44 protein-coding genes (2 of these 44 running past the window's edge) are annotated in these 57671 nt (G+C 55.8%); 25 read left to right on the top strand and 19 right to left on the bottom strand.

The features are described from left to right. The 3 genes from D5066_RS02850 to D5066_RS02840 all read left to right on the top strand — a co-directional run. On the top strand, positions 1–2360 hold the 3' portion of the coding sequence (locus D5066_RS02850) for a glycosyl hydrolase family 18 protein (RefSeq protein ID WP_119914986.1). Its footprint begins 355 nt before the window's first position; only the last 2360 of its 2715 coding nucleotides appear in the window; its start codon lies off the left edge, out of view; it ends in the stop codon at positions 2358–2360. 108 nt (positions 2361–2468) lie between these two features. Beyond that, positions 2469–2909 (top strand): type III secretion system invasion protein IagB, encoded by a 441-nt coding sequence (gene iagB, locus D5066_RS02845; protein WP_119914985.1) that lies wholly within the window; start codon positions 2469–2471, stop codon positions 2907–2909. A 137-nt stretch (positions 2910–3046) separates the two neighbouring features. Then, a complete protein-coding gene (locus D5066_RS02840) occupies positions 3047–4867 on the top strand; it encodes a glycoside hydrolase family 19 protein (protein ID WP_119914984.1) in 1821 nt (606 codons plus the stop codon). A 112-nt stretch (positions 4868–4979) separates the two neighbouring features. On the opposite strand, the gene D5066_RS02835 is transcribed toward D5066_RS02840, so the two are convergent. From D5066_RS02835 to poxB, 4 genes are all read right to left on the bottom strand, one after another. Beyond that, positions 4980–5993 (bottom strand): 3-beta-hydroxysteroid dehydrogenase, encoded by a 1014-nt coding sequence (locus D5066_RS02835; protein WP_119915033.1) that lies wholly within the window; start codon positions 5991–5993, stop codon positions 4980–4982. 91 nt (positions 5994–6084) lie between these two features. Next, entirely contained in the window at positions 6085–7521 is a 1437-nt protein-coding gene (locus D5066_RS02830; protein WP_119914983.1) for an SDR family oxidoreductase, read from the bottom strand. A 10-nt stretch (positions 7522–7531) separates the two neighbouring features. Next, the gene (gene ltaE, locus D5066_RS02825; protein ID WP_119914982.1) at positions 7532–8533 is read right to left on the bottom strand and encodes a low-specificity L-threonine aldolase; all 1002 of its coding nucleotides are present in this window, start codon (positions 8531–8533) and stop codon (positions 7532–7534) included. A gap of 38 nt (positions 8534–8571) precedes the next feature. Further along, positions 8572–10290: a ubiquinone-dependent pyruvate dehydrogenase gene (poxB, locus tag D5066_RS02820; protein ID WP_119914981.1), complete on the bottom strand. Its 1719-nt coding sequence runs from the start codon at positions 10288–10290 to the stop codon at positions 8572–8574. A gap of 152 nt (positions 10291–10442) precedes the next feature. Between poxB and D5066_RS02815 the strand changes: the two genes are divergently transcribed. Continuing rightward, positions 10443–10877 carry a DoxX family protein gene (locus tag D5066_RS02815; protein ID WP_119914980.1) on the top strand — a complete coding sequence of 145 codons (435 nt, stop codon included), beginning with the start codon at positions 10443–10445 and terminating at the stop codon, positions 10875–10877. Positions 10878–11137: 260 nt separating this feature from the next. On the opposite strand, the gene hcr is transcribed toward D5066_RS02815, so the two are convergent. The 4 genes from hcr to aqpZ form a co-directional block, all read right to left on the bottom strand. Next, the gene (hcr, locus tag D5066_RS02810) at positions 11138–12106 is read right to left on the bottom strand and encodes an NADH oxidoreductase (protein WP_119914979.1); all 969 of its coding nucleotides are present in this window, start codon (positions 12104–12106) and stop codon (positions 11138–11140) included. Between the two features lie 10 nt (positions 12107–12116). Next, on the bottom strand, positions 12117–13769 hold the full coding sequence (gene hcp, locus D5066_RS02805) for a hydroxylamine reductase (protein ID WP_080327723.1): 1653 nt from the start codon (positions 13767–13769) through the stop codon (positions 12117–12119). Positions 13770–13913: 144 nt separating this feature from the next. Then, positions 13914–14813 (bottom strand): LysO family transporter, encoded by a 900-nt coding sequence (locus tag D5066_RS02800; RefSeq protein WP_080327722.1) that lies wholly within the window; start codon positions 14811–14813, stop codon positions 13914–13916. Between the two features lie 177 nt (positions 14814–14990). Beyond that, a complete protein-coding gene (gene aqpZ / locus D5066_RS02795) occupies positions 14991–15686 on the bottom strand; it encodes an aquaporin Z (protein WP_008499998.1) in 696 nt (231 codons plus the stop codon). Positions 15687–15976: 290 nt separating this feature from the next. Between aqpZ and D5066_RS02790 the strand changes: the two genes are divergently transcribed. Further along, a complete protein-coding gene (locus tag D5066_RS02790; protein ID WP_119914978.1) occupies positions 15977–17635 on the top strand; it encodes an ATP-dependent endonuclease in 1659 nt (552 codons plus the stop codon). On the opposite strand, the gene D5066_RS02785 is transcribed toward D5066_RS02790, so the two are convergent. Further along, on the bottom strand, positions 17632–18588 hold the full coding sequence (locus D5066_RS02785; RefSeq protein WP_119914977.1) for a VirK/YbjX family protein: 957 nt from the start codon (positions 18586–18588) through the stop codon (positions 17632–17634). The genes D5066_RS02790 and D5066_RS02785 overlap by 4 nt on opposite strands. A gap of 159 nt (positions 18589–18747) precedes the next feature. Here D5066_RS02785 and macA point away from each other — a divergent pair, with 159 nt between their 5' ends. Both macA and macB read left to right on the top strand, forming a co-directional pair. Further along, positions 18748–19863 (top strand): macrolide transporter subunit MacA, encoded by a 1116-nt coding sequence (gene macA / locus D5066_RS02780; RefSeq protein WP_119914976.1) that lies wholly within the window; start codon positions 18748–18750, stop codon positions 19861–19863. Further along, the gene (gene macB / locus D5066_RS02775) at positions 19860–21800 is read left to right on the top strand and encodes a macrolide ABC transporter ATP-binding protein/permease MacB (RefSeq protein ID WP_119914975.1); all 1941 of its coding nucleotides are present in this window, start codon (positions 19860–19862) and stop codon (positions 21798–21800) included. Before macA ends, macB begins: the two co-directional genes overlap by 4 nt. A 70-nt stretch (positions 21801–21870) precedes the next feature. On the opposite strand, the gene cspD is transcribed toward macB, so the two are convergent. Then, complete coding sequence (cspD, locus tag D5066_RS02770; protein ID WP_006809408.1) at positions 21871–22092, bottom strand: cold shock-like protein CspD; 222 nt, start codon at positions 22090–22092, stop codon at positions 21871–21873. Between the two features lie 267 nt (positions 22093–22359). Here cspD and clpS point away from each other — a divergent pair, with 267 nt between their 5' ends. The 3 genes from clpS to D5066_RS02755 all read left to right on the top strand — a co-directional run bounded on the left by clpS (position 22360) and on the right by D5066_RS02755 (position 25752). After that, positions 22360–22680: an ATP-dependent Clp protease adapter ClpS gene (gene clpS, locus D5066_RS02765; protein WP_006174393.1), complete on the top strand. Its 321-nt coding sequence runs from the start codon at positions 22360–22362 to the stop codon at positions 22678–22680. Positions 22681–22707: 27 nt separating this feature from the next. Continuing rightward, the gene (clpA, locus tag D5066_RS02760) at positions 22708–24987 is read left to right on the top strand and encodes an ATP-dependent Clp protease ATP-binding subunit ClpA (RefSeq protein WP_028012550.1); all 2280 of its coding nucleotides are present in this window, start codon (positions 22708–22710) and stop codon (positions 24985–24987) included. Positions 24988–25302: 315 nt separating this feature from the next. After that, positions 25303–25752 (top strand): hypothetical protein, encoded by a 450-nt coding sequence (locus tag D5066_RS02755; protein WP_119914974.1) that lies wholly within the window; start codon positions 25303–25305, stop codon positions 25750–25752. A 70-nt stretch (positions 25753–25822) separates the two neighbouring features. On the opposite strand, the gene infA is transcribed toward D5066_RS02755, so the two are convergent. The 5 genes from infA to trxB form a co-directional block, all read right to left on the bottom strand. Next, positions 25823–26041, bottom strand: a complete 219-nt coding sequence (gene infA, locus D5066_RS02750) for a translation initiation factor IF-1 (RefSeq protein ID WP_002211347.1) — start codon at positions 26039–26041, stop codon at positions 25823–25825. Positions 26042–26325: 284 nt separating this feature from the next. Further along, positions 26326–27030: a leucyl/phenylalanyl-tRNA--protein transferase gene (gene aat, locus D5066_RS02745; protein WP_119914973.1), complete on the bottom strand. Its 705-nt coding sequence runs from the start codon at positions 27028–27030 to the stop codon at positions 26326–26328. A gap of 45 nt (positions 27031–27075) precedes the next feature. Beyond that, positions 27076–28797 (bottom strand): heme ABC transporter ATP-binding protein/permease CydC, encoded by a 1722-nt coding sequence (gene cydC / locus D5066_RS02740; protein ID WP_119914972.1) that lies wholly within the window; start codon positions 28795–28797, stop codon positions 27076–27078. After that, positions 28797–30563 carry a heme ABC transporter permease/ATP-binding protein CydD gene (gene cydD / locus D5066_RS02735; RefSeq protein ID WP_119914971.1) on the bottom strand — a complete coding sequence of 589 codons (1767 nt, stop codon included), beginning with the start codon at positions 30561–30563 and terminating at the stop codon, positions 28797–28799. The genes cydC and cydD overlap by 1 nt, the downstream gene beginning before the upstream one ends. A gap of 113 nt (positions 30564–30676) precedes the next feature. Further along, entirely contained in the window at positions 30677–31645 is a 969-nt protein-coding gene (gene trxB / locus D5066_RS02730; RefSeq protein WP_047368204.1) for a thioredoxin-disulfide reductase, read from the bottom strand. 544 nt (positions 31646–32189) lie between these two features. Between trxB and lrp the strand changes: the two genes are divergently transcribed. The 10 genes from lrp to D5066_RS02675 all read left to right on the top strand — a co-directional run bounded on the left by lrp (position 32190) and on the right by D5066_RS02675 (position 46209). After that, positions 32190–32684, top strand: a complete 495-nt coding sequence (lrp, locus tag D5066_RS02720; protein ID WP_000228469.1) for a leucine-responsive transcriptional regulator Lrp — start codon at positions 32190–32192, stop codon at positions 32682–32684. Between the two features lie 135 nt (positions 32685–32819). After that, positions 32820–36518, top strand: coding sequence for a DNA translocase FtsK 4TM domain-containing protein (locus tag D5066_RS02715; protein WP_119914969.1), 3699 nt, complete (start codon positions 32820–32822; stop codon positions 36516–36518). A gap of 127 nt (positions 36519–36645) precedes the next feature. Beyond that, complete coding sequence (gene lolA, locus D5066_RS02710; RefSeq protein ID WP_014883204.1) at positions 36646–37260, top strand: outer membrane lipoprotein periplasmic chaperone LolA; 615 nt, start codon at positions 36646–36648, stop codon at positions 37258–37260. A 9-nt stretch (positions 37261–37269) separates the two neighbouring features. Beyond that, positions 37270–38613, top strand: coding sequence for a replication-associated recombination protein RarA (gene rarA, locus D5066_RS02705; protein ID WP_080327710.1), 1344 nt, complete (start codon positions 37270–37272; stop codon positions 38611–38613). A gap of 92 nt (positions 38614–38705) precedes the next feature. Beyond that, entirely contained in the window at positions 38706–39998 is a 1293-nt protein-coding gene (gene serS / locus D5066_RS02700; protein ID WP_080327709.1) for a serine--tRNA ligase, read from the top strand. A 211-nt stretch (positions 39999–40209) separates the two neighbouring features. Beyond that, positions 40210–42654, top strand: coding sequence for a dimethylsulfoxide reductase subunit A (gene dmsA, locus D5066_RS02695; protein ID WP_119914968.1), 2445 nt, complete (start codon positions 40210–40212; stop codon positions 42652–42654). 10 nt (positions 42655–42664) lie between these two features. Beyond that, complete coding sequence (locus tag D5066_RS02690) at positions 42665–43282, top strand: DMSO/selenate family reductase complex B subunit (protein ID WP_119914967.1); 618 nt, start codon at positions 42665–42667, stop codon at positions 43280–43282. Between the two features lies 1 nt (position 43283). Then, the gene (locus tag D5066_RS02685) at positions 43284–44147 is read left to right on the top strand and encodes a dimethyl sulfoxide reductase anchor subunit family protein (RefSeq protein ID WP_080327707.1); all 864 of its coding nucleotides are present in this window, start codon (positions 43284–43286) and stop codon (positions 44145–44147) included. Between the two features lie 274 nt (positions 44148–44421). Next, a complete protein-coding gene (locus D5066_RS02680) occupies positions 44422–45570 on the top strand; it encodes an MFS transporter (protein ID WP_045261768.1) in 1149 nt (382 codons plus the stop codon). A gap of 123 nt (positions 45571–45693) precedes the next feature. Then, positions 45694–46209 (top strand): anti-virulence regulator CigR family protein, encoded by a 516-nt coding sequence (locus D5066_RS02675; RefSeq protein WP_119914966.1) that lies wholly within the window; start codon positions 45694–45696, stop codon positions 46207–46209. Between the two features lie 36 nt (positions 46210–46245). Here D5066_RS02675 and pflA read toward each other — a convergent pair whose 3' ends face one another. The 4 genes from pflA to ycaO form a co-directional block, all read right to left on the bottom strand. Further along, complete coding sequence (gene pflA / locus D5066_RS02670; protein WP_080327704.1) at positions 46246–46986, bottom strand: pyruvate formate lyase 1-activating protein; 741 nt, start codon at positions 46984–46986, stop codon at positions 46246–46248. A 204-nt stretch (positions 46987–47190) separates the two neighbouring features. After that, complete coding sequence (pflB, locus tag D5066_RS02665) at positions 47191–49473, bottom strand: formate C-acetyltransferase (protein ID WP_080327703.1); 2283 nt, start codon at positions 49471–49473, stop codon at positions 47191–47193. 52 nt (positions 49474–49525) lie between these two features. Continuing rightward, positions 49526–50383: a formate transporter FocA gene (gene focA, locus D5066_RS02660; protein WP_028012564.1), complete on the bottom strand. Its 858-nt coding sequence runs from the start codon at positions 50381–50383 to the stop codon at positions 49526–49528. Positions 50384–50789: 406 nt separating this feature from the next. Further along, on the bottom strand, positions 50790–52550 hold the full coding sequence (ycaO, locus tag D5066_RS02655) for a 30S ribosomal protein S12 methylthiotransferase accessory factor YcaO (RefSeq protein ID WP_165853319.1): 1761 nt from the start codon (positions 52548–52550) through the stop codon (positions 50790–50792). 127 nt (positions 52551–52677) lie between these two features. Here ycaO and D5066_RS02650 point away from each other — a divergent pair, with 127 nt between their 5' ends. The 5 genes from D5066_RS02650 to rpsA form a co-directional block, all read left to right on the top strand. Further along, a complete protein-coding gene (locus D5066_RS02650; protein WP_080327700.1) occupies positions 52678–53370 on the top strand; it encodes a DUF421 domain-containing protein in 693 nt (230 codons plus the stop codon). A gap of 162 nt (positions 53371–53532) precedes the next feature. After that, the gene (gene serC / locus D5066_RS02645) at positions 53533–54621 is read left to right on the top strand and encodes a 3-phosphoserine/phosphohydroxythreonine transaminase (RefSeq protein ID WP_080327699.1); all 1089 of its coding nucleotides are present in this window, start codon (positions 53533–53535) and stop codon (positions 54619–54621) included. 69 nt (positions 54622–54690) lie between these two features. Beyond that, on the top strand, positions 54691–55974 hold the full coding sequence (aroA, locus tag D5066_RS02640) for a 3-phosphoshikimate 1-carboxyvinyltransferase (RefSeq protein WP_119914964.1): 1284 nt from the start codon (positions 54691–54693) through the stop codon (positions 55972–55974). A gap of 185 nt (positions 55975–56159) precedes the next feature. Continuing rightward, on the top strand, positions 56160–56843 hold the full coding sequence (gene cmk, locus D5066_RS02635; protein ID WP_013097305.1) for a (d)CMP kinase: 684 nt from the start codon (positions 56160–56162) through the stop codon (positions 56841–56843). Between the two features lie 111 nt (positions 56844–56954). Continuing rightward, positions 56955–57671, top strand: the 5' portion of a protein-coding gene (rpsA, locus tag D5066_RS02630) for a 30S ribosomal protein S1 (protein ID WP_008499966.1). The gene runs 957 nt beyond the window's last position; the window shows 717 of its 1674 coding nt (coding positions 1–717); its start codon is at positions 56955–56957; the stop codon falls past the right edge of the window.

Genomic DNA, 57671 nt, shown 5'->3' with positions numbered 1-57671 from the left:
GTGCGAAAAGCGCCAGCAAGCTGATTATCGTTGCTGATACCGACGGTAGCCACCTGCTGCCGCTGAATGCAGCACTGCAGGAGAACAACAAATCCTTCGCCAAACACACCGATAAAGTGGTTGCGGCCTACTTCCCGGAATGGGGTGTTTACGATCGCGCCTTCCCGGTAGATAAAATTCCTGCGGCTAACCTCAACCACATTCTGTACGGCTTCATTCCAATCTGCGGCGGTGACGGCATCAACGACGGCCTGAAAACCATTGAAGGCGGCAACAGCTTCCGTGTGCTTCAGAACGACTGTAAGGGCCGTCCTGACTATACCGTGGCAATCCACGATCCATGGGCTGCAATTCAAAAACCACAGGCTGGCGTCTCCAACTGGGATGACCCGTACAAAGGTAACTTTGGCCAGCTGATGGCGCTGAAAAAAGCGCATCCGGACCTGAAAGTGCTGCCATCCATCGGTGGCTGGACGCTCTCCGATCCGTTCTTCCACATGGGCGACCCGGCAATCCGTGCCCGCTTCGTCTCCTCTGTTAAAGAGTTCCTGCAGACCTGGAAATTCTTTGACGGTGTGGATATTGACTGGGAATTCCCAGGCGGCGGCGGTGTGAGCGAAACGCTGGGCAACCCGCAGCAGGATAAAGCGACTTATACCGTGCTGATGCATGACCTGCGCACCATGCTGAACGAGCTGTCTGCTCAGACTGGCCGTACCTATGAACTGACCAGCGCCATCGGTGCAGGCCGCGATAAGATTGAAGACGTGGATTACACTGCGGCTCAGCAGTACCTCGACCACATCTTCCTGATGAGCTACGACTTCTACGGCGGCTGGAGCAACACCGTTCTGGGCCACCAGGCTGCACTGCGTGCGCCAGCATGGCGTCCTGACACCGATTACACCACTGAAAACGGCGTAAATGCGCTGCTTTCCCAGGGTGTACAGCCAGGCAAGATCGTGGTGGGTGCGGGCATGTATGGCCGCGGCTGGACCGGCGTGCATGGCTACACCGGTAACAATCCATTCACTGGTACCGCAACCGGTATGGTGAAAGGCACCTGGGAACCAGGCGTGGTTGACTATCGTCAGATCGTCAACGAATACAAAGGCAAACCAGGCTGGGAATACGGCTACGATGCTGACGCGGAAGCGCCTTACATCTTTAACAAAACCACCGGCGACCTGATCACGTATGAAGATGCGCGCTCAACGACGGCGAAAGGTAAGTATGTTCTGGCGAATAAACTGGGCGGTCTGTTTGCATGGTCTATCGACTCTGATACCGGCGACATTCTGAACGCGATGAACGAAAGCCTGCTGGGCGGTGATTCTACTCCGGTTAACCCGGTCGTCACTAACCACGCGCCAATCGCGTCATCAGCGGATCAGAACGTATCTGGCCCGGCAACCGTCACGCTTGATGGTTCTGCTTCCAGCGATCCGGACGGCGATGCGATCACCTACAAATGGACCCAGGTTTCTGGCCCATCTGTAACCATCGCTAACAGCACCAAAGCGAAAGCAACCTTCAACGTTGCGGCAGCGACCACCGACCAGACCATGACGTTCCGCCTGACGGTAACGGATGCAAAAGGTCTGAGCAACGCGATTGATGTGCAGGTTGTGAACAAAGCGCCGAAAGCGAACCAGGCACCCGTTGTCAACCAGATGGAAGCGGTAACGCTGCAGGCAGGGGAAACCTATTCTCTGCATGCACAGGCTGCGGATCCAGACGGTGATGCGCTGACCTACGCCTGGAGCGTTCCTGCGGACATGCACGCTACCGGTACTGATACCGCTAACGTGAGCATCACTGCGCCAGACGTGGCTTCTACATCGACTTACACCCTGAGCGTGGTTGTCGGCGATGGTAAAACCAGCGTGCAGTCTAACGTGCAGGTGACTGTGAATCCGAAACCGGCTGACGTAACGCCACCGGCTGATGAAGTGACCCCACCAGCTGACGACGTGACTCCTCCGGCTGATGATGTTACTCCGCCATCTGACGAAGGTTCTGCAACCGGTAACTGCGACGCGCCTGTCGATGCTAACGCCAGCAAATATGCTGCGTGGGATGCCAGCAAAATCTACAACAATGGCGATACCGTAAGCTTCGACCATCTGGTGTGGAAAGCGAAGTACTGGACGCAGGGCAACCAGCCTGGCTTCGGTGTGGATGCCTGGGAACTGGTCAGCAACGTGCAGATGAACTGGCGTTCTGACCTCGTCTACAACGGCGGCGAAACCACAACCTACCAGGGCAACGTTTACCGTGCCAAATGGTGGACCCGTGGTGATAACCCGGCTAACAGCGACGTATGGGTGAAAGAAGGTCCTTCAACAGACTGCAAATAATCTAGCCCGATAATCACCCACCATCCCCACCGGGGGTGGTGAGTGATTCAAAATTCATTTTACAGGATGTTGTTAAGGAGAAATCACTGACGCTTACAGCAGGTAATAATGAAAAAGTTAATGTTGTTTTTATTGATAATAAGCCAAAGCGCGCTGGCAAATTGTTGGGACAGAGCCGCGCATTATTATCATGTCGATCCCTATTTATTGTATGCCATAGCCAATGTTGAATCCGGTATGAATCCGTATGCGGTTGGGCAAAATCATGACGGCACGCGTGATGTCGGGTTGATGCAAATTAACAGCTCCCATTTTACAGAGCTGGAAAGCAGAGGAATTAACGAATATCGGCTGATGACCGAGCCCTGTACGTCCATCATGGTCGGCGCCTCCATCCTCTCCGGAATGATTAAGGTGTATGGCTATAACTGGGAAGCGGTAGGTGCTTATAACGCCGGGTTGAAAAAAGAGAATTATCCGCAGCGGATGAAATATGCCCATAAAGTCTGGGCGAAATATCAGCAGTTAAAATTAGCGGCGCAATATTAAGGTTTTTTATTTTTGAAGAATTCCCGAGGGTGTTCTTCGAAAAGTGAAAACAGCTGTCTGTGGTTTATTTATTAATGGATTAATACATAAGCCGGGATTTAACTTTAATTTTAACTTCAATTAACAGGAATACTGAAATGAATAAAAGGACGTTACTGAGTGTACTCGTTGCCGGCGCATGCGTAGCCCCGTTTATGGCGCAGGCTGCCTCGCTGCAAGCGACCACCAGTGAACCATACACCATGAAAGCCAGCGATCTGGCGAAGAAAGAGAAAGAGCTGACCAGCTTCCCGCTGATGGCCTCCGTGAAAGAGACCATCCAGACGCTGGACAATGCTCAGGTGGAAATGATTGAGCCAGGCCGCGCGGCGAACCCGGACAACGTTAAGCGCGTTGAAGGGATTGTGAAAGCCAGCGACTGGGAATATCTCTTCCCGCTGCGTGCCCAGGCATACACCTACAGCAACTTCCTGAAAGCGGTGGGTAAATTCCCGGCGCTGTGTAAGACCTATAACGACGGTCGTGACAGTGACGCGATCTGCCGCAAAGAGCTGGCAACCATGTTTGCCCACTTTGCTCAGGAAACCGGCGGTCACGAAAGCTGGCGTCCGGAAGCCGAATGGCGTCAGGCCCTGGTTCACGTGCGTGAAATGGGCTGGAGCGAAGGCCAGAAGGGCGGTTATAACGGCGAATGTAACCCGGACGTCTGGCAGGGTCAGACCTGGCCGTGCGGTAAAGATAAAGACGGCGACTTCCTGAGCTACTTCGGTCGCGGTGCGAAGCAGTTGTCTTATAACTACAACTACGGTCCTTTCTCTGAAGCGATGTACGGCGACGTGCGTACCCTGCTCGACAAACCTGAGCTGGTGGCGGACACCTGGCTGAACCTGGCGAGTGCGATCTTCTTCTTCGCCTACCCGCAGCCGCCAAAACCAAGCATGCTGCAGGTTATCGACGGCACGTGGCAGCCGAACGATCACGATAAAGCCAACGGTCTGGTCCCAGGCTTCGGCGTGACTACCCAGATCATCAACGGCGGCGTTGAGTGTGGTGGCCCGACTGAAATTGCTCAGTCTCAGAACCGTATCAAGTACTACAAAGAGTTTGCGAACTACCTGAAAGTGCCTGTTCCGGCGAATGAAGTGCTGGGCTGCGCCAACATGAAGCAGTTCGACGAAGGTGGTGCCGGTGCCCTGAAGATTTACTGGGAACAGGACTGGGGATGGAGCGCGGATACCCCAACCGGCCAGACCTACTCCTGCCAGCTGGTGGGTTACCAGACGCCGTTCAGCGCCTTTAAAGAGGGTGACTACAGCAAGTGCGTGCAGAAGTTCTTTAACGTGAATATTGTTAACGACGATGGTTCTTCCGTAACCCCGGACGAAACGCCGGTAACGCCAACCCCGGCTGAAGATGAAACCCCGGCACCAGCTCCAGCGCCGACACCGGATGAAACCCCGGCAGAACCTGTCGCGGTGAACCATGCTCCGGTTGCCCACATTGCGGGCCCAATCGGCGCCGTTGAAGCGGGTGCGCAGGTTTCTCTGAGCGCGGAAGGTTCTACCGATGCGGATGGTAACAAGCTGACCTACACCTGGCGTTCTCAGGATGGCCAGACCGTGACCGGTCAGGATAAAGCGGTTGTGACCTTCAAGGCGCCAGAATCCGCTACGGCACAGCAGATTGAAGTAAGCCTGACCGTCAGCGATGGCGAACTGAGCAGCACCACCTCCTACCTGCTGAACGTGAAAGCGAAAGCATCAACGCCTTCTCAGGATGACGGTGCTTACCAGGCGTGGAGCGCGAACAGCAAGTACAACGCAGGTGATATCGTGAACAACCACGGTAAACTGTTCCAGTGCAAACCGTTCCCGTACAGCGGCTGGTGTAACAACGCCCCGGCATACTATGAACCAGGCGCAGGTCTGGCATGGGCTGATGCCTGGACGGCTCTGTAAAAGCAAACGGCAACCGAAAGGTTGCCGTTTTCGTATTTGTACTTTCCCCTCATCCTAACCCTCTCCCCGGAGGGGTGAGGGGACGGTACGGTGGCACCACCAGGCAGAAACGCTAGCGATGAAGCTTCCCGTGATCCCGTAACCATGCCGCCGTGCGCACAATGCCTTCATCCAGCGTCACAATTGGCTTATATCCCAGTTCAGTCTCAGCGCGCGAAATATCCAGCGTAAAATCAAAGTTAAGCTTCGACACGCCGTAGTGCGTCAGCGCGGGCTCTTTGGCCGATTTACTGCCAAAACGCTCCATGCTGCGGGCAATCATATCCAGCATCGGGTAGGGCACGGAACGGATACGGCAGTTAATCTGCAGTTCATCAATCAGCCGCTGCACAATGCTGCGCAGCGTGCACGGTTCGCCGTTAGTGATGTTGTAGGCGCGACCGGAAGTGAGCTTATCGCAGTCCGGCTGGCTTGCCAGCCACATGGCGTGGACGGCGTTTTCGTAATAGGTCATGTCCACCAGCGCATCGCCGCCGCGCGGCAGCAGCACGCTACCGTAGTGGTGCATCATCTGCGCCAGACGGGGAATAAACACTTTGTCGTGCGGCCCGAACAGGCTCTGCGGGCGCATGACGGTAAAGCGGGTATGCGGGTTCGACTGTGCCAGCAGGTCGATCACCTCTTCGCTGGCCGCCTTGCTGCGGGCAAACTCACAGGCAAAGCGAGCAGGGCGAAAATCTTCCTGCACATCGCGATGGTGATGATAGTCAAAATAGAGCGACGGAGAGGAGATATGAATAAAGTTACGCACGCCCCAGGCGACGGCCCATTCGCCCAGACGACGCGTGGCGCGCACGTTGGCGAGATCGAAGGCTTCCTGCGTTCCCCACGGGGAGGTAAAGCTGGAGCAGTGCCACAGCGTATCGATACCGGCGAGCATCACTTTGGCCTGCGAGGAGACCAGCTCCGTCAGGTCGGCATGGACAAACTCCGCGCCCATTTTTTGCAGCAGTTTACCCATCGCTTCGTTGCGACCGGTGGCCCTGACGCTGATGCCCTTGTTGCGCAGAAATTCGACCGCATTTCGGCCTAAGCCACTGGTCGCCCCGGTAACCAGTACCTTCATATCAATCCACTGTGTTGAAAAGAATTTCGTGCGCATTCTTTCGTGAATTACGATGTGTTGCAATGGGAAAGGTGAAAGAAAGAGAGTTTTATTAACTTATTTTCGTCTTTTGTTCTGCCAGTTGCGCAATGCGTTTTGCCATTCCCCTGAAGATAAACAGATGGGCGGGGATCATGAAAAGCCAGTAGAACAGACCGGGCATTCCGTGCGGATGCCACCAGGCGCGAACGTCCAGTTCCCGGTGGTCGCCGTTGTCTTTCAGCGTAAAGCAAAGCCGACCTAACCCCGGGGCTTTCATGCCGAACAGCAGCGCCAGCTGTTTTTCTGGCTCGACGATGATCACCTTCCAGCTGTCGACCGCATCGCCCACCTCAAGATACGGGCGTGCCGGGCGGCCTTTTGCCAGCCGGTGACCGACCAGCAGATCCAATGCCCCGCGCGTTTGCCAGAGAATATTGCCGAAGAAATAGCGCTCTTTGCCGCCAATCTGGTTCACGACCTCCCACAGCGCGGCAAGGCTGGCTGAGGTTTTTACCGTACAACCTGCCTGTTTCGGGTAATAGCCATATTCGGGGCGCCAGCGGGCAAAGGCCTGCGCGTCGTAGCCCCAGTCGCTGGAGTTCACCAGCTTCTCTTCTTCTTTCAGCGTATTGCGCACCGCGTCGTCAAAGCGGATCAACGTCTGAGGGATCAAAGCGCGTAGCGCGCGATCGTCCGCCAGCAGATCGTGCTTCAGCCCCTGGATCAGCGCTTTCGCGGTCGTCGGGGGCACCGAGGTGATCACATTCAAAAACCACACCGATATCCAGCGGGTGGGGAAGGGGATGGGGATCAGCCAGCGGCGGCGGCCGCTGACGCGCATGAAATGTTCGAACTGCTCCTGATAGCTCAATACCTCAGGGCCAGCCGCCTCCAGCACACGGTGTTGCTCTGTCGGGTGATCCAGCAGGGCCACCAGATAATGCAGCAGGTTCTCCAGCGCAATCGGCGTGGTGCGCGAGCGCACCCAGCGCGGCGGCGTCAGCACCGGCAGGTTGTAGACCATATCGCGCATCACTTCAAACGCGGCGGAACCCGCGCCAACGATGATCCCGGCGCGCAGTTCGGTGACGGGGATATTCGCCCCGCGAAGCGTGTCCCCCGTCAGCTGGCGGGCGCGCAGATGGTCGGACTGCTCGTGTTCGGGCGCCTGGAGCGAGCTTAAAAAGATCACCTGCTTGACCGGGGTTTGCAGCAGGGCATCGCGGACGTTCATCGCCACCTGACGCTCGTGGGCGATAAAATCCCCGCCTTCGCCCATGCTGTGCACCAGATAGTAAAGTGTGTCGACCCCTTCCAGCAGCGCGGGAAGCGCCTTCGGCCAGTTGAGATCGACGTTGTGACAGGTCACGCCAGGCAAAGTGAGTTTTTGCAGACGCTCGGTGTTGCGTGCCGCTGCCCGCACCTGATTCCCCTGCTGGCTTAACGCAGTGGTGAGATGCTGACCGATATATCCGCTGGCGCCAAGCACCAGAATGCGTTGCGGCACGTGATGCTCCTTAGCGCTGTAAAAATGCCTGCCAGTGTTTCACCACGTCCGCCAGCTGTTCGCGGCTCACATCGAGATGCATCACCAGACGCACGACCGGTGAGGCGTTGATCAGCACGCCACGCGCTTTCATAAATTCACCCAGCGCAGCGGCGTGCTCGTCGCCCACGCGAACGAACAGCATGTTGGTGTCGTGACGCATCACGTCTGCGCCGATCTCGCGCAGTTGCGTTGCCATCCAGACGGCGTTGTCGTGATCGTCCTTAAGACGCGCCACGTTGTTTTTCAGAGCATACAGCCCGGCAGCCGCCAGAATACCCGCCTGACGCATGCCGCCGCCGGTCATTTTACGCCAGCGGTTGGCACGCTTGATGTAGTCCGCATTGCCGACCAGCAGGGAGCCCACCGGCGTACCCAGGCCTTTTGAGAGGCAAATGGTGAACGAGTCGCAATATTGCGTAATCTCTTTCAGCTCGCAGCCGTACTCCACCACGGCGTTAAAAATACGCGCGCCGTCAACGTGCAGGCCGAGTTTGCGCTCGCGGGTGAATTCCCACGCTGCTTTCAGGTATTCGCGCGGCAGCACTTTACCGTTGTGGGTGTTTTCGAGGCTGAGCAGCCTGGTGCGGGCGAAGTGAATATCGTCGGCTTTGATTTTTGCCGCGACTTTGTCGAGCGGCAGGGAGCCGTCCTGCGCGGCGTCAATCGGCTGTGGCTGGATGCTGCCAAGCACCGCCGCGCCCCCGGCTTCGTACAGGTAGTTATGCGCGCCCTGGCCAACGATATACTCTTCGCCGCGCTCGCAGTGGCTGAGCAGCGCCACCAGGTTCGCCTGCGTGCCGGTCGGCAGGAACAGCGCGGCCTCCTTGCCGCTTAGCTCTGCCGCATAGCGCTGCAGTTCGTTGACCGTCGGGTCATCGCCGTAGACGTCGTCCCCGACCGGGGCGGCCATCATCTCTTCGAGCATGGCGCGGCTCGGGCGGGTAACGGTATCACTACGCAAATCAATCATTTCACATCCCTTTATTTTAAGAGGTCATGCGAAATGTTTTACCTGAGCCAGTTGGTTTTTGCCAGTTCGATCACTTCGTCACCGCGCCCGCTGATGATGGCGCGCAGCATGTAGAGGCTAAAACCTTTGGCCTGTTCCAGCTTGATCTGCGGCGGGATGGCCAGCTCCTCTTTAGCGACAACCACGTCCACCAGTACCGGACCGTCGATGGAGAAGGCGCGCTGCAGGGCTTCATCCACCTCGGAGGCTTTTTCCACGCGAATACCGGTGATGCCGCACGCTTCGGCGATACGCGCGAAATTGGTGTCGTGCAGCTCGGTGCCGTCCGTGAGGTAGCCTCCGGCCTTCATCTCCATCGCCACGAAGCCCAGCACGCTGTTGTTGAAGACCACGATTTTCAGCGGGAGCTTCATCTGTACCACCGACAGGAAATCCCCCATCAGCATGCTGAACCCGCCGTCGCCGCACATCGCGACCACCTGACGCTCCGGTGCGGTGGCTTTTGCCCCCAGCGCCTGCGGCATGGCGTTCGCCATCGAGCCGTGGTTGAACGAGCCGAGCAGGCGACGTTTGCCGTTCATCTTCAGATAGCGCGCCGCCCAGACCGTAGGCGTGCCGACGTCGCAGGTAAAAATAGCGTCGTCGTCCGCAAAATGGCTGATCTGTTGCGCCAGATACTGCGGGTGGATGGCTTTGTCGCTTGGTTTGGCAAGGTCGTCCAGCCCCTTGCGCGCGTCGCGGTAGTCGCTCAACGCCTTATCAAGGAACGTGCGGTCGGTTTTCTCTTCAAGCAGCGGCAGCAGGGCGGCAAGGGTGGATTTGATATCGCCCACCAGCGCCATATCCACCTTGCTGTGCGCGCCGATGCTGGCCGGGTTGATATCAATCTGAATGATTTTGGCATCCGTCGGGTAGAACGCGCGGTACGGGAACTGGGTGCCGAGCAGGACCAGCGTGTCGGCGTTCATCATGGTGTGGAAACCGCTGGAGAAACCGATCAGCCCGGTCATGCCTACATCAAAGGGGTTGTCGTACTCGACGTGCTCTTTGCCGCGCAGGGCATGTACGATGGGTGCTTTGAGCTTACCGGCGAACTCAAGTAACTCTTTATGCGCGCCCGCACAGCCGCTGCCGCACATCAGGGCGATGTTGCTGGAGTAGCGCAGCAGCTGCGCCAGCTTTTTCAGCTCCTCTTCGGCTGGCGTCACCACCGGCTGCGGCGCGTGATACCAGTGGGTGCTGGCCCCTTCCGGCGCGGCCTTGAGCGCCACGTCTCCCGGGATAACGACCACGGAAACGCCACGGTTCAGTACGGCCTTGCGCATGGCGATCGCCAGCACCTGCGGGATCTGCTCCGGGGATGAAACCAGCTCACAGTAGTGGCTGCATTCACGGAACAGCTCCTGCGGATGCGTCTCCTGGAAATAGCCGCTGCCGATTTCGGAAGAGGGGATATGGGCAGCAATCGCCAGCACCGGCACGTGGTTGCGGTGACAGTCGAACAGGCCGTTAATCAGATGCAGGTTTCCCGGTCCACAGGATCCGGCGCACACGGCCAGCTCGCCCGTAAGCTGCGCCTCAGCACCTGCGGCAAAGGCGGCGACCTCTTCATGGCGAGTTGGCATCCATTCGATGGTTTTCATCTTATTCAGGCTGTCGCTGAGCCCGTTCAGGGAATCGCCCGTCACGCCCCAGATACGTTTTACGCCAGCCTGTTCGAGCGTTTTCGCAATATATGCAGCCACGGTTTGTTTCATGGTTGTCCGTCTCCTTTTTGTGATATCGCTTACAAGCTTAGAAGAAAGTCACTGTATTGCCTGTTGAGTACCCCTCAATTAAAGGTGGTTTTCCTGAGCAATTATTCGGCATACTCTGGTGAAGCTTAGGGTGAAAACAGGAATCATTTCAAATGGTTAAGTCATTGTTAATTGCTGTTAATGAAAAGCTATCATGCGACGATTTTGGCAAACTCTTGTTACGACTTGCCGTCGGCGGGCTGATGCTGTTTCACGGGTTGCATAAGCTTTTTGGCGGCGTGGGATTTATTAGCGGCATGCTGGTAGAAAAGGGATTGCCGGGTTTTATCGCTTATGGGGTGTTGATTGGCGAAGTGGTGGCTCCGGTTCTGATTATAGTCGGGCTCTTTACGCGTCCGGCCGCGCTGGTGCTGGCGTTTACGATGGTTGTGGCGTGGCTGATGGTGGGGACGGGGGAAACATTCGCTCTCGATAAGGTCGGCGCATGGGCGATTGAAAGCCTGGTGTACTTCTTTACTGGCGCGCTGGCTGTGGCATTTTTAGGGGCCGGGCGGTTTGCGGTTGGGAAAGGTCCGGCGTGGCGGTGAAGGTAGGTACCAATAAAAAAGGGTCTGTGGACCCTTTTTTATTGGTGGTTTTAAGTCTTTGATTTTATTGTGCAGAATGGTAAGTCGTGAAAAAAGGGTTTAAGGGTGATTCTTTATCTGACAACGTGATAATTGTAGATTGTTCCAGTTCACTGCCGTACAGGCAGCATGCACAACGTAGGTCGGGTAAACGCGGTGCCACCCGACAAAAAGCCCGGTGGCGCTAACGCTTACCGGGCCTACGATCGAACATTTATCGTTTATGCGAGGACCAAATCACTCTGCGGGTGACACGAGCATGCCAGCACGTAACCCTCGGCAATTTCCGCGTTGGTCAACGTCATGGTGCTGGTGACGCTGTACTTCCCGGAAACCACTTTCGTTTTACAGCAGCCGCATACGCCTGCGCGGCAGGCCGCGACTACCGGCACCTTGTTGCTTTCCAGCGCCTCCAGCAGCGTGGTGCCCACGCGGCCAAAGAAGGTCTGTGCGGGCTGCAGTTTAGTGAACTGAATCCCGCTGGTTGCCGCTTCTGCAACAGGCGTGAAGAACTGCTCTTTGAAGAAGCGGGTCACACCAAGCGCTTTCACTTCTTTCTCCACGATATCCATGTACGGCGCCGGGCCGCAGGTCATCACGGTACGGTTCGCCATATCCGGCACGCTTTGCAGCAGCTCGTGGCTCAGGCGACCGGGCACAAAACCGTGGGTCGCGTTGTGCTCCGCTACCAGCGTCACCGGATAATCTCGCCACTCCTCGGCAAAAATCACATCCTCCGGAGAGCGCACGCTGAAAATAACCTGCACGTCGGCCTGCGGGCGGTTCTTCGCCAGCCAGCGACGCATCGACATGATCGGCGTTACGCCACAGCCCGCCGCCAGCAGCAGGAATTTATCGTCTGCCTTGTCGTCACAGGTGAAATCCCCCTGCGCGTCAGACAGCCAGATGTAATCCCCGCGCTTCACGTCACGGGTCAGCCACTGCGAGCCGGCACCGTCATCAATGCGGCGGATAGTGAGCGTAATGTACTCGCTCACGCCCGGCGTGGAGGAGAGCGTGTAGGCGCGCAGGGTGTCCGCGGAATTGCGGATGCTGACCAGCGCATACTGGCCCGCACGATACGGATAATAGTCGTGACAGAGCAGCGACAGCGTCCACACATCCGGCGTCTCCTGATGGATGTGATGAACCTGCATCCGCCACGGACATTGTGAGGTTGGCATGGTCATGAGTAACTCCTTACGCGCTCAGCAATTGCTTCATATCATCTTCAACGTTGGTCACGGAACGCAGGCCGAATTTCTCGTTCAGTACCGCCAGCAGGTCCGGCGTCAGGAAGCCAGGCGCGGTCGGGCCGGTCACGATGTTGGTGACGCCGAGCGAGAGCAGGGTCAGCAGGATCACGATCGCTTTCTGCTCGAACCAGGAGAGCACCAGCGACAGCGGCAGGTCGTTGACGCCGCAGCCGAGTTTTTCCGCCAGCGTGACCGCCAGAATGATGGCCGAGTAAGCATCGTTACACTGGCCTGCATCGATCAGGCGCGGCAGACCTTCGATGTTGCCGAAATCCAGCTTGTTGAAACGGTATTTTCCGCACGCCAGGGTCAGGATCAGGCAGTCTTCCGGCACGCTGGTGGCGAAATCGGTGAAGTAGTTACGCTCGCCGCGCGCGCCGTCGCAGCCGCCAACGAGGAAGATGTGGCGAAGCTTTTCACGGCTGACGAGATCAATCAGTGAATCTGCAGCGCCCAGCAGGGTTTCGCGACCGAAGCCGACGGTGATCAGGTGAGGGATCTCGCTGTACGGGAAGCCTGCCATCTGCTGCGCCTGGGCAATCACCGGACCGAAATCGTCGCCTTCGAGGTGGCTCACGCCCGGCCAGCCGACGATGCTACGGGTCCAGATGCGGTCATCATACGCGCCGACAGTCGGGTCGATGATGCAGTTAGACGTCATCACAATCGGGCCAGGGAAGCGGGCAAATTCAACCTGCTGATTCTGCCAGCCGCTGCCGTAGTTACCGATCAGATGTTTGAATTTACGCAGCTCCGGGTAGCCGTGTGCGGGCAGCATTTCGCCGTGGGTATAGACGTTAACGCCGGTGCCTTCGGTCTGCTTCAGCAGATTGTAGAGATCTTTCAGGTCGTGGCCGGAGATGAGAATACATTTGCCTTCAGTCGCTTTCACATTGACCTGCGTTGGCGTTGGATGACCGTAGGTGCTGGTTTCACCGGCATCCAGAATGCTCATCACTTTGAAGTTCATCTGGCCGATTTCCATTGAGCACTCAAGCAGCGCATTCATATCGGCAGGCCAGGTGCCCAGCCACGCCATGATTTTGTGGTACTGGGCGTAGATGTCGTTATCGTACTGGCCAAGCACGTGCGCATGCTCCATATAGGCTGCAGCGCCCTTCAGGCCGTACAGGCAGAGCAGGCGCAGGCCGAGAATGTTCTCGCCAATCGCCGCTTTGTCTTTATTGGGGGTGAAATCTGCCGCCTGACGCTGTAATTCACCCAGATCGTCGCTCACCAGCTGCAGTTCTGACATCGGGTTGTCCACACGGGCGCTGGCATCGGCATTCAGGCACTGCGCCTTTAGCGCTTCGCGCAGGGCAATCGCTTCGCGGGCATAGCCGACAATGCGCGGGGAATCAAAGTTGACGTTGGTCAGGGTGGAGAAGAAGGCGCGCGGGGCGAAGCTGTCGACATAATGGTCGATAATACCGTATTCGCGGGCTTTGAAGGCCCATGCGGAAAGGCCTTGCAGGGCAGCGATCAGCAGGTCCTGCAGGTCTGATGTTTCTGCGGTTTTGCCGCACATACCCTGTGCGTAAGAGCAGCCGTTGCCTGCCGGGGTACGGATGGTTTGTTCACATTGCACACAAAACATAATCACACCTGTAAAAGTTATATTTAATATACATGTTTAAGATTATGCCTGTGGCTGAGTGGTGGAAAGGGCTTTCTGCTACAAAATAGAGGGATATTGATTTAGCGCAATTTTGACGGCAGGAGCCCTACCGCCACAGAGGTATCAGGCAGAGAAAAATGCCATGAGAACGGGAACCAGCAGGCTCAAAATAAAACCGTGCACGATGGCGGCAGGCACCATCTCCAGGCCCCCGGAGCGTTGTAATACCGGTAGGGTGAAATCCATCGACGTTGCGCCGCACAGGCCCAGCGCGGTTGAGCGGCTGCGGCGAACCAGACCCGGGATCAGCATGATGGCAATCAGCTCGCGTGCCAGATCGTTAAAGAAGGCGGCGCTGCCGATCACCGGCCCGAACGATTCGGTCAGCAGAATACCGGAGAGGGAATACCAGCCGAATCCGGAGGCCATCGCCAGGCCGGTCTTCAGCGGCAGATCGAGAATAAAGGCATTGATGACCCCTGCCACCATTGAACTGGCGACAACAATAACGGCAACCATCATTCCCCGACGATTCAGGACAATCTGTTTCAGCGTCATGCCGTTATTTCGCAGTTGAATACCGATCAGGAACAACAGGAAGATCAGGGTATATTCGCTGGCTTCTGTCGCGTGCTGCAAAAATGCCCATCCGGTAAGACCCAGAAGAAAACCGAGCACCACCACGCCGCAGAGTTTTAATGACTCCAGTGCCATCGCAATTCGTGAAGGGAGTTTTTCCTGATGATGGTTATTTTTCCACGGAATAATGCGTTCCAGCCACAGCAGCGCGGCAATATTGCACAGCAAAATAACCACCACGGTGACCGCAGAATAATGCAGGATGGAAAGCAAATTCGTCGCCAGATTATCCAGAAAGGCCAGACTGATCCCCATAAAAAAGAGAATGACGTAAACAATCCAGCTGAGAAAACGGTTGATAAGCCGTAATGCGGATTCCTGATGCAGCGGGATGAGATAGCCCACAATCAGGGGCAGCAGAATAATGAGGAGTCCTGAGAACATGAACAGCCGGTCCTTTTGAGTATCTGTTAAGCGCCAGAGACACTACCCAATAAAGGCTGCTCAGTAAAGCGGCAAAATAAAGCCGGGTAGCGGCTGCGCCTTACCCGGCCTACAAAGTGCACACTCACGTAGGTCGGGTAAGCGTTAGCGCCACCCGACGTTACAGGCCGCACTTAATTAATCGCGTTTTTCCAGCAGAGTGCGGTACAGCACGCCGCCCAGAATACCGCCGATAATCGGCATCACCCAGAACAGCCACAGCTGCTCAAGGGCCCAGCCGCCCTGGAAAATGGCGACGGCGGTGCTGCGCGCCGGGTTAACGGAGGTGTTGGTGACCGGAATAGAAATCAGGTGGATCAGCGTCAGCGCCAGACCAATGGCGATTGGCGCGAAGCCTGCAGGCGCGTGTTTGTCGGTTGCGCCATGGATCACCAGCAGGAAGCCGGCGGTCAGCACAATTTCAATCACGATGGCAGACAGCATGGAGTAGCCGCCCGGAGAGTGTTCGCCGAAGCCGTTAGAGGCGAAGCCGCTGGCCGCCGCGTCGAACCCGGCTTTACCGCTGGCAATCACGTACAGGACGCCTGCCGCAATAATACCACCCACCACCTGCGCCACGATGTAGCCAATAACCTCTTTCGCCGGGAAACGGCCGCCCGCCCATAAACCTAATGTCACTGCCGGGTTAAAATGACCGCCGGAAATATGCCCCACGGCAAACGCCATGGTTAATACGGTTAAGCCAAACGCCAGCGCGACGCCAACAAAACCAATGCCTAATTCCGGAAAAGCTGCTGCCAGAACGGCACTACCGCAGCCACCAAATACCAGCCAGAATGTACCAAAGCATTCTGCTGCTAATTTTCTAAACATAACCACCTCAATAATAAATGACCGTGCGCTTTCCTGCGCGCGGGATATCGCCATAAAGGGATGACGACTCAAAGAGCCATTATTTTAGAAACCAACAACACCCCTTCGCCACTTAAATAAATTCAATTAATTTGATTTAAGGCAATGTGATGTCAATCCTTGTTCCAGTCAGCGGTAAATAGAGCATAGACCAATTCTTATAAGAATGAATGTTGTGCTGTCGTGACAAGATTCCTCCCGCTATACTGCTGATAACTTAAAGGAAAAAGTGATCATTTCGCGGGGGATTTATGCTTCTCGAACGTGCGGAAATTGTCGGATTTCGTGGTATTAACCGTCTGTCGCTGCAGCTGGAGCAGAACAACGTCCTGATCGGCGAAAACGCGTGGGGGAAGTCCAGCCTGCTGGATGCGCTGACGCTCCTGCTTTCACCCGAAGACGATTTGTATCACTTCGTTCACGATGATTTCTGGTTCCCGCCCGGCGACATCGCGGGCCGCGAAAAGCACCTGCACATTATCCTTACGTTCCGCGAATCCGAGCCCGGACGTCACCGCGTGCGTCGCTTCCGCTCGCTGTCGCCCTGCTGGGTACCGTGCGACGACGGTTTCCACCGGATTTTCTATCGGCTGGAAGGCGAGATGACGGAGAACGAAGGGGTGCTGACCCTGCGTGAATTTCTTGATGAGAAGGCCAGCCCGATCCCGCTCGACAACATCGACGATCTGGCACGCCATTTGATCCGCCTGACGCCAGTGTTACGCCTGCGCGATGCGCGTTTTATGCGCCGTATCCGTAACGGTACCGTACCGAATATGCCGGAGGTGGAAGTCACCGCCCGCGAGCTGGATTTCCTGGCGCGAGAGCTGGTGTCACGTCCGCAGAACCTCACCGATGGTCAGATTCGTCAGGGGCTGTCGGCGATGGTACAACTGCTGGAACACTATTTTTCCGAGCAGGGCACCTCGGCGTCCCGCCATCGTCTGATGCGCCGCCGCTCTCATGATGAACAACGCAGCTGGCGCTATCTCGACATCATCAACCGGATGATCGATCGGCCCGGTGGCCGAACCCATCGGGTGATTTTGCTGGGGCTGTTTTCAACGCTTCTGCAGGCGAAAGGCACCGTGCGTCTTGACAGGGATGCCCGCCCGCTGCTGCTGGTGGAAGATCCGGAAACGCGTCTGCACCCCATTATGCTCTCCGTGGCGTGGCACCTGCTGAATCTGCTGCCGCTCCAGCGGATTACCACCACCAATTCCGGTGAACTGTTATCGCTGACGCCGGTGGAGCACATCTGCCGTCTGGTGCGCGAGTCTGCGCGGGTTTCCGCGTACCGTCTCGGGCCCGGCGGGATGAACGCCGAAGACGGGCGGCGTATTGCGTTTCATATCCGCTTTAATCGCGCGTCGTCACTCTTTGCCCGCTGCTGGCTGCTGGTGGAGGGGGAAACGGAGACCTGGGTCATCAACGAGCTGGCGCGCCAGTGCGGCCACCATTTTGATGCTGAAGGCATTAAGGTGATCGAATTTGCCCAGTCGGGATTAAAACCGCTGATAAAATTTGCCCGGCGAATGGGAATTGAATGGCATGTGCTGGTGGACGGTGACGAGGCGGGGAAAAAATATGCCTCAACTGTGCGCAGCCTGCTGAACAACGAGCGGGAAGAAGAACGGGACCACTTAACGATGCTGCCGGCGATGGACATGGAGCACTTCATGTATCGTCAGGGTTTTGACGACGTATTCCACCGCATTGCGATGGTGCCGGTCGACGTCCCGATGAACATGCGGCGCGTGATCGCCAAAGCCATTCACCGCTCGTCGAAACCGGATTTAGCCATAGAAGTGGCGACGGAAGCGGGAAGGCGGGGCGTCGAGGCGGTTCCGACGCTGCTGCGCAAGATGTTCTCCCGCGTGCTGTGGCTGGCACGCGGAAGGGCGGATTAACGTTCGGTCGCCTGTTTCACCTGCTGAATCAGGCTGTCCAGCAGCGCGTAGCGGCGACGGTATTCGGAACGTTTTTTGCTCGCGATCTCTTCCATCGGTTTACGCGGCATGGCAAGCGGCAGCATAAAGTGACCGCTTTCCAGTTTTTCCCCACCGAGTGAGCTCCAGAAGCTGTCGTAATCGGCCAGCAGTTTTCCCTCTTTTTTCTTGCGGTAGCGCCAGCTGCGATAAATATGGGTGGCATTACTGACGGCAACAATCTGCGCGACCGGGAAGGCGGCGCCGAGCGTCATGGCGGCTTCAACCAGCAGGCGTTTCGGGAACAGACCGTGGCAGGCTTTTGTCGCCTTCTGGATCAGCTCATGGGGAACATGCGCTTTCGCCCCCTGCAAGCCGCCGATGAACAGCGTCGATTTTCCTTCAAGCTGGCAGAGCGTAAAGGTGATCTCCGCCAGCACCGTATTCTCACTGTCACAGAAAACGAGGGTGGCTTCTCCCTCTTTATCCAGGAACGCATCGGCACACAGACGGACGGTAAATTCCTGCTCATCTTTGCCGGTTAACGTCAGCAACTTAACGCCCTGCGCCGAAAGATAGCCCTTCATCAGTGACGCGGGAAGCTGGCGGCTCATGGCCTGATAGTGCCAGTTCAGGGATTCCAGCGCGTGCTGGCGATCCATCTTCACCGTCAGCCAGGGACGGTGAAGCCGGCACGGCAAACCGGGCTGTACCTGCAACATCTGCATCAGACGCGGTTGTTTTGCCAGGCTCGTTAACAGGCGGGACGTACTTACGGGCGTCGCCAGTGAACGCAACATGAACTTACGACGATAAGCGGGGTTCTGCCACGCCAGCCCGGGTGCGATCTTCCCGGACGCCAGGTTTTTGAAAAGTTGCCAGCCGGATGTCGGCTGCGTCAGGTTTGAATAGGGTGTATCGACGATGGAAGACATGATAAATCCTGAGTCTTTTTGAATATCGCTATTTCAACAGGGGAAATATCAACGTCTTGTAAACAAATTACGGCGATTTCGGAGAACAGGGGTTTCGTTAAGGAGTCGTTTAGATAGAATCAACGTTTATTATTGCCAGAACATTTATTTGGAATATTTATGAACCTCAAGGGAAAACGCAGAACGCTGTTTCTGCTGCTGGCGCTGGTGATTTTAGTCGGTGGATTCTGGTTATGGCAGGTGCTTAACGCGCCAGTGCCGCAGTACCAGACGCTGATCGTTCGCCCGGGAGAACTGCAGCAAAACGTCCTTGCGACGGGCAAGCTTGATGCGCTACGCAAGGTTGACGTCGGCGCGCAGGTCAGCGGCCAGCTGAAAACGCTGTCAGTAGAGATTGGCGACAAGGTGAATAAAGGCCAGCTGCTTGGCGTTATCGACCCTGAGCAGGCCGAGAACCAGATCCGAGAAGTGGAAGCCACGCTGATGGAGCTGCGCGCCCAGCGTGCACAGGCGCTGGCAGAGCGTAATCTCGCTCAGGTGACGCTGACTCGCCAGCAGGCGCTGGCGAAAACCCAGGCTATTTCAAAGCAGGATTTAGACACCGCCGCGACGGAGCTGGCGGTGAAACAGGCGCAGATTGGCACGATCGACGCGCAAATTAAACGTAATCAGGCCTCGCTGGATACGGCGAAAACCAACCTCGATTATACAAAAATCGTTGCGCCGATGGCCGGGGAAGTGACGCAAATCACCACGCTGCAGGGCCAGACGGTGATTGCCGCCCAGCAGGCGCCAAACATTCTGACGCTGGCGGACATGAGCACCATGTTGGTGAAAGCGCAGGTCTCCGAGGCAGACGTGATCCATCTTAAGCCGGGGCAGAACGCCTGGTTTACCGTACTCGGCGACCCGCAAACCCGCTACGAAGGCGTGCTGAAAGACATTCTGCCAACGCCGGAAAAGGTTAACGACGCCATTTTCTACTATGCACGCTTCGAAGTGCCAAACCCGAAAGGCGTGCTGCGCCTGGACATGACCGCGCAGGTGCATATCCAGCTGACCGGCGTGAAAAACGTGCTGACCGTTCCGCTCTCCGCGCTGGGTGAATCCGCCGGGGACAATCGCTACAAGGTGAAAGTGCTGCGCAATGGTGAAACGCGCGAGCGCGAGGTGGTGATTGGCGCGCGCAACGACACCGACGTGGTGGTGGTGAAAGGGCTGGAAGAGGGCGAGGAGGTTGTTGTCAGTGAAAGCCTGTCCGGGGCCGCTAAATGACCGCGCTGCTTGAGCTGAAAGACATTCGTCGCAGCTATCCGTCCGGCGACGGCCCGGTGGAGGTGCTGAAAGGCATCTCGCTGCGCGTGGAAGCGGGCGAGATGGTGGCGATAGTTGGCGCGTCGGGTTCCGGTAAATCGACGCTGATGAACATTCTCGGCTGCCTGGATAAACCGACCAGCGGCACCTATCGGGTGGCCGGGACGGACGTCTCGACGCTGGACGGCGACGCGCTGGCGAAGCTGCGCCGGGAACATTTTGGCTTTATATTCCAGCGCTACCACTTGCTCTCTCACCTGAGTGCGGCGCAGAACGTGGAAGTTCCTGCGGTGTATGCGGGCGTCGAGCGCAAGAAACGGCTTGAGCGCGCGAAGGCGCTGTTAACGCGTCTGGGGCTGGCGGAGCGGGTGGAGTACCAGCCGTCACAGCTTTCCGGCGGCCAGCAGCAGCGCGTGAGTATTGCCCGTGCGCTGATGAACGGCGGGCAGGTGATCCTCGCGGATGAACCGACCGGGGCGCTCGACAGCCACTCCGGCGAAGAGGTGATGGCGATCCTGCACCAACTGCGCGATCAGGGCCACACGGTGATTATCGTCACCCACGATCCGCAGGTGGCAAAGCAGGCGGAACGCATTATTGAGATCCACGACGGCGAGCTGGTGAGCAACCCGCCGCCGCGTGAGTCCCGCGCGGCGGCACCGAAGGAAGCGCTACCGGCAGCAACCGGCTGGGGGCAGTTCTCCAGCGGCTTTCGTGAAGCGCTGACCATGGCCTGGCTGGCGATGGCGGCTAACAAAATGCGCACCCTGCTGACGATGCTCGGCATCATTATCGGTATTGCCTCGGTGGTGTCGATTGTGGTGGTGGGCGACGCGGCGAAGCAGCTGGTGCTGGCGGATATTCGCGCCATCGGGACCAACACCATTGACGTCTATCCCGGTAAAGATTTCGGCGACGACGAGCCGCAGTATCAGCAGGCGCTGAAGTATGACGATCTGGCGGCGATTCAGAAGCAGCCGTGGGTGAACTCCGCCACGCCTGCGGTCTCGCAAAACCTGCGTCTGCGCTACGGCAACATCGATGTGGCGGCCAGCGCCAACGGCGTGAGCGGCGATTACTTTAACGTTTACGGTATGACCTTCAGCGAAGGCGCCACTTTCAACGCCGAACAGCTCGCGGGCAGGGCGCAGGTGGTGGTGCTGGACGCCAACTCGCGCAGGCAGCTCTTTCCCAATAAAGTGAACGTGGTGGGTGAGGTGATTCTGGTCGGCAACATGCCAGCTACGGTCATCGGCGTGGCGGAAGAGAAGCAGTCGATGTTTGGAAGCAGCAAGATCCTGCGCGTCTGGCTGCCGTATACCACCATTTCCGGGAGGATCATGGGCCAGTCCTGGCTTAACTCCATCACCGTGCGCGTGAAGGAGGGCTACGACAGCGCGCTGGCGGAACAGCAGCTGGAACGGCTGTTAACATTGCGCCACGGGAAGAAGGATTTCTTCACCTGGAATATGGACGGCCTCTTGAAAACGGCGGAAAAGACCACACGTACTCTTCAGCTGTTCCTGACGCTGGTGGCGGTGATCTCGCTGGTCGTCGGCGGTATCGGGGTGATGAACATCATGCTGGTGTCGGTGACCGAACGCACGAGAGAGATCGGCATCCGCATGGCGGTCGGAGCCAGAGCCAGCGACGTACTCCAGCAGTTTCTGATTGAGGCGGTGCTGGTGTGTCTGGTGGGCGGCGCGATGGGCATTGCCCTTTCGATGATGATCGCCTTTGCGCTCCAGCTCTTCTTACCTAGCTGGGAGATTGGCTTTTCGCCAGTGGCAATATTGACCGCTTTTCTCTGTTCAACGTTTACCGGTATTTTGTTTGGCTGGTTGCCCGCCCGCAACGCGGCGCGGCTGGATCCGGTGGATGCGCTGGCGCGGGAATAACCCGAAAATAAAAATGCCAGCCGATCGGGCTGGCATTTTGACTGCGTGATGTACACAATAAAACAGAGAGCTATGCAACCGTTTCTGCTTCAACGGGTACGATTAGGCTTGCATGATTGCCTTTTGGCCCCTGGTGTACATCGAACCGGACGGACTGCCCGGCTTTGAGCGTCCTGTAACCATCCATCTGAATGGTGGAATAGTGAGCGAAGATATCTTCGCCGCCGCCTTCGGGGCAGATGAAGCCAAACCCCTTGGCGTTGTTGAACCACTTAACAGTACCCATTTCCATGCTTCGACATCCTTCGTAAATCTTATAAATTAAGATGGAATGAACCGGTGGTGGAGTGGGGGCTGTTCAAAACCTCGCCATCTCACGCTTGTACAATTTAGAGAAACGAAAGAAGTCGTCAAGCGTTTGGCGCTGGAGTTGGGACAATAATCAACCAAAGTTTGAAGCAGTTAACGCTATTGCAACAGTTTGTGACAGACATCGCGGATGACAGTAATAGATGATTGTTATCTAACATCTGAGGTAGATTCAAAGTGGTTATGCAAAATGGGTAAGACCAACGATTGGCTGGATTTTGACCAGCTGGCGGAAGACAAAGTGCGTGACGCGCTAAAACCGCCATCTATGTATAAAGTTATGTTAATGAACGATGATTACACGCCGATGGAATTTGTTATTGACGTGCTACAAAAGTTCTTTTCTTATGATGTAGAACGTGCAACGCAACTGATGCTTACCGTTCATTATCGTGGCAAAGCTATCTGCGGCATTTTTACCGCCGAGGTGGCGGAAACCAAAGTGGCGATGGTGAACGACTATGCGAGGGAGAACGAGCATCCGTTGCTGTGTACGCTGGAAAAGGCCTGATAAGGCATAAAATTGGGGGAGGTGCCTATGCTCAATCAAGAACTGGAACTCAGTTTAAACATGGCTTTCGCCAGAGCGCGTGAGCACCGACATGAGTTTATGACCGTCGAGCATTTACTGCTCGCACTGCTTAGCAACCCATCTGCCCGCGAAGCGCTGGAAGCCTGCTCCGTGGATCTGGTGGCGCTGCGTCAGGAACTCGAAGCCTTCATCGAACAAACCACACCGGTGCTGCCTGCCAGTGAAGAGGAGCGCGACACGCAGCCGACGCTCAGCTTCCAGCGCGTGCTGCAGCGCGCGGTATTCCACGTCCAGTCTTCCGGACGTAGCGAAGTGACTGGCGCAAACGTCTTAGTCGCCATCTTCAGCGAGCAGGAGTCACAGGCTGCCTATCTGCTGCGCAAACACGAAGTCAGCCGCCTCGACGTGGTTAACTTTATTTCTCACGGAACGCGCAAAGACGAGCCTAACCAGGCATCGGATTCCAGCAACCAGGTCAATAACAATGAAGAGCAAGCAGGCGGGGAGGATCGTATGGAAAACTTCACCACCAACCTTAATCAGCTTGCTCGCGTTGGCGGCATCGACCCGCTGATTGGCCGCGATAAAGAGCTGGAGCGCGCGATTCAGGTGCTGTGCCGTCGCCGCAAGAATAACCCGCTGCTGGTGGGGGAGTCCGGCGTGGGTAAAACAGCGATTGCCGAAGGTCTTGCCTGGCGCATTGTGCAGGGCGACGTGCCGGAAGTCATTGCCGACTGCACCATCTACTCGCTGGATATCGGCTCGCTGCTGGCGGGCACGAAATACCGCGGTGATTTCGAAAAGCGCTTCAAGGCGCTGTTGAAACAGCTGGAGCAGGACACCAACAGCATTCTGTTTATCGATGAGATCCACACCATCATCGGCGCAGGTGCGGCTTCCGGTGGCCAGGTGGATGCGGCAAACCTGATCAAACCGCTGCTTTCAAGCGGCAAGATCCGCGTGATGGGCTCCACGACGTACCAGGAGTTCAGCAACATCTTTGAGAAAGACCGCGCGCTGGCGCGTCGCTTCCAGAAAATCGACGTCACCGAGCCGTCCGTTGACGAAACGGTGCAGATCATCAACGGTCTGAAAACCAAGTACGAAGCGCACCACGATGTGCGTTATACCGCGAAAGCGGTCCGTGCCGCGGTGGAGCTGGCGGTGAAATACATCAACGACCGTCACCTGCCGGACAAGGCAATTGACGTGATTGATGAGGCAGGGGCGCGTGCGCGTCTGATGCCGGCCAGCAAGCGTAAGAAAACCGTTAACGTGGCGGATATTGAGTCCGTGGTGGCCCGCATCGCGCGTATCCCCGAGAAGAGCGTTTCTCAGAGCGACCGCGACACGCTGCGCACCCTCGGCAACCGCCTGAAAATGCTGGTCTTTGGTCAGGATAAAGCCATTGAGGCCTTAACCGAAGCGATCAAGATGGCCCGTGCCGGACTGGGGCATGACCACAAGCCTGTCGGTTCCTTCCTGTTCGCTGGCCCAACCGGCGTGGGGAAAACCGAGGTGACGGTTCAGCTCTCCAAAGCGCTGGGCATTGAGCTGCTGCGCTTTGATATGTCCGAGTATATGGAGCGTCACACCGTCAGCCGTTTGATTGGTGCGCCTCCGGGCTACGTGGGCTTTGACCAGGGCGGCCTGCTTACCGACGCGGTGATCAAGCATCCGCACGCGGTACTGCTGCTCGATGAAATCGAGAAAGCGCACCCGGACGTGTTCAACATCCTCTTGCAGGTGATGGACAACGGGACGCTGACCGACAACAACGGGCGCAAGGCGGATTTCCGCAACGTGGTGCTGGTGATGACCACCAACGCCGGGGTGCGTGAAACCGAGCGTAAATCCATAGGCCTGATCCACCAGGATAACAGCACCGATGCGATGGAGGAGATCAAGAAGATCTTCACGCCGGAGTTCCGTAACCGTCTGGACAACATTATCTGGTTCGATCATCTGTCTACCGAGGTGATCCATCAGGTGGTGGACAAGTTCATCGTCGAGCTGCAGGTTCAGCTGGATCAGAAAGGCGTGTCGCTGGAAGTGAGCCAGGAGGCCCGTAACTGGCTGGCCGAGAAAGGCTACGACCGTGCGATGGGTGCCCGTCCGATGGCGCGTGTGATTCAGGACAACCTGAAGAAACCGCTGGCGAACGAGCTGCTGTTTGGCTCGCTGGTGGACGGCGGCCAGGTGACCGTGGCGCTGGACCAGGCGAAGAACGAGCTGACGTACGATTTCCAGAGCGCGGCGAAGCACAAGCCGGAAGCGGCTCACTAAGCTGAACGTTAGGGTAAAAAACCGGGCAGAAGCCCGGTTTTTTTATGCGTGCTTTTCTCCCTCTCCCCATGGGCTGAGGGTTCCCCACAAATTAAAGCGAGCAGTGAACTGTTCCCTCGCCCCTTTGGGGAGAGGGTTAGGGTGAGGGGAACAGGCCGCAGAGGAATTTTGCGAGGCGCTTTCCAGTTTCCTTCGAAGTCAGTTGCTGGATAAATCCACAGTAATAAAATGGCGACGCACCTGCAAAATCAGGTGTCGGGATTGGCGTCCTGAAAGTGTGTGCACAGACAATCTTACGTGCATAAAGGATCACCTATGACTGATATTAATAGCTTCGCCCAACTCTACACCGAACTCTCCCTCAACCCCGATCTCCCAACCCTCGCAGAGCGCTGCAAACTGCTCACCGAAATCCTCCTCGACTGCAAATCACTCCCACAAACGCAGCCCGTTTGCCGTTGTCTCGGAGCTTACCTGGAAGAGGTGAAATCCGTCCTCACAGAATCAATGCGTGATTTTCAGGTGGTGGAATTTGAGGACGAAGCGGAACAACCGCGACAAAAAGAGTGGCTGCTGGAAGATACAGAAACGAAATGCGACTATTGCCGGGCGTTAAACCATGTGCTGCTGGTATCGCATTTTGACCGCGATATGTTGCCGCACCTGACGGGGCTGCTTCATGACATGGCTCATTCTATGGTGGAGGATTTAATCACTCCTGTACAGCCGTGGATCACAATACATCTACCGGTACAGCCGCACTAAGCCATAAATAAAAAAGGCCGGGATTATCCCGACCTTTTAAATATTCATCTGCCATTACAGGCGAAAACAATTAGCGACTACGGAAGACAATGCGGCCTTTGCTCAGGTCGTACGGGGTCAGTTCAACAGTCACTTTGTCGCCCGTCAAAATGCGGATGTAGTTTTTGCGCATTTTACCGGAGATGTGCGCAGTTACCACGTGACCGTTTTCCAGCTCTACGCGAAACATGGTATTAGGCAACGTATCAAGTACGGTACCCTGCATTTCAATATTGTCTTCTTTGGCCATCTAATCCTCTGGGGTATCACTACCAAGTTTTGAACCGGCAAGATAATGCCGAAATTCATCAATTAAGTAAAGAATTGCGCGATTAAAACGCAGCAAAACAGTTTCGGCGCATTGCCCAAGCGTCACGGTACAACCGAACAGGAAGCGCATTCGTAAAGGGGAGACGACAGGATAAACGTCAGGACGTTATCTGAAGCGAGGGTCCCAAACGGCGGCGGGGCAACAGGCAGAAGCTACTCTGCGGCATAATTATAACACCCTCACAAAAAATATGCGGAAAACATTTAGGTATTGGGCATAAAGAGCGTTCTGGGGATCCAGAAGTCGCGCGGGAGCTTCTCCTGACGGCAGGCATCAAGATGCTCGATATACTGACGTCGCGGGATATCCACGGCACCAAGGGAGGCCGTATGTTCATTAAGGACCTGGCAATCGATCAGGCGTCCTCCGCGTTGAGCAAACGTCCGGGAGAAGACCAGCAGCGCGGTTTTCGAGGCGTTAACCGCGCGGGAGAACATCGACTCGCCGCAAAACAGCGTTCCTTGCGCCACGCCGTACATCCCGCCCACCAGCTCACCCTTTTCCCAAACCTCAATAGAGTGGGCGTAGCCAAGCTCATGGAGCTGGTGATAGGCGTTGATGATATCGCGAGTGATCCACGTTCCCTCGTGACGGTCTTCGGCACACCCTTCGATCACCTGACCAAAAGCGTGGTTCAGCGTTACGCGGTACGGTGATTTGCTATGGAAACGTTTCATGCTGCGGCTCAGGTGAAACTGCTCTGGCCACAGCACGGCGCGCGGGTCGGGAGACCACCATAAAATCGGATCGCCGGGAGAAAACCACGGGAAGATACCGCGCTGGTACGCCATCAATAGCCGCGCAGGGCTAAGGTCACCGCCAAGGGCCAGCAGCCCGTTGGGCTCACGCAGTGCGCCCTCCGGCGAAGGGAACGCGATGTTATGACGAGAAAGCTGGACCAGGCGCATGACAGCAAAACTCCAGTACGCGAGTGAGGACGCTACAAATATAGTCTACAGACGCTGTTTGAACTGGTAGTAGCGACCCTGTTTCGCCAACAGCTCTGCGTGACTACCTTGCTCAATAATGTGTCCGTTGTCCATCACAATTATCCGATCAAAACTCGCCAGCCCGCGCAGGCGGTGTGTCACCATCAGCACGGTTTTGCCGGTCATAACATTTGCGAGTAAATCAAGTATTTGGCTCTCGGTTGTCGCATCAAGTCCTTCGGTCGGTTCGTCGAGCAGCATTAATGGAGCATCATGCAGCAGCGCACGCGCAATCGCCAGACGGCGCAGCTCTCCGCCGGAAAGCTGACGACCGCCTTCACCCAGCCAGCTGTTGAGCCCTTCGTCCTCAAGCAGCTTTTGCAGCCCGACCTGCTCCAGCATGGCGAGAAGCGCATCGTCTGACGCTTCCGGTGCGGCCAACAGCAGGTTATCGCGCAGCGTGGCGCTAAAGAGGTGTACGCGCTGCGGGACGACGCTGACGGTCTTACGGAGTGCCTGTTCACTTAAATCTGCCAGCGGTGTCTCGTTAAAACGAATCTGGCCGCGCTTCGGATCCCAGGCGCGCGTCAGCAGCTGCAACAGCGTCGACTTACCGCAGCCGGTGCGGCCGAGGATCGCAATCCGCTGTCCTGCATTGACCGAAAGAGTGATACCTTCCAGCGCGTTCTGCGCCTGTTTATCGTAGGCGAAGGTTACGGCATCAAGGGTCAGCGCCACCTGCTCAGGCACCGTAGTTTCCCCGGTTCTGAACGTCACTTCAGGCTCCTGCTCTGCAATCTGGGTGATGCGCAGGGCAGAGGCGATCACCTGTCCCAGATGCTGGAAGGCGCCCGTCACCGGGACCAGCGCTTCAAAAGCGGCCAGCGCACAGAAAACGAAGAGGGCAATAAGAGGGCCTGGCTGTGTGTTACCGCCGACATCGCCGGAAGCCAGCCACAGCATGGCGATCACCGCCACGCCGCCGATCAGCATCATCAGCGCCTGGGAAAAGGCCGTCAGTTCCGACTGGCGGCGCTGGGCTTCATGCCAGTTCAGCTCCGTACTTTCCATGCGGGCGCGGTAGCGCTTACTTGCACCAAAAATGGTCAGCTCTGCTTGCCCCTGAAGCCAGGAGGTCAGCTGCTGGCGGTAATCTCCGCGCAGGCGCGTCAGGTTTTCCCCGGTGGATTTTCCGGCACGGTAAAACAGCGGCGGCAGAATGATGAGCGTCAGCAGCATGATCCCGCCCAGCGCCAGCGCAACGGGAACATCCAGAACAGAGAGCCCCAGCGTGACCACCACAATCACCACAAACGCGCCCACTATCGGGGAGATCACGCGCAGGTACAGGTGATCGAGCGTGTCGACATCCGCAACGACACGGTTCAGTAACTCGCCCTGACGAAAACGCGCCAACCCGGCAGGGGAGAGGGGTAGCAGCTTGCTGAAGGTATAAATGCGCAGGTGCTGCAGGACGCGGAACGTCGCGTCGTGGCTGACCAGCCGCTCGAAATAGCGTCCTGCAGTACGGGTAATGGCGGTACCCCGCACGCCTGCCGCCGGCAGCATATAGTTGAAGCTGTATAACCCGGCGAACCCCGCGACGGCAGAGGCTGACAGGAACCAGCCGGAAAGCGTGAGCAGGCCGATGCTGGCGAGCAGCGTCACAATTGCCAGCACAATGCCCAGGGTCAGCATCCATTTGTGGCGTTTATAGAGCGCAAGATAAGGTAGCAGAGCACGCATCAGATATCCTCCTGACGGTTCGCCAGCAGGGCGGCGAACGGCCCCTGCGCGGCAACAAGAGAGGCGTAATCGCCTTGCTCAACAATATGACCGTTTTCCATCACCCATATCTCATCCCAGTCGGCAATGCCTTCCAGCTGATGGGTGACCATCAGGGTGGTTTGCTGCCGCGAGGCGGCGTTCAGCGCCTCCATCACGCGCCGCTCGCTGTGGGCATCCAGACTGGCTGCGGGCTCATCCAGCAGCAGCAACTGGCTCGGGTTAAGCAGCGCGCGGGCAACGGCCACGCGCTGGGCCTGGCCGACCGACAGACCGGCAGACTGATCGCCGACGACGGTATCCACTCCTTGCGGGAGCAGCGGCAGAAACTCGCTGACCCACGCGCGGTCGAGAACCGATTGCAGTTCATCTTCACGCGCGTTCGGGCGCGCCAGAAGGACGTTTTCGCGCAGCGTAGAGGCCGGAAGCTGCGGGTTTTGTCCGACCCAACTGAGCTGCTTACGCCAGGCGTCGGGATCGAGATTACGCAGTTCAGCTTTGTTTACCCGCAGCGAGCCGGTGTAGGCCATAAAACCGGCTAAGGCGTTCAGCAGAGAACTTTTCCCGGAGCCGCTGGTGCCGACCAGCACCACGCGTTGTCCGGCAGATAAGGTAAAGTTCAGCGGACCCGCGAGCACTTTGCCTTCGGGTGACAGAATGGAAAAGTCCTGCGCTTCAATAGTCACGGGATCGTTGGCGTTCAGCGTCACGTCACCCCGTTCCGGATGCGCCAGCGGCGTTTCCAGGAACGTTTTCAGGCTATCTGCCGCGCCAACCGCCTGCGCTTTGGCATGATAAAAGGTCCCCAGATCGCGTAGCGGCTGGAAAAATTCCGGGGCCAGGATCAGCGCCAGGAAACCGGCAGAAAGGGTTACTGCCGTGCCGTAATGGCCGAAATCCAGCGCGCCAAGATAGGTGAAGCCGAAGTAGACCGCCACGAGGGCAATCGACAGCGAGGTAAAGAATTCCAGCACGCCGGAAGAGAGAAACGCAAGGCGTAACACTTCCATCGTGCGCTGGCGGAAGTCCTGCGACGCCCGGCGAATGTTCTCGGTTTCCGCTTCGCCGCGGCCAAAGATGCGCAGCGTCTCCATGCCGCGAAGGCGGTCGAGGAAATGGCCGCTTAAGCGCCCCAGTGCCAGAAAGTTACGGCGGTTAGCATCTGCTGCCCCCATCCCAACCAGCGCCATAAACAGCGGGATCAGCGGGGCCGTGCCCATCAGGATCAGCGCAGCCATCCAGTTAACCGGGAAGATGGCAATGACAATCAGCAGCGGAACGAAGACGGCAAGGGCCATTTGCGGCAGATAGCGCGCGTAGTAGTCGTGCATATCGTCAATCTGTTCAAGGATCAGCGTCGCCCAGCTTCCGGCCGGTTTGCCCTGGATCCACGCAGGCCCGGCTTCCTGAAGGCGATCGAGTACCTGACGGCGGATCTCGTAGCGGATATGTTGTCCGGCGTGGAAACCGACACGTTCACGCAGCCACACCACCCAGGCGCGCAGGACAAAAATCAGGATCAGGACAATGAAGGGCAGCAGGAGCGCTTCGCGGGGAATGTTCTCCATGATCATATGATTGAGAATGCGGGCCAGCAGCCATGCCTGGGCAACAATCAACAGACCGCTAACGAATCCCAGGACACGGGAGATCGTAAGCCAGCGGCGGGAAATAACGCTTTGCTGTTTCAGCCAGCGTGTTAACTCTTGTTGACGGGTTTTTTCCATTGCGTACTTTGCAGGTGACGTTATTAGAGTTGGGCAGCGCAATGTTACAACGGAGAGACAATAAAGGCGACTTATCGCCGCCTTTATTTACGTTTGTTACTGACTTGTAAAGATTATTTACCTTGTTCAGCCAGTCCATCAAGGTAGCGTTCTGCATCCAGCGCGGCCATACAACCGGTGCCTGCAGAGGTGATCGCCTGACGGTAAATGTGGTCCATCACGTCGCCAGCCGCGAACACGCCCGGGATGCTGGTTTGAGTCGCGTTACCGTGGATGCCGGACTGCACTTTGATATAGCCGTTCTCAAGCTCCAGCTGGCCTTCGAAAATCGCGGTGTTAGGGCTGTGGCCGATAGCCACAAACAGGCCTGCCACTTCCAGCGTTTCGACGTTATCGGTGTTCTGGGTATCGCGGATACGCAGACCCGCAACGCCCATCTGATCGCCGGTGACTTCTTCCAGCGTGCGGTTGGTGTGCAGCACGATGTTGCCGCTCGCCACTTTGTCCATCAGACGTTTGATCAGGATCTTCTCCGCGCGGAAGGTGTCGCGACGGTGGATCAGATGCACCTCAGAGGCGATGTTCGCCAGGTAGAGGGCTTCTTCCACTGCAGTGTTGCCACCGCCGATAACCGCGACTTTCTGGTTACGATAGAAGAAACCGTCGCAGGTGGCGCAGGCAGAGACGCCGCGGCCTTTAAACGCTTCTTCGGATGGCAGGCCGAGGTAGCGGGCTGAGGCGCCAGTGGCAATGATCAGCGCGTCACAGGTGTATTCGCCGCTGTCGCCCGTCAGGCGGAACGGACGGTTCTGCAGATCGACCTTGTTAATGTGGTCGAAGAGAATTTCGGTTTCGAATTTGGTGGCATGCTCGTGCATGCGTTCCATCAGCAGCGGCCCGGTCAGGTCGTTCGGGTCACCCGGCCAGTTTTCCACTTCCGTGGTGGTGGTCAACTGACCGCCTTTTTCCATACCGGTGATCAGCACCGGCTGCAGGTTAGCGCGTGCAGCATAGACCGCCGCGGTATATCCCGCAGGTCCGGAACCAAGGATTAGCAACTTACTGTGTTTGGTCGTGCCCATGAGATCCCCATTGTTGTTGGCAGGCAATGGGCTGGATTGTAGGGAATTTGTTGCCGTAAAAAAAGAGCACAGGGATTTTGCTTTCGATATATGCAATAGCTGCGCCCGATGAATCTGGCAAGGTTACATCACGTCTGCTACTGAAAACCGCTCGTTTATAAGGCAGCAAAATGAGGATTAATACCCCTCCGAAATGAATATCCGGCATCTTGTACTAAAAAACGATGTTTTGCTTTGACAATCCCCTGCGCATTTGCGAAAACATTCAAGGAAGAAAAAAAACCGCGTTAACCGTATGCCGCATAGGCATGCACGTAAATGCCATTTTTACCGTGTCAGTGAAATCTACGCATGGCGTGGACAGACGCCATACGTGATGTCGGTGACAGCCTTCGGGCAGCGGTCTTCTTACCAACAGAACCCGAATCCGCATCGCGTCTAATACATAACCAGGCGATGTGATGACTAACGGGTACAGGCTCTGAACAGTGATGTGCACAGGGTCCAGGCAGGAGTAGGGAAGGAATACAGAGAGACAATAATAATGGTAGATAGCAAGAAGCGCCCTGGCAAAGATCTCGACCGTATCGATCGTAACATTCTTAATGAATTGCAAAAGGATGGGCGTATTTCCAACGTCGAGCTTTCAAAACGTGTGGGACTTTCCCCGACGCCGTGCCTTGAGCGTGTGCGCCGACTGGAAAGACAGGGTTTTATTCAGGGCTATACGGCTCTGCTGAACCCGCATTATCTGGATGCCTCACTTCTGGTATTTGTTGAGATTACTCTGAATCGTGGTGCGCCGGATGTGTTTGAGCAATTTAACGCCGCTGTACAAAAACTTGAAGAAATTCAAGAGTGTCATCTGGTGTCCGGTGATTTCGACTACCTGTTGAAAACCCGTGTGCCTGATATGTCCGCCTACCGTAAGCTGCTGGGGGAAACCCTGCTGCGTCTGCCAGGCGTGAACGACACCCGTACCTATGTGGTGATGGAAGAGGTCAAACAGAGCAATCGTCTGGTTATTAAGACGCGCTAACACGGAACAGGTGCAAAATCAGTGTAGTTTGATTACACTCCTGTTAATCCATACAGCAACAGTGCCGGGGAGCCCCGGCGCTGTTGTCCGTTTTAGCAAACAGGCAGGATATGCCTGATACCTGGAGAGCCTTTCTTGAGCCAGGAATACACTGAAGACAAAGAAGTCACATTATCGAAGCTAAGCAGCGGACGTCGTCTCCTCGAGGCTTTGCTGATTGTTATTGCCCTTTTTGCCGTCTGGCTGATGGCAGCCTTACTCAGTTTCAACCCCTCCGATCCCAGCTGGTCGCAAACCGCGTGGCATGAGCCTATCCATAATTTAGGCGGCGTACCCGGAGCCTGGCTTGCGGACACGCTCTTTTTCATTTTCGGTGTGATGGCCTACACCATTCCCGTCATTATTATTGGCGGATGCTGGTTTGCATGGCGTCATCGCCAGAACGATGATTACATCGACTATTTTGCCGTCTCCCTGCGCCTGATTGGCGCGCTGGCACTGATCCTCACCTCCTGCGGGCTGGCGGCGATTAACGCCGATGATATCTGGTACTTCGCCTCCGGTGGGGTGATTGGCAGCCTGCTGAGCTCTGCGCTACAGCCGATGCTTCACAGCAGCGGCGGCACGCTGGCGCTGCTCTGCATCTGGGCAGCCGGGCTGACGCTGTTTACCGGCTGGTCGTGGGTGAGCATTGCCGAGAAGATCGGCAGCTTTATCCTCACCATCCTTACCTTCGCGAGCAACCGTACCCGCGGCGACGACACGTGGGTCGATGAAGAAGAATATGAAGATGAGTACGAAGAGGAAGACGATGCCCCGGTGCAGCGTCGTGAATCTCGTCGTGCCCGTATTCTGCGCGGTGCCCTGGCGCGTCGCCAGCGCGTCGCTGAAAAATTTGCCAACCCGCTAGGACGTAAAACCGATGCGGCGCTCTTCTCCGGTAAACGTATGGATGAAGACGAGCAGGTTGAATACCGTGCGGCGGGTGCCGCCGTCGATCCTGACGATGTGCTTTTCTCCGGCAACCGTGCGATGCCGGAAGAGTTCGATGAATACGATCCGCTGCTTAACGGTCATACCGTTACCGCTCCGGTTGCCGCAGCCGCAGCAGCAACGACCGCGGCGCAGGCGTATGCCGCGCCAGTCGACGCCGTGACGCCATCCGAGGCGGTTTCGCCGCCGGAATCCGTTATTCAGCAGCCTCAGGTTGCGTGGCAGACTGCACCGGGTGTGCACACGCCGGAACCGGTAATTGCACCTGAACCTGAAAGCTATATTCCTGTGCAGCAGGCGCAGTGGCAGCAGCCTTATCAGCCGCCTCAGGCTGAGTATGAACCGCAGCAGTATGAGGAGCCGCCGGTGGCCCAGCCGTATCAGGAATATGTGCCTGAACCGGTCGAGCCTGCTCAGCCTTATGTTGAGCCACTGCCTGAACCTGAGGTGGTGGAAGAGGCGAAACCGTCTCGTCCGCCAATGTACTATTTTGAAGAAGTTGAAGAACGCCGTGCTCGTGAACGTGAACAGCTGGCGGCATGGTACCAGCCTGTGCCTGAACCGGTGCAGGAACCCGCAACAAAAGCCCCATCGGTTTCGGTTCCACCAGTCGACCCGACGCCAGCTGTTGCACCCGTAGCGGATAGCGTGAAGCAGACTACCGCCGCTGCGGCAGCGGCGGCACCTGTCTTTAGCCTGGCAACGGGCGGCGCGCCGCGTCCTCAGGTAAAAGAGGGAATTGGTCCGCAACTGCCTCGCCCTAACCGCGTCCGCGTTCCAACCCGTCGTGAGCTTGCCTCTTATGGGATTAAGTTGCCTTCTCAGCGGATGGCCGAAGAAAAAGCGCGTGAGACAGACTACGAGGATGATGCTGACGAGATGCAGCAGGACGAACTGGCGCGCCAGTTCGCTGCGCAGCAGAATCAGCGCTATGGTGAAGACTATCAGCACGATGAACCGACGCTTGAAGACGAAGATGACGCGGCTGAAGCCGAATTAGCGCGTCAGTTTGCGGCCACTCAGCAGCAGCGTTACTCCGGCGAACAGCCTGCTGGTGCAAACCCGTTCTCATTGTCGGATTTCGAGTTCTCGCCAATGAAAGATCTGGTGGATGATGGCCCGAGCGAGCCTTTATTCACCCCGAGCGTGATGCCTGAAGCAGAACCTGTGCGTCAGCAGCCAGCGCCTCAGACACAGACATACGCGCAGCCGCAGCAACCTGTTCAGCAGCCGTATACGCAGCCGCAGCAGCCACAACAACAGCCGCCGCAGTTCCAGCAGCCAGCGCCACAGCCGCAGGAGAGCCTGATTCACCCGCTGCTGATGCGTAACGGTGACAGCCGTCCGCTGCAGCGTCCGAGCACGCCGCTGCCGTCGCTGGATCTGTTGACGCCGCCACCGGTTGAAGTCGAGCCGGTTGATACGTTTGCGCTGGAGCAGATGGCCCGTCTGGTGGAAGCCCGTCTGGCTGACTTCCGCATCAAGGCGGATGTGGTGAACTACTCGCCGGGCCCGGTGATCACCCGTTTCGAACTGAACCTGGCGCCGGGCGTAAAAGCGGCGCGTATTTCTAACCTGTCTCGTGACCTGGCGCGTTCTCTCTCAACCGTGGCGGTACGTGTGGTGGAAGTAATTCCGGGTAAACCGTACGTTGGTCTTGAGCTGCCGAACAAGAAACGTCAGACCGTTTACCTGCGTGAAGTGCTGGATAATACCAAGTTCCGTGATAACCCGTCCCCGCTGACCGTGGTGTTGGGTAAAGATATCGCGGGCGATCCGGTGGTGGCAGATCTCGCAAAAATGCCGCACCTGCTGGTGGCCGGTACGACCGGTTCCGGTAAGTCTGTCGGCGTGAACGCCATGATCCTCAGCATGCTCTATAAAGCGCAGCCGGAAGATGTGCGTTTCATCATGATCGACCCGAAAATGCTCGAACTGTCGGTCTATGAAGGCATTCCGCATCTGCTGACGGAAGTGGTCACCGACATGAAGGACGCCGCCAACGCATTGCGCTGGAGCGTCAACGAGATGGAGCGCCGCTACAAGCTGATGTCGGCGCTGGGCGTGCGTAACCTGGCCGGTTACAACGAAAAAATCGCCGAGGCGGCGCGCATGGGCCGTCCGATCCCGGATCCATACTGGAAGCCGGGTGACAGCATGGATGCCCAGCATCCGGTGCTGGAAAAACTGCCTTATATCGTCGTGCTGGTGGATGAATTCGCCGACCTGATGATGACCGTTGGTAAGAAGGTGGAAGAGCTGATCGCGCGTCTGGCACAGAAAGCGCGTGCGGCGGGTATCCATCTGGTACTGGCAACCCAGCGTCCGTCTGTGGACGTAATCACCGGTCTGATTAAGGCGAACATTCCAACCCGTATCGCGTTTACCGTTTCGAGCAAAATCGACTCCCGTACCATTCTCGACCAGGGCGGCGCTGAGTCGCTGCTGGGAATGGGTGACATGCTGTACTCCGGCCCGAACTCCACCTCTCCGGTGCGTGTGCACGGCGCGTTTGTTCGCGATCAGGAAGTGCACGCCGTGGTGCAGGACTGGAAGGCGCGCGGACGTCCGCAATACGTTGATGGCATTACTTCCGACAGCGAAAGCGAAGGCGGCGGCGGTGGCTTTGACGGCGGCGAAGAGCTGGATCCATTATTCGATCAGGCGGTTAATTTCGTTACTGAAAAACGTAAGGCATCCATCTCTGGCGTGCAGCGCCAGTTCCGCATCGGCTACAACCGCGCGGCGCGTATCATTGAGCAGATGGAAGCGCAGGGCATTGTGAGCGAGCAGGGGCACAACGGTAACCGTGAGGTGCTGGCACCGCCGCCGTTTGATTAACCTTCAGCGATTGCAAAGAAGGGTAAATCAGCAAAAATTAAGCATATTCTTCTGTCGCCTGCCTTCGGGCAGGTCCAGAATAGAAACGGAAACCCCATTTCGGGAAGACGTATTTTAAGGAATAACAATGAAAAAAATCGCCATCGCCTGTGCATTACTCACCAGTTTTGTTGCCAGCAGCGTCTGGGCTGATGCAGCCAGCGACCTTAAAAGCCGACTGGATAAAGTAAGCAGCTTCCACGCCAGCTTCACGCAAAAAGTGACTGACGGTAGCGGTAACGCGGTGCAGGAAGGACAGGGTGATTTGTGGGTGAAACGCCCTAATCTGTTTAACTGGCATATGACCCAGCCGGATGAAAGTATTCTGGTTTCTGACGGTAAAACCCTGTGGTTCTTCAACCCATTTGTTGAGCAGGCCACGGCGACCTGGCTGAAAGATGCGACCAGCAATACGCCATTTATGCTGATCGCCCGCAACCAGGCCAGCGACTGGCAGCAGTACAATATTAAACAAAACGGTGACGAGTTTGTCCTGACGCCAAAAGGCAGCAACGGCAATCTGAAGCAGTTCACCATTAACGTAAGCACCAACGGTACCATTAATCAGTTCGGCGCGGTTGAGCAGGACGATCAGCGCAGCAGCTATCAGCTTAAGTCTCAACAGAACGGCGCCGTTGACGCATCGAAATTCACCTTTACCCCGCCGCAGGGCGTGACGGTGGACGACCAACGCAATAAGTAAGAGGCGTGAGTGAGCAATCTGTCGCTCGATTTTTCAGATAATGCGTTTCAACCTCTGGCCGCCCGTATGCGGCCAGAAAATTTAGCGCAGTACATCGGTCAGCAGCATCTGCTGGCTGCGGGGAAACCCTTGCCGCGCGCCATTGAGGCCGGGCATCTGCACTCGATGATCCTCTGGGGGCCACCCGGCACCGGCAAAACAACCCTCGCTGAAGTGATCGCCCGCTATGCTAATGCGGACGTTGAGCGCATCTCGGCGGTGACGTCGGGCGTGAAGGAGATCCGCGAGGCGATCGAGCGGGCACGCCAAAACCGCAATGCCGGGCGCCGCACCATTCTTTTTGTCGATGAAGTCCACCGCTTCAACAAGAGCCAGCAGGATGCGTTCCTGCCGCATATTGAAGACGGCACGATCTTTTTCATCGGCGCGACCACCGAAAACCCGTCGTTTGAACTCAACTCCGCGCTGCTTTCCCGCGCCCGCGTCTACCTGCTTAAATCCCTGACCACAGAGGATATCGAAAAGGTTCTGACTCAGGCGATGGAGGATAAGGCGCGCGGCTACGGCGGGCAGGATATCGTTCTGCCTGACGACACGCGTCGGGCGATTGCGGAACTGGTCAACGGCGATGCGCGCCGCGCGCTGAACACGCTGGAAATGATGGCCGATATGGCCGAAGTGGATGATGCCGGAAAGCGGGTGCTGAAGCAGGAGCTGCTGACCGAAATAGCTGGTGAACGCAGCGCGCGTTTTGATAACAAAGGCGATCGTTTTTACGACCTGATCTCGGCGCTGCATAAGTCCGTGCGCGGCAGCGCCCCGGATGCGGCGCTCTACTGGTACGCACGTATTATCACCGCGGGTGGCGATCCCCTGTATGTGGCGCGTCGCTGTCTGGCGATTGCGTCAGAAGATGTCGGTAATGCCGATCCGCGTGCCATGCAGGTCGCTATCTCTGCATGGGACTGCTTCACCCGCGTCGGGCCAGCGGAAGGCGAACGCGCCATTGCACAGGCGATTGTCTATCTGGCCTGCGCGCCGAAAAGTAATGCGGTCTATACCGCTTTCAAAGCGGCGATGTCGGATGCGCGCGAGCGCCCGGACTACGATGTGCCGGTTCATCTGCGTAATGCGCCAACCAAACTGATGAAAGAGATGGGCTACGGGCAGGAGTATCGCTACGCGCACGACGAGCCCAACGCCTACGCTGCCGGGGAGGAATATTTCCCGCAGGAGATGGCACAAACGCGCTATTATCACCCCACAAACAGAGGTCTTGAAGGCAAGATTGGTGAAAAGCTCACCTGGCTCGCCGGACAGGATCAAAATAGCCCTATAAAACGCTACCGTTAGTTCAATCGTTGCGGTAATGTTGGCAATGTATCCTTGTGGCCGCAGGCTGTGGTCACATTTTCCTATTTTAATTCGATAAGCACAGGATAAGCATGCTCGATCCCAATCTGCTGCGTAATGAGCCAGACGCAGTCGCTGAAAAACTGGCACGCCGGGGCTATAAGCTGGATGTAGATAAGCTGCGCGCTCTTGAAGAGCGTCGTAAAGTTCTGCAGGTACAAACTGAAAATCTGCAGGCAGAGCGTAACTCTCGATCGAAATCCATTGGCCAGGCGAAAGCGCGCGGGGAAGATATTGAGCCATTACGCCTGGAAGTGAACAAGCTGGGTGAAGAACTGGATCAGGCAAAAGCGGAACTGGACGTTCTTCAGGCCGAAATTCGTGATATCGCTCTGGCTATCCCGAACATTCCTGACGACAGCGTGCCAGTCGGCAAAGACGAAAACGACAACGTTGAAGTGAAACGCTGGGGCACGCCTCGCGAGTTCGACTTCGAGGTTCGCGATCACGTGACGCTGGGCGAAATGCACGCAGGGCTGGACTTTGCGGCGGCGGTTAAGCTGACCGGTTCTCGCTTCGTGGTGATGAAGGGCCAGATTGCCCATCTGCACCGCGCGCTGGCGCAGTTCATGCTGGATCTGCACACCGAGCAGCATGGCTACAGCGAAACCTACGTTCCGTATCTGGTTAACCACGATACGTTGTACGGTACGGGCCAGCTGCCGAAATTTGCCGGCGATCTGTTCCATACCCGTCCGCTGGACGAGGAAGCAGACAGCAGCAACTATGCGCTGATCCCAACCGCGGAAGTGCCGCTGACCAACCTCGTGCGTGACGAGATCATTGACGAAGACGATCTGCCAATCAAGCTGACGGCACACTCACCATGCTTCCGTTCTGAAGCCGGTTCTTACGGTCGTGACACCCGTGGTCTGATCCGTATGCACCAGTTCGACAAAGTTGAGATGGTGCAGATTGTTCGTCCTGAAGAGTCCATGGACGCGCTGGAAGAGATGACCGGCCACGCGGAAAAAGTGCTGGAGCTACTGGGCCTGCCGTATCGCCGTATGGCGCTGTGCACCGGTGACATGGGCTTTGGTGCCTGCAAAACCTTCGACCTGGAAGTCTGGGTGCCTGCGCAGAACACCTACCGTGAAATCTCCTCCTGCTCTAACGTCTGGGATTTCCAGGCGCGCCGCATGCAGGCACGCTGCCGCAGCAAATCTGACAAGAAAACCCGTCTGGTGCATACCCTGAACGGTTCTGGTCTGGCTGTTGGCCGTACCCTGGTTGCCGTGCTGGAAAACTACCAGCAGGCAGATGGTCGTATCGAGATCCCTGAAGTGCTGCGTCCATACATGAAAGGCCAGCAGTACATCGGCTAATTCTTTGCCTCACAACAAAAAAGCGCCTTCGGGCGCTTTTTTTATGCCTCTGAATTGACACGACGCAATACCCCCTCCCTCTAAAGTAGTAATACTCCTCCGAATGAAAGTCAGCATAAAACGCTGATTACGAAGAAATTCGTTATTTATAAAACTATATAGCGGTTTGTGCCGCCTCTCTTTTCTTTGTGAGCAACCAAAGTGAGTCTCTATGAAAATCAAAGCGCCTGAAGCGTTAATGGCTGCCGAGGTCACTCGCCGTGGGTTGATGAAAACCACGGCAATAGGCGGCCTGGCTGTAGCCAGCAGCGCCTTCACGCTCCCTTTTACCCGGCTGGCGTCGGCGGCGGATGCACTATCCTCAGCCGCAGCTCCGGAAAAAGTGGTGTGGAGTGCGTGTACCGTAAACTGCGGTAGCCGTTGTCCGCTGCGTATGCATGTGGTGGATGGCGAAATTAAGTATGTCGAAACCGACAACACCGGGGACGATAACTACGAAGGGTTACACCAGGTTCGCGCCTGCCTGCGCGGTCGTTCCATGCGTCGCCGCGTCTATAACCCGGATCGTCTGAAATACCCAATGAAGCGTGTCGGTAAACGTGGGGAAGGGAAGTTCGAGCGCATTAGCTGGGACGAAGCCTACGACATTATCGCCACCAACATGCAGCGCCTGATCAAAGAGTACGGCAACGAGTCCATCTACCTGAACTATGGCACCGGGACGCTGGGCGGCACGCTGACCCGCTCCTGGCCACCGGGTAAAACGCTGGTCGCGCGTCTGATGAACTGCTGCGGCGGTTATCTCAACCACTACGGCGACTACTCTTCCGCACAGATTGCCGCGGGCCTGAATTATACCTACGGCGGCTGGGCCGACGGCAACAGCCCGTCCGATATCGAAAACAGTAAGCTGGTCGTCCTGTTCGGTAACAACCCGGGTGAAACACGCATGAGCGGCGGCGGGGTAACCTACTACCTCGAACAGGCCCGAGCTAAGTCCAATGCCCGCATGATCATTATCGATCCGCGCTATACCGACACCGGTGCCGGGCGTGAAGATGAATGGATCCCAATCCGTCCGGGTACCGATGCGGCACTGGTTTCCGCGCTGGCGTGGGTGATGATCACTGAAAATCTCGTCGATCAGCCATTCCTTGATAAATACTGCGTCGGTTATGACGAGAAAACCCTGCCAGCCAGTGCTCCTGCCAATGGTCACTACAAGGCGTATATTCTCGGCCAGGGGAGCGACGGGGTAGCGAAAACGCCGGAGTGGGCGTCCACCATCACCGGTATTCCGGCTGAGCGTATTGTTCAGCTGGCGCGTGAGATTGGGTCAGCTAAACCGGCTTACATCAGCCAGGGTTGGGGACCGCAGCGTCATGCGAATGGTGAAATCGCCACCCGCGCCATCTCCATGCTCTCCATTCTGACCGGCAACGTCGGCATTCATGGCGGTAACACCGGCGCGCGCGAAGGTTCTTATGAAGTGCCGTTTGAGCGTATGCCGACGCTGGATAACCCGGTTCAGACCAGCATCTCCATGTTTATGTGGACGGATGCGATTGAACGTGGTCCGGAAATGACCGCCCTGCGCGACGGTGTGCGTGGTAAGGACAAGCTGGATGTACCGATCAAGATGATCTGGAACTACGCCGGTAATTGTCTCATCAACCAGCACTCGGAAATCAACCGCACCCATGAAATCCTGCAGGACGACAAGAAGTGCGAGATGATTGTGGTGATCGACTGCCACATGACCTCCTCGGCAAAATATGCCGATATTCTGCTGCCGGACTGCACCGCCTCCGAGCAGATGGATTTCGCGCTGGATGCGTCCTGCGGCAACATGTCCTACGTGATCTTTACCGACCAGGCCATCAAGCCGCGCTTCGAGTGCAAAACCATCTATGAGATGACCTCCGAGCTGGCGAAACGTCTTGGCGTTGAACAGCAATTTACCGAGGGACGCACGCAGGAAGGGTGGATGCGCCATCTGCACGAACTCTCTCGTAAAGCGATTCCTGACCTGCCGGACTTCGATACCTTCCGCAAGCAGGGCATGTACAAGCAGCGTGACCCGGAAGGGCATCACGTGGCGTATAAAGCGTTCCGTGAAGATCCGCAGGCGAATCCGCTAACCACGCCGTCGGGCAAAATCGAAATCTACTCCGAAGCGCTGGCAAAAATCGCATCGACCTGGGAGCTGCCGGAAGGCGATGTTATCGATCCGCTGCCGATCTACACGCCGGGGTTCGAAAACTATAACGATCCGCTGACGGCGAAATTCCCGCTGCAGCTGACCGGTTTCCACTACAAAGCGCGCGTGCACTCCACCTACGGCAACGTCGACGTACTGAAAGCCGCCTGCCGTCAGGAGATGTGGATCAACCCGATGGATGCCAAAGCACGTGGTATCAGCAATGGGGATCGCGTGCGTATCTTCAACGGTCGCGGCGAGGTGCACATTGAAGCCAAAGTGACACCGCGCATGATGCCTGGCGTAGTGGCGCTGGGGGAAGGGGCCTGGTACAGCCCGGATGCCAACCGCATCGACCAGGCAGGCAGTATCAACGTCCTGACCACGCAGCGTCCGTCGCCGCTGGCGAAAGGCAACCCGTCTCACACAAACCTTGTCCAGGTTGAAAAGGTTTAAGGAGTAACCGATGACAACCCAGTATGGATTTTTCATTGATTCCAGCCGTTGCACCGGGTGCAAAACCTGCGAGCTGGCCTGTAAAGATTACAAAGATCTCACTCCGGACGTGAGCTTCCGCCGCATTTACGAATACGCCGGGGGCGACTGGCAGGAAGATAACGGCGTCTGGCATCAGAACGTTTTTGCCTATTACCTCTCGATTGCCTGCAACCACTGCGAAGATCCGGCCTGCACGAAGGTGTGCCCGAGCGGGGCGATGCACAAGCGCGAGGATGGTTTTGTCGTGGTGGATGAAGATGTGTGCATCGGCTGCCGCTACTGCCATATGGCGTGCCCGTATGGCGCACCGCAGTACAACGAAGCCAAAGGGCATATGACCAAATGCGACGGCTGCCACAGCCGCGTCGCGGACGGCAAAAAGCCAATCTGCGTCGAGTCCTGCCCGCTGCGCGCGCTGGATTTTGGGCCGATAGAAGAGCTACGTCAAAAGCATGGTCAGCTTGCCGCTGTGGCACCGCTGCCGTCAGCGCACTTTACGAAGCCAAGTATTGTGATTAAACCTAACGCCAACAGCCGTCCGACGGGTGACACCACCGGCTACCTGGCAAACCCGAAGGAGGTGTGAGATGGGAAGTGGATGGCATGAATGGCCGCTGATGATCTTCACGGTCTTTGGGCAGTGCGTAGTGGGCGGCTTCATTGTTCTGGCGCTCGCGCTGTTAAAAGGGAACCTCAATGCCGAACAGCAGCAGCGTTTAGTGTTGAGCATGTTTGGCCTGTGGGTGCTGATGGGGATTGGATTTATCGCGTCTACGCTGCACCTGGGCTCACCGATGCGCGCGTTTAACTCTCTGAACCGCGTAGGGGCGTCGTCGCTCAGTAACGAAATTGCCAGCGGGGCAATCTTCTTTGCCGTCGGCGGGCTGGGCTGGCTGCTGGCTGCGCTGAAGAAATTGCCTGCGGGCCTGCGCAGCCTGTGGCTGATCGTGACGATGGTGCTGGGCGTGGTGTTCGTGTGGATGATGGTGCGGGTCTACAACACCATAGATACCGTCCCAACCTGGTACAGCGTCTGGACGCCGATGAGCTTCTTCCTGACGATGTTTATCGGCGGGCCGCTGCTGGGCTACCTGCTGCTGCGCGTTGCGGGGGTAGACGGTTGGGCAATGCGTTTGCTGCCAGCCGTTTCGCTGCTGGCGCTGGTAGTGAGTGCAATGGTCGCCCTGATGCAGGGAGCGGAACTGGCTACGATTCACAGCTCTATCCAGCAGGCTTCTGCGCTCGTGCCGGACTACGGTTCGCTGATGGCCTGGCGTGTGGTGTTGCTGGCAGCTGCGCTGGTGTGCTGGATCGCCCCTCAGCTTAAAGGTTATCAGCCTGCACTGCCGCTCCTGTCACTGGCTTTTGTGCTGGTGCTGGCAGGGGAGTTAATTGGTCGCGGTGTGTTTTACGGCCTGCATATGACGGTCGGTATGGCTATCGCCAGCTAATTTCATTTTTCGTTATAAAAAGCCGGGACATAGCGCCCGGCTTTTTCTTTTTCATTCATGAAATTTTTCGACTGTCGTTTTGTTTTAATTTCGGCCATTAATAAATAAAAACATATACATAATTAATATCTATAGCAGGCGTTGCATTAGCAGGATAAGTTTTTTAAATCGACGGAGAACATATTGTGCGAGCCGGCTAAATCAGTGGATTGACTTTGTTTTTGCCAGTGGCATGATGCGCACGAAATCTGAACTTCCTCACGGTTTTTAATCCATGACCACCTATACCCGGCCAGTGCTTCTGTTGCTCTGTGGCCTGCTTCTGTTGACCCTGGCGATCGCGGTGTTAAATACGCTCGTCCCGCTGTGGCTCGCCCATGAAAACTTACCGACCTGGCAGGTGGGTATGGTTAGCTCGTCCTTTTTTACCGGGAACCTGCTGGGCACATTATTAACCGGTAGCCTGATTAAGCGCTTTGGCTTTAATCGCAGTTATTACCTGGCCTCGCTGATTTTTGCTGCCGGATGCGCCGGTCTGGGTCTGATGGTGGGTTTCTGGAGCTGGATGGCGTGGCGTTTTATCGCCGGTGTCGGCTGCGCAATGATTTGGGTGGTGGTTGAAAGTGCGCTGATGTGCAGCGGCACCTCCCGCAACCGCGGACGCCTGCTGGCGGCCTATATGATGGTTTACTATGTCGGTACCGTGCTGGGTCAACTGATGGTCAGCAAGCTGCCAACCGACCTGATGAGCGTGCTGCCATGGGTAACCGGTATGGTGCTGGCCGCGATCCTGCCGCTGCTCTTTACGCGCATTGTGAACCAGAACAGCGAACATCAGGAAGCGACCCACGTCTGGCCGATGCTGAGACTGCGTCAGGCGCGTCTGGGCGTTAACGGCTGCATTATCTCGGGAATTGTACTGGGCTCGCTCTATGGCCTGATGCCGCTCTACCTGAATCATCAGGGCGTCAGCGATTCCGGAATTGGTTTCTGGATGGCGGTGATGGTCAGTGCAGGTATTGTGGGGCAATGGCCGATTGGCCGTCTGGCGGACCGCTTTGGTCGTCTGCTGGTGCTACGCGTTCAGGTCTTCGTGGTGATCATGGGATGCCTTGCAATGCTCAGCAATGCCGCCATGGCGCCTGCGCTGTTTATTCTGGGTGCTGCAGGCTTCACGCTCTATCCGGTCGCGATGGCCTGGGCCTGCGAGAAAGTTGAACATCACCAGTTGGTGGCAATGAACCAGGCGCTGTTATTAAGCTATACCATCGGCAGCCTGCTGGGACCGACGTTTACCGCCATGCTCATGCAAAATTATTCCGATAATTTGCTGTTTATCATGATCGCCAGCGTCTCATTTATTTATCTCCTGATGCTGCTGCGCAAAGCGGGCGAGCATCCAACCCCTGTGGCTCATGCCTGATGATAAAAAAGCCTGTCGATGACAGGCTTTTTTGTCCCTGTCACATATAAGACTTTTACTCATTGTTTGTTTTTCCCGCCTGGCGATAATTCAAATGAGTTCTACCACTAAAAGGCAGCAATCATGTCTACACGTCGTTTTTCCACTACCGCACTTGCCGTAGTGTTGTCTTTAACGTTTGCAACGGCTCCGGTCATGGCTAATCCTGGTAACGGGAATGGCGGTGGTCACGGAAACAGTGGCGGACAGGGTAATAGCGGCAATCATGGTAATTCCGGTAATCATGGTAATAAGCAAAATAACGGTCAGGATAACCCAGGAAAATCGGACAAGAGCTTTAAAAACAGCAAAGATGTTGGTAATGACGTCGACGCTCGCGTGAGCTTTGATCATGCCCGTCATCTGGCACTGAATTATGGCTTAACGGGCTATGACTCTCTGCCTCCGGGGATTGCGAAAAACCTCGCCCGTGGTAAACCGCTTCCTCCGGGCATTGCGAAGAAAACTGTGCCAGCGTCTATGCTCGGCCAGCTTCCTTCCTACCCGGGCTATGAATGGCGAGTGGTCGGCGACGACCTCGTCTTAATTGCGCTGAGTACGGCGATTGTGACCTCCGTTATTAACGGCGTCTTTAAATAGAATATAAAAAGGCCCGGTTCTTACCGGGCCTTCTCTTTAATACATGACCTTGTGGCCATACTGCTCAAGAATACCTTTCACGCGTTCCATCGTCTCTTTTTTCGGCGGCTTCACGCCATCGAGTTTGTACTCTTCGCCCATCGCCACCCATTTATGTTTACCCAGCTCGTGATAGGGCAGAAGCTCAATTTTTTCGACGTTGCCCATGTCGCGGGTAAATTCACCCAGGCGGTGCGCGGAGTCGTCGTCATCTGACCAGCCGGGAACAACCACGTAGCGGATCCAGGTTTTAATGCCTTTGTCGGCAATGTATTTGGCAAACTCCAGCGTGCGGTGGTTGGAAACACCGACCAGGTTCTGGTGGATCTCATCGTTCATCTGTTTGAGATCGAGCATCACCAGATCGGTCACGTCGAGCAGTTCATCAATAACCGGATCGTAGCGGCGTACAAAGCCGTTGGTATCGAGGCAGGTATGAATACCTTCTTTGCGGCAAGCGCGGAACCAGTCGCGGACAAACTCAGCCTGAAGAATGGCTTCACCGCCAGATGCCGTCACGCCACCGCCGGATGCGTTCATAAAGTGGCGATAGGTCACCACCTCTTTCATCAGATCTTCAACGGTAACTTCTTTACCGCCATGGGTATCCCAGGTGTCGCGGTTATGGCAGTACAGGCAGCGCATCAGGCAGCCCTGGAAAAAGGTAATAAAGCGGATCCCTGGGCCATCGACGGTGCCACAGGATTCAAAGGAGTGAATGCGACCAATAGTTGACATTGCGGTGATATCTCCAGCATCGGCCCGTCCGGGGCCTGTGTATGCACAGCTCAAAACCGGCTGTGTTTAAGTCTGTTTTGGCTGATATCCATAGAGTATAGATAGCGGACAAAAGAGACTGAGGTGGAGAGGGTGCTAAAAAGGCCCCACTGACGTGGAGCCTTTATTGTACGCTTTTTAACGCGTGATTTCAGTCAATTCCACTTACATGGACTGAGTGAAAGTACGGGTGATAACGTCCTGCTGCTGTTCTTTAGTCAGGGAGTTAAAACGTACTGCGTAGCCAGATACGCGGATGGTCAGCTGAGGATATTTCTCAGGGTGTTCCATCGCGTCGAGCAGCATTTCACGGTTCATAACGTTCACGTTCAGGTGCTGACCACCTTCGATGGACGCTTCGTGGTGGAAGTAACCATCCATCAGACCCGCGAGGTTAGTTTTACGCACTTCGTCGTCTTTACCCAGCGCGTTTGGCACGATAGAGAAGGTGTAAGAGATACCATCTTTCGCGTAAGCAAACGGCAGTTTTGCAACGGAGGTCAGAGAGGCAACAGCACCTTTCTGGTCACGACCGTGCATTGGGTTAGCACCTGGGCCGAATGGCGCGCCAGCACGACGACCGTCTGGGGTGTTACCGGTTTTCTTACCATACACGACGTTAGAGGTGATGGTCAGAACAGACTGAGTCGGGATAGCGTTACGGTAGGTAGTGAGTTTCTGAATTTTCTTCATGAAACGTTCTACCAGGTCAACCGCCATGTCATCAACGCGAGCGTCGTTGTTACCAAACTGCGGATATTCACCTTCGATTTCGAAGTCTACGGCCAGGCCGTCTTCGTCACGAATTGGTTTAACTTTCGCGTATTTGATTGCAGACAGGGAGTCAGCAGCCACGGACAGACCTGCGATACCACACGCCATGGTGCGAACCACGTCACGGTCGTGCAGCGCCATCAGAGAGGCTTCGTAGCTGTACTTGTCGTGCATGTAGTGGATAACGTTCAGCGCGGTCACGTACTGCTTAGCCAGCCAGTCCATGAAGTGATCCATGCGATCCATGACTTCGTCATAGTTCAGCACGTCGCCTTTAATTGGCTCAGACTTAGGACCAACCTGCATTTTCAGTTTTTCATCAACGCCGCCGTTGATAGCGTACAGCATGGTTTTCGCCAGGTTAGCACGCGCACCGAAGAACTGCATTTGTTTACCAACAACCATTGGGCTTACGCAGCAAGCGATAGCGTAGTCATCGTTGTTGAAGTCAGGGCGCATCAGGTCATCGTTCTCGTACTGCAGAGAAGAGGTGTCGATGGACACTTTAGCGGCGAATTTCTTGAAGTTCAGAGGCAGTTTTTCAGACCACAGAACGGTGATGTTCGGCTCCGGAGAAGGACCCATGGTGTACAGGGTATTCAGGAAGCGGAAGCTGTTTTTGGTTACCAGCGTACGGCCGTCAACGCCCATACCACCGATAGATTCTGTTGCCCAGATTGGGTCACCAGAGAACAGTTCATCATATTCTGGGGTACGCAGGAAGCGAACCATACGCAGTTTCATGACCAGGTGGTCAATCATTTCCTGAGCGTCTTGCTCGGTGATTTTGCCTGCTTTCAGGTCACGTTCGATATATGCATCCAGGAAGGTGGATACGCGACCGAAGGACATTGCTGCACCGTTCTGAGACTTAACCGCAGCCAGGTAGCCGAAGTAGGTCCACTGGATAGCTTCCTGAGCGTTGGTAGCAGGACCAGAGATGTCGCAGCCGTATTTAGCTGCCATTTCTTTGATCTGACCCAGCGCGCGGTGCTGTTCAGCAATTTCTTCACGCAGACGGATAGTCGCTTCCAGGTTTACGCCGTTTTCCAGGTCGGACTGCAGGGAAACGAACTGCGCGTATTTGTCTTTCATCAGGAAGTCGATACCGTACAGCGCAACGCGACGGTAGTCACCAATGATACGGCCACGGCCATACGCATCTGGTAGACCAGTCAGAACACCGGATTTACGGCAGTTCAGAATGTCTTTGGTGTAAACATCGAATACGCCCTGGTTATGGGTTTTGCGGTATTCGGTGAAGATTTTTTTCAGCATTGGGTCCAGCTCGCGGTTATACGCTTTGCAGGAACCTTCAACCATTTTGATACCACCGAACGGGATGATTGCGCGTTTCAGTGGTGCTTCAGTTTGCAGACCAACGATTTTCTCAAGGGCTTTGTTGATGTAGCCAGCATCGTGAGAAGTGATGGTGGATGCAACGGAGGTGTCAAAATCAACTGGCGCGTGAGTGCGGTTTTCCAGTTTAACGCCTTCCATTACGCTGTCCCACAGCTTGGTGGTTGCGTCAGTTGCACCAGCCAGGAAGGATTCGTCACCTTCATACGGGGTATAGTTTTTCTGAATGAAGTCACGGACGTTTACTTCATTCTGCCAGTCACCTTTCGCAAAACCTTCCCAGGCTGTGGCTAACTTTTCATTAAGCTCGGACATGTAACACCTACCTTCTTAAGTGGATTTTTTATTTTACTGCCTGAGACAACCATTAATGATGGTCGCCGCCACGCAGGTAAATGACCCAGTATGTCAACCCAACTAACAGACCCCCACCGATAATGTTCCCGATAGTGACGGGGATCAGGTTATCAGTAATGAAATTCATAATAGTCAGGTGTGAGAAACTTTCCGGGGATGAACCAACTGCGGTCCAGAACTCCGGGCTTGCAAAGTTGCGGATAACAATCCCCATTGGGATCATGAACATATTCGCAATACTGTGCTCAAAGCCGCTGGCAACAAACATCGCAACCGGCAGAACCATAATCATGGCTTTATCCATCAGGCTACGACCAGAGTAGCTCATCCAGACCGCCAGGCAGACCATCAGGTTTGCGAGGATGCCGAGAGCAACGGCTTCGATAAATGTATGGTGCATTTTGTGGTCAGCGGTTTGCAGGACATTAAGCCCCCAGCCACCGTTGGCGGTCATATACTCGCCAGAGAGCCACATCAACAGAACAAAGAGCAGACAGCCAATCAGGTTACCAACGTAGACGTTAAGCCAGTTGCGCGCCAGTTGACCCCAGGTAATTCTTCCGCTGGCTTTCGCCACAACAATCAGCACCGTTGAGGTGAAGAGGTCGGCGCCGCAAATGACGCAGAGAATCAGACCCAGTGAGAAGCAAATGCCGCCAATCAGTTTGGCCATGCCGAAAGGCATTCCGGCAGTACCGGTGGTGGCGGTGATGTAGAAGACGAACGCGATAGAGATGAACACACCGGCCGTGATCGCCAGATAGAACGTCTTCATCGGGTGTTTCGTTGCTTTATAGACACCCGCTTCTTCGGCAACTTTTGCCATCGCGGCGGGGAGTAAAAGATCAAAAGGGTTGTCAGCTTTCACACTAACTCTCTCTTTATTAAGTCGGCGACGAGATACTAACAAAGCATTATAGAAGAGAAATTGATATAGATCATATCTCGCCTGGCTTATAGGCCCGCAGTATGTATGGTTTTACAACAAATGCGGAGTAAGTATTTGATTATCCGTATAAAAATAAATTTTAAAAGTTATGAAAAGAGTTGAATTTTTTCGTTCGGCCCCCTTCGAAACAGTTAATTAATATGGAGTATTAACCATAAAAAGTAACAATAAAGCCCGGCTAAATATTATTATATTTACCCATGTTTAACTTTATTATTACAATCAACAATCATTGCCGAAAAAAATAAAAAAAGGGGCAATGAAATTGCCCCGTAATATAGCCCAGACGATTGAATACGCCTACAGCCGTTAATGTTATATGCGCTTATTTTGACCAGTAAGCGGCTTTCGCCTTCTGCAATTTCTCATAGGCGTTGAGCAGAGACTGATGAGCCGGGAAGGCCTTCAGATCGCTATCAACCGCCTGCAGACCATAGAACGGCTCTTCACCGCTCAGCGCCGCGCTGGCGGCTTCAACTGCTTCTGCACCGTACATGCGTACGAAGGCGTTCAGATACTGCAATGGCTCACGATCGTCTTCCTGTGCAAGCAGCAGCAGGGTTTGCAGGCAGCGATAGTAGTTGGTGCGCTCTGCAGAGAAGACCGACTGGTTAAACTCCATGGTCCATTCGGTCCAGGCCAGGGCCTGATCCAGATCGCCGCCGGCGAGGGCCAGCATCGCTTTCAGCTCACCGATACGCAGCGTGTACCAGCCGTTGTCCTTACCGGTCGCCAGACCCAGCAGTTCGCGCACGCGGGTGAAGTCATCGTGGCCTTCATCGTCCAGCTGGGCGATCAGGTTGAGATAATCTTCTTTTTCCCACTCGCTGCCCGGCAGGGAGAGTAGAGTCTCACGCAGGTGCGCGCCCATGCTGTTGTTGGCGAGCCACAGATCTTCCGCCGGGTAGATATCGGACATCCCAGGTACGATGATGCGGCATGCGTAAACGCCCAGGTGTTCGTAGTCGGCAATGTAGACTTCCTGATCTTCGGCGTTGAAGATTGCCATCAGTGTGGCGAACTCTTCTTCAGTGGTACCGGCAAAGCTCCAGTCCACGAACGGATAGTCCGCGTCCTGCTTAAACATATCCCAGGAGATCAAACCGCTGGAGTCGATGAAGTGGGTTTCGAGGTTGGTGTGCTCGGCGACTTCTTCATCGTCAAAGGTTGGCGGAGTAAAGACATCGAGATCTTTCAGACTACGGCCTTGCAGCAGTTCGGTCACGGTACGCTCCAGCGCCACGCCGAAGTCAGGATGCGCGCCGAAGGAGGCGAAGCAGGTGCCGTTAGTCGGGTTAAACAGCACGACGCAGATAACCGGATATTTGCCGCCCAGAGAGCCGTCATACGCAAAGATTGGGAAACCTTCTGCTTCCAGTTTCGCGATGGATTCCACCACACCCGGGTAGCGCGCCAGCACGTCCGCCGGGATCTCCGGCAGGCTGATGGATTCAGCGATGATGCGGTTTTTAATGTGGCGCTCGAACACTTCGGATAGACCCTGCACGCGCGCTTCATTGCGGGTATTACCAGCGGACATGCCGTTGGACACATACAGGTTGCCGACGATATTCATCGGAATATACACGATCTGCTCGTCAGACTGACGGGTGAACGGCAGGGCGCAGATCCCACGCTCTTCATTGCCAGACTGGAGATCGATCAGCATGCTGGCAGTCAGTTCGTTTTCCGGATCGTAGAACGCGCGCAGACGGGCATCCAGAATGCCTTCCGGCAGTTCGTCGTCTTCGGGAAGCGGGAACCATTTTTCATTCGGATAGTGAACGAACGGGCCGTTGGCGATGGTTTCGCCCAGCCAGAAATCGGCGAAGAAATAGTTGGTGGACAGACGCTCAAAATACTCACCCAGCGCAGAAGCCAGCGCCGCTTTTTTGGTTGCGCCTTTACCATTGGTAAAGCACAGCGCACAGTCTTTGTCGCGGATATGCACGGACCAGACGTGAGGCACCGGGTTCAGCCAGGAGGCTTCTTCGATATTAAAGCCCAGGTCGGTCAGTTTCTGCTGGAAGCGAGCGATGGAATCTTCCAGAGCGGCGTCTTTGCCGGGGATAAACGTTTGAGTCATGGCGTTCACTTTTATCGTACGTAAAGCGCGCAATGATACGGGTTTTGCGTGACGGGTGCTATCTCCGGCGAAAATAAATGGCTGGGCTATGCTTACTGTCAGTAACTCACTGTTAAGGCATAGAAAAATGAAAGCATTTGATCTCCAGCGGATGGCGTTTGATAAAGTTCCTCCTGAATTTCTGGGTGAAGTGGCGCTGCGCAGCCTGTACACCTTCGTACTCGTCTTCCTGTTTCTCAAAATTACCGGCCGTCGCGGCGTGCGGCAGATGTCGCTGTTTGAGGTGCTGATCATTCTGACACTGGGCTCGGCGGCAGGGGATGTCGCCTTTTATGACGACGTGCCGATGGTACCGGTGTTTATCGTTTTTGTTTCCCTCGCCTTGCTCTACCGTCTGGTCATGTGGCTGATGTCAAAAAGCGAAAAGCTGGAAGATCTTCTGGAAGGGAAGCCGGTTGTGATTGTGAAGGACGGGCAGCTGGCATGGGAAAATGTGCAAAGCGCCAATATGACCGAGTTTGAGTTCTTTATGGAGCTGCGTCTGAATAGCGTTGAACAGCTCGGGCAGGTGCGGCTGGCGATCATGGAAACCAACGGGCAAATCAGCGTCTATTACTATGCTGACGACGACGTTAAGCCCGGCCTGTGTATCCTGCCGGATATGTTAGTAGAACGGTTCAGGGTGGTACCTGAAACCGGGGAGTATGCATGTATAAAATGTAGTCATGTGGTGGGGATGCATGCGGGCGATCATCAATTATGCCCTCGTTGTGCAAATCCGGAATGGACGAAGGTTAGCCGGGCTAAACGCCTCGTCTGACAGCGATTTTGTCGGTTTTGTGACGACGAGGCGGCAGATTGTTTTGTGTGATGAAGGGCACATTTCCCCGGTCATAAGTTTTAGACATTGCGGCGCGTGTCACTGAATGATAAAACCGATATCCACAGTTATAACTTATGGCTTTTAGCGTGGTGAGGGGAAATGGCTCAAGTCTTTAATTTCAGTTCAGGTCCGGCAATGTTACCGGCAGACGTGCTTAAACAGGCTCAACAGGAACTTTGTGACTGGAACGGTCTCGGTACGTCGGTGATGGAAATCAGCCACCGTGGTAAAGAGTTTATTCAGGTGGCCGAAGAGGCAGAAAAGGATTTTCGCGATCTGCTGAACATTCCCTCGAACTACAAAGTATTGTTCTGCCATGGCGGTGGTCGCGGCCAGTTTGCTGGCGTACCGCTGAATATCCTTGGCGACAAAACGACGGCTGACTACGTTGACGCGGGTTACTGGGCGGCAAGCGCCGTTAAAGAAGCGCACAAATACTGCACGCCGAACGTTATCGACGCCAAAGTGACCGTTGAAGGTCTGCGCGCCGTGAAGCCAATGCGCGAGTGGCAGCTTTCTGATAACGCCGCCTATCTTCACTACTGCCCGAACGAAACCATTGACGGGATTGCCATCGACGAGACGCCAGACTTTGGCAAAGACGTTGTTGTTGCCGCCGACTTCTCCTCCACCATTCTGTCTGCGCCCATTGACGTCAGCCGCTACGGTGTTATCTATGCGGGCGCGCAGAAAAATATCGGTCCTGCTGGCCTGACGATCGTTATTGTGCGTGAAGATCTGCTGGGTAAAGCGCATAAGTCCTGCCCGTCGATTCTCGACTACACCGTGCTGAACGATAATGACTCTATGTTCAACACCCCACCAACGTTTGCCTGGTATCTCTCCGGCCTGGTCTTCAAATGGCTGAAGCAAAACGGCGGCGTGGCGCAGATGGACAAGGTCAATCAGCAGAAAGCCGAGCTGCTGTATGGCGTCATCGACAAGAGCGATTTCTACCGTAACGATGTGGCGAAAGCTAACCGTTCCCGTATGAACGTGCCGTTCCAGCTGGCGGACAGCAGCCTGGACAAAGTGTTCCTTGAGGAGTCCTTCGCGAAAGGCCTGCATGCGCTCAAAGGCCACCGCGTCGTTGGCGGCATGCGTGCCTCCATTTATAACGCAATGCCGCTGGAAGGCGTTAAAGCCCTGACGGATTTCATGATCGACTTCGAACGTCGTCACGGTTAATTTGCTGTTTTTCACCCCCGCAGCGTCCCTGCGGGGTTTTTATTATGTTGAGTTGAGAGTTTAGTTTTCATGGAATCCCTGACGTTACAACCTATCGCGCGGGTAGATGGCACCATCAATCTGCCTGGTTCAAAAAGTGTCTCGAACCGCGCTCTGCTGCTGGCAGCTCTGGCAAACGGCACCACCGTCCTCACCAACCTGCTGGACAGCGATGACGTGCGCCATATGCTCAATGCGCTGAAAGCGTTGGGCGTTCAATATACTCTCTCCGACGATCGTACCCGTTGCGAAGTGACCGGCAACGGCGGCGCGCTGCAAACCAGTGAAGAACTTGAGCTGTTTCTGGGGAACGCCGGTACCGCGATGCGTCCGCTGGCGGCGGCCCTGTGTCTGGGGAGCAACAACATCGTGCTGACCGGCGAGCCGCGCATGAAAGAGCGTCCGATTGGTCACCTGGTGGATGCCCTGCGTCAGGGTGGCGCGCAGATTGACTATCTGGAGCAGGAAAATTATCCGCCACTGCGTCTGCGTGGGGGCTTTACCGGCGGCAACGTCGAGGTTGACGGCAGCGTCTCCAGCCAGTTCCTGACGGCACTGCTGATGACTGCACCGCTGGCACCGCAGGATACGGTCATCACTATCAAGGGTGACCTGGTGTCTAAGCCGTACATTGATATTACCCTGCATCTGATGAAAACCTTCGGTGTGGAGGTGGAAAACCTCGCGTATCAGCGCTTCGTGGTTCGCGGTGCGCAGCAGTATCAGTCTCCGGGTAACTACCTGGTTGAAGGTGACGCTTCATCTGCTTCCTACTTCCTGGCGGCAGGCGCTATTAAAGGCGGTACGGTGAAGGTGACCGGCATTGGCCGCAACAGCGTGCAGGGCGACATTCGTTTTGCTGACGTGCTCGAAAAAATGGGTGCAGTTGTCACCTGGGGCGATGACTTCATCGCCTGTACGCACGGTGAGCTGAACGCCATCGACATGGACATGAACCATATCCCGGATGCGGCGATGACCATTGCCACGGCGGCGCTGTTTGCCGAAGGCACCACCACGCTGCGCAACATCTATAACTGGCGCGTAAAAGAGACGGACCGCCTGTTCGCGATGGCAACCGAGCTGCGTAAAGTCGGTGCTGAGGTGGAAGAGGGCGAAGACTACATTCGCGTCACGCCGCCGGCAAAGCTGCAGTTCGCAGAAATTGGCACCTACAACGATCACCGTATGGCGATGTGTTTCTCGCTGGTGGCGCTGTCCGATACGCCTGTGACCATTCTCGATCCGAAGTGTACGGCGAAAACCTTCCCGGACTACTTCGAGCAGCTGGCGCGCATTAGCACCCTGGCCTGATTACGTTCTGCCGCATCACCCGATGCGGCATTTCCTTACGCTTCCTGACGATCTTTCCCGCTCATTTCTTCTACACTCTGCTTCAATCATTCCGTAATTTGCACGCAAAGGTAACAGTTGCGTACGTTGACGCGTATAATGCGCGGCGTTCATGTTAACGGTATGCCTTGTTTAAGGAGAAAAAGATGACGGCAGTTGCCCCGGTAATCACCATTGATGGGCCGAGTGGCGCAGGGAAAGGTACTCTGTGCAAAGCGATGGCGGAAGCATTGCAATGGCATCTTTTAGATTCGGGAGCAATCTATCGCGTGCTGGCTCTGGCTGCGCTGCATCATCACGTGGATGTCGCCTCTGAAGAAGCGCTGGTACCGCTGGCTGCACATCTGGATGTGCGTTTTGTTTCCACCGATGGCAACCTGGAAGTGATTCTGGAAGGGGAAGACGTGAGCGGCGAAATCCGTACGCAGGAAGTCGCTAATGCGGCCTCCCAGGTGGCCGCTTTCCCACGCGTTCGCGAGGCGCTGCTGCGTCGCCAGCGCGCGTTTCGTGAAGCCCCGGGTCTGATCGCTGACGGACGCGACATGGGAACCGTCGTATTTCCTGATGCGCCAGTAAAAATTTTCCTTGACGCCTCTTCGGAAGAACGTGCTCAACGCCGTATGCTTCAGTTGCAGGAAAAGGGGTTTAGTGTTAACTTTGATCGCCTTTTATCCGAGATAAAAGAGCGCGATGACCGCGATCGTAACCGCGCCGTCGCACCACTTGTTCCTGCAGAAGATGCATTAGTTCTGGATTCAACCAGTTTAACTATTGAGCAAGTGATTGAAAAAGCGCTACAATATGCGCGCCAAAAACTGGCACTCGCGTAATTGCGACCGATTTAGCAGTACCCCCGCTGCAATGGATTGACGGCGGGTATGTGAAACAACCCCATCCGGCACGGAGCCAGGTGGACGTTAATATTAACCTGAAGATTAAACATGACTGAATCTTTTGCTCAACTGTTTGAAGAATCCTTAAAAGAAATCGAAACCCGTCCGGGTTCCATCGTTCGTGGTGTTGTTGTTGCTATCGACAAAGACGTAGTACTGGTTGACGCCGGTCTGAAATCTGAGTCCGCCATTCCGGCTGAGCAGTTCAAAAACGCCCAGGGCGAGCTGGAAATCCAGGTTGGTGACGAAGTTGACGTTGCTCTGGACGCAGTAGAAGACGGCTTCGGCGAAACCCTGCTGTCTCGTGAGAAAGCTAAACGTCACGAAGCATGGATCACGCTGGAGAAAGCTTACGAAGAAGCTGAAACTGTGGTCGGTGTTATCAACGGCAAAGTTAAAGGTGGCTTCACTGTTGAGCTGAATGGTATTCGTGCGTTCCTGCCAGGTTCACTGGTAGACGTTCGTCCAGTCCGTGACACCCTGCACCTCGAAGGCAAAGAGCTTGAGTTCAAAGTAATCAAGCTGGACCAGAAGCGTAACAACGTTGTTGTTTCCCGTCGTGCCGTTATCGAATCCGAAAACAGCGCAGAACGCGATCAGCTGCTGGAAAACCTGCAGGAAGGCATGGAAGTCAAAGGTATCGTTAAGAACCTCACTGACTACGGCGCATTCGTTGACCTGGGCGGCGTTGATGGCCTGCTGCACATCACCGACATGGCGTGGAAACGCGTTAAGCACCCAAGCGAAATCGTGAACGTGGGCGAC

Origin of the sequence: Enterobacter chuandaensis, assembly GCF_003594915.1 — a bacterium.
GTDB lineage: Bacteria > Pseudomonadota > Gammaproteobacteria > Enterobacterales > Enterobacteriaceae > Enterobacter > Enterobacter chuandaensis.
The sequence above is the reverse complement of the archived record's forward strand: the minus strand, read 5'-3'. Positions and strand labels throughout refer to the sequence as shown.

Coding starts and splice junctions, on each gene's coding strand:
- iagB (WP_119914985.1), top strand. CDS start 2,469: ATGAAAAAGTTAATGTTGTTTTTATTGATAATAAGCCAAAGCGCGCTG.
- D5066_RS02840 (WP_119914984.1), top strand. CDS start 3,047: ATGAATAAAAGGACGTTACTGAGTGTACTCGTTGCCGGCGCATGCGTA.
- D5066_RS02835 (WP_119915033.1), bottom strand. CDS start 5,993: ATGAAGGTACTGGTTACCGGGGCGACCAGTGGCTTAGGCCGAAATGCG.
- ltaE (WP_119914982.1), bottom strand. CDS start 8,533: ATGATTGATTTGCGTAGTGATACCGTTACCCGCCCGAGCCGCGCCATG.
- poxB (WP_119914981.1), bottom strand. CDS start 10,290: ATGAAACAAACCGTGGCTGCATATATTGCGAAAACGCTCGAACAGGCT.
- D5066_RS02815 (WP_119914980.1), top strand. CDS start 10,443: ATGGTTAAGTCATTGTTAATTGCTGTTAATGAAAAGCTATCATGCGAC.
- hcr (WP_119914979.1), bottom strand. CDS start 12,106: ATGACCATGCCAACCTCACAATGTCCGTGGCGGATGCAGGTTCATCAC.
- hcp (WP_080327723.1), bottom strand. CDS start 13,769: ATGTTTTGTGTGCAATGTGAACAAACCATCCGTACCCCGGCAGGCAAC.
- D5066_RS02800 (WP_080327722.1), bottom strand. CDS start 14,813: ATGTTCTCAGGACTCCTCATTATTCTGCTGCCCCTGATTGTGGGCTAT.
- aqpZ (WP_008499998.1), bottom strand. CDS start 15,686: ATGTTTAGAAAATTAGCAGCAGAATGCTTTGGTACATTCTGGCTGGTA.
- D5066_RS02790 (WP_119914978.1), top strand. CDS start 15,977: ATGCTTCTCGAACGTGCGGAAATTGTCGGATTTCGTGGTATTAACCGT.
- D5066_RS02785 (WP_119914977.1), bottom strand. CDS start 18,588: ATGTCTTCCATCGTCGATACACCCTATTCAAACCTGACGCAGCCGACA.
- macA (WP_119914976.1), top strand. CDS start 18,748: ATGAACCTCAAGGGAAAACGCAGAACGCTGTTTCTGCTGCTGGCGCTG.
- macB (WP_119914975.1), top strand. CDS start 19,860: ATGACCGCGCTGCTTGAGCTGAAAGACATTCGTCGCAGCTATCCGTCC.
- cspD (WP_006809408.1), bottom strand. CDS start 22,092: ATGGAAATGGGTACTGTTAAGTGGTTCAACAACGCCAAGGGGTTTGGC.
- clpS (WP_006174393.1), top strand. CDS start 22,360: ATGGGTAAGACCAACGATTGGCTGGATTTTGACCAGCTGGCGGAAGAC.
- clpA (WP_028012550.1), top strand. CDS start 22,708: ATGCTCAATCAAGAACTGGAACTCAGTTTAAACATGGCTTTCGCCAGA.
- D5066_RS02755 (WP_119914974.1), top strand. CDS start 25,303: ATGACTGATATTAATAGCTTCGCCCAACTCTACACCGAACTCTCCCTC.
- infA (WP_002211347.1), bottom strand. CDS start 26,041: ATGGCCAAAGAAGACAATATTGAAATGCAGGGTACCGTACTTGATACG.
- aat (WP_119914973.1), bottom strand. CDS start 27,030: ATGCGCCTGGTCCAGCTTTCTCGTCATAACATCGCGTTCCCTTCGCCG.
- cydC (WP_119914972.1), bottom strand. CDS start 28,797: ATGCGTGCTCTGCTACCTTATCTTGCGCTCTATAAACGCCACAAATGG.
- cydD (WP_119914971.1), bottom strand. CDS start 30,563: ATGGAAAAAACCCGTCAACAAGAGTTAACACGCTGGCTGAAACAGCAA.
- trxB (WP_047368204.1), bottom strand. CDS start 31,645: ATGGGCACGACCAAACACAGTAAGTTGCTAATCCTTGGTTCCGGACCT.
- lrp (WP_000228469.1), top strand. CDS start 32,190: ATGGTAGATAGCAAGAAGCGCCCTGGCAAAGATCTCGACCGTATCGAT.
- lolA (WP_014883204.1), top strand. CDS start 36,646: ATGAAAAAAATCGCCATCGCCTGTGCATTACTCACCAGTTTTGTTGCC.
- serS (WP_080327709.1), top strand. CDS start 38,706: ATGCTCGATCCCAATCTGCTGCGTAATGAGCCAGACGCAGTCGCTGAA.
- dmsA (WP_119914968.1), top strand. CDS start 40,210: ATGAAAATCAAAGCGCCTGAAGCGTTAATGGCTGCCGAGGTCACTCGC.
- D5066_RS02690 (WP_119914967.1), top strand. CDS start 42,665: ATGACAACCCAGTATGGATTTTTCATTGATTCCAGCCGTTGCACCGGG.
- D5066_RS02685 (WP_080327707.1), top strand. CDS start 43,284: ATGGGAAGTGGATGGCATGAATGGCCGCTGATGATCTTCACGGTCTTT.
- D5066_RS02680 (WP_045261768.1), top strand. CDS start 44,422: ATGACCACCTATACCCGGCCAGTGCTTCTGTTGCTCTGTGGCCTGCTT.
- D5066_RS02675 (WP_119914966.1), top strand. CDS start 45,694: ATGTCTACACGTCGTTTTTCCACTACCGCACTTGCCGTAGTGTTGTCT.
- pflA (WP_080327704.1), bottom strand. CDS start 46,986: ATGTCAACTATTGGTCGCATTCACTCCTTTGAATCCTGTGGCACCGTC.
- pflB (WP_080327703.1), bottom strand. CDS start 49,473: ATGTCCGAGCTTAATGAAAAGTTAGCCACAGCCTGGGAAGGTTTTGCG.
- ycaO (WP_165853319.1), bottom strand. CDS start 52,550: ATGACTCAAACGTTTATCCCCGGCAAAGACGCCGCTCTGGAAGATTCC.
- D5066_RS02650 (WP_080327700.1), top strand. CDS start 52,678: ATGAAAGCATTTGATCTCCAGCGGATGGCGTTTGATAAAGTTCCTCCT.
- serC (WP_080327699.1), top strand. CDS start 53,533: ATGGCTCAAGTCTTTAATTTCAGTTCAGGTCCGGCAATGTTACCGGCA.
- aroA (WP_119914964.1), top strand. CDS start 54,691: ATGGAATCCCTGACGTTACAACCTATCGCGCGGGTAGATGGCACCATC.
- cmk (WP_013097305.1), top strand. CDS start 56,160: ATGACGGCAGTTGCCCCGGTAATCACCATTGATGGGCCGAGTGGCGCA.